This window comes from Micromonospora sp. DT44 (assembly GCF_049841635.1).
GTDB lineage: Bacteria > Actinomycetota > Actinomycetes > Mycobacteriales > Micromonosporaceae > Micromonospora.
In genome coordinates, this window is the sequence record NZ_JBNCKS010000019.1 from 1 (window position 1) to 56,104 (window position 56,104).

Here is a 56,104-nt window from a genome sequence, read left to right on the forward strand (position 1 = left end):
CAACTGGCACACCGGCCAACCGGTCATGCGATCCCTGACCGCCTACGACCACTGACCCCTTGGAATCGATCATCTAGGGTCTGCGGCCCACGTCGCCCGTCTCGCCCACCGCGTCGATCATGGAGTTGTGGTGCCCCGCATGTCGGGCACAGGTGAAGCTTTCGCCCACCACAACTCCATGATCGGCGGGGGGGCGTGGGGCGGGGGCCGGGGCGGGGGGCGGGGTTAGGGGTTTGACTCGATGGCGCGGATGTGTCGGTAGGCGAACCAGAGCGGCGGGAACGCCCCGACCGCGAAGGACAGGTCGACGAGCGTCCAGAACCACGGGATGTCCCGGATCGGGCCGCAGATCAGCGCCAACGGGATGATCCCCGCGCAGGCGATCATGCCGACCTGCACCACCCAGACGTTGCGCACCGGGTCGCGCAGTGGCCCCCAGAACGCCACCGCCAGCACCAGGTGGGCGAAGGCCAGCCAGTCGGTGCCGTAGAGCAGGAACGGGTAGTCCCGGTCGGCGGTCACGAGTCCCGTGTGGACCCGATCGATCCAGCCGACCAGCGCCGGGAACTGGCCGGCGAGCGGGTCCAGCGCGCGCAGCAGCCAGCGCACCTCGATCTCCAGTGGAAACGCGGTGGCCCCGCTCAGGAAGAGGCCGATCAGCACGATCCACAGCCACCGGCGGGTACGCCGCAACCGCTCCTCGTTGTCCATGATCGCAGCGTAACGATGATCTTAGTGTCGCCCGGTCCCGGAAGCGGTGACCGCTGTCTCAGTGCCGCGCGGCCTCGCCCGCGAGGGCCAGCTCGCCCAGTCGGAGCGGACGCGTGGCGGTGCCACCGGTGGCGACGACGCACACCGCACCGGCGGGCCGTACAACGCGGGCCGCCCGCCACGCCGCCCGTCGTACCGGATGGCGCGGCCGTGGGACGACAAGCGTGAGGGGGGCGGCGCGGCCGTGTTGCCGGTCCAGGGCGACCGCCGCCGCCGTGGTGGCGATCGCGGCGACCGAGCCGGCCAGGACGAGCGTCTGCCGTGGCCCGGCATGCTCGGCCAGCCAGCCCAGCAGCGGGGCGCCGACCGCGGCCGAGACCGAGCCGGTGACCGCGAGCGCGGCGAGTACCCGGCCGCGCATCGCGCCATCGGTGTCGAGTTGGGCACGGGTGCCGACGGTGGTGTCGATGACGACCGCGGCGGCGGCGATCGGGAGGATCACCGCGGCGAAGCTCCAGACGCCCGGGACGAGACCCGCGACGATCTGCAGACCGCTGGCCAGCAGGCCGGCGCCGACCAACGTCCCGTAGCTCAGCGACCGCCGGCGTGCGGCGGCGAGCGCGCCCACCACCGTCCCGACCGCGAACACCGTGGACAGCAGGCCGTAACCGGAGGCGCCGGCGGCCAGCGGTCCGTCGCTCATCGCCGCCATCGTCACCTGGTAGTTGCGACCGAGGCTGCCCAGCACGAACGACAGGGCGAGCGCGAGCAGCAGGACCGGCTGTCCGCGCAGGTAGGAGAAGCCGGCGCGGATACCGGGGCGGGTCGGGCCACCGGGAGCCTCCGCACCGACCACGGCCCCCGGCCGTACGGCGAACAGCGCCACCACCACGGCGGCGAAGCTCGCCGCGTTGATGCCGAAGAGCAGCGCCGGGCCGACGACGGCGACGCCGACTGCCCCGAGGCTCATGCCGAGGATGCGTCCGGCGGAGTTCGTGAGCGAACCGAGCGCCAGCGCGTTGCCCAGCGTCTCGCGGTCCACCAGGGTCGAGGACCAGCGGCCCATGACGGGCCCCTCGATCGCCGAGACAGCGCCGCTGGCCAGGGAGATCGCGAAGATCAGCGGGAGGCCGCCGACCCCGGTCAGGGCGACCGCCGCGAGGCACGCGGCGAACGCGGCGTGGGCCACCTGGGCGGTGATCAGCAGCGGACGGGCGGGAAGACGATCGGCCAGCACACCGCCCCAGACGCTCAACAGCAGCGTGGGGGCCGCCTGGAGCAGCACGGCGATGCCCATCGAGGTCGCCGAGCCGGTCTCCTTCAGCACGTACCAGTTGACTCCGAGCACCTGCATCCACGTACCGATGACGGAGACGAAACCGGCGAGCGCCCAGATCCGGTAGTTACGGTGGCGCAGCGCGGCGAAGGTGGCACCCGTGGCCACGACGAACCTCCAGCGATCGACGACATGACGACGAGCCGATCGCGGGGCGGTTCGGCAGCCGACAAGTCTTGCCGACCTAAACCTTTTTGCCCAGATTTGTGAAGGGTCTCACCTCGGGGAATGTCCGGTCGGCGCGGCGACACGCCGTCGCGCCGACCGGACCCCCCTCAGCTCAACGGGCTGCCAGTGGCTGCGCGGCCGGCCCGACCGGGGCGGGCAGCGCGCCGACACCACCGAGGTAGCCGTGGATCGCGGCGGCAACCGCGCGCCCCTCCGCGATGGCCCACACGATCAGCGAGGCGCCCCGGTGCATGTCCCCGGCCACGAACACGCCGTCCGCGTCGGTCTGCCAGTCGTCCCGGGCGTCGACGGCGCCCCGGGCGTTGCGGGCCACCCCGAACTGCTCCAACAGCGGCTGCCGCTCGGTGCCCTCGAACCCGATCGCCAGCAGGACCAGGTCGGCGGGCAGCTCCCGCTCGGAGCCCGGCACCACGGTCAGCACCCGCCGGCCGTCCACCTTCTCGACCGTCACCTCGGCGATCCGTACCGCCCGCACCTGACCCGTGCCGTCGTCCACGAACTCCTGCACCGCCACGGCGAAGACCCGCTCTCCGCCCTCCTCGTGCGCCGGGTAGTTGCGCAGGAGCCACGGCCAGGTCGGCCACGGGTCCCGGGCCTCGTCGCGCTCGGTCGGCGGCTGCGGGTAAAGGTCGAGCTGGTGCACACCGGCAGCGCCCTGCCGGTGCGCGACGCCGAGGCAGTCCGCCGCCGTGTCACCGCCACCGATGATCACCACGTGCTTGCCGGCCGCGTCGATCGGGGTGCCGTCCGGCAGCACCGCCCGCGCCAACCGACGCTCGGCGGCCTCGTCGGTGGTCGCGGTCGCGACCGCCCGGTTCGCCGCGACCAGGTGCGCCATCGCCTGGTGTACGCCCCGAAGCGCCCGACCCGGCGTCTCGGGAGTGTCCCGACCCTGCAACGCGCCGCAGGCCAGCAGCACCGCGTCGTGCTCGGCGCGCAACTGCTCGGCGGTGACGTCGACGCCGACGTTCACGCCGGTGCGGAAACGCACCCCCTCGGCGGTGAGCTGGGCCAACCGGGCGTCGATGTGCCGCTTCTCCAACTTGAAGTCGGGGATGCCGTACCGGAGCAGGCCACCGATCGCGTCGTCGCGCTCGTACACCGTCACCGCGTGACCGGCGCGGGCGAGCTGCTGGGCGGCGGCGAGACCGGCGGGCCCGGAGCCGACTACGGCAACCGACCGGCCCGACGGCGTCGGGATCCGGCGCGGGGTGAACCCGCGGGCCGCCGCCGCGTCGGCGATCTCCACCTCGACCTGCTTGATCGTCACCGGCTGGCCGCCGGCGATGCCGAGCACGCACGCCGCCTCGCAGGGCGCCGGGCAGAGCCGCCCGGTGAACTCCGGGAAGTTGTTGGTGGCGTGCAGCGACTCCACGGCGGCGTCCCAGTTGCCGGTCCGCACCAGGTCGTTCCAGTCCGGGATGCGGTTGCCCAGCGGGCAGCCGTCGTGGCAGAACGGGATGCCGCAGTCCATGCACCGGGTGGCCTGCTCGCGGACCAGCTCCTCACCGGCCGGCGGGTAGACCTCCCGCCAGTCGCTGATCCGCACCGGCACCGGACGGCGGGCCGGCAGACGCCGGTCGTAACGCAGGAAACCGTTCGGGTCAGGCACGGGCCACCTCCGGGGTGGCCGCCCGCGGCGCGGGCGGCACGGACGCGGCCGGCGCGCTGAGCGCGCTCATCACCGCGTCGTCGACGTCGTGGCCGGCGGCTTCGGCGGCCTTCATGATCTCCAGCACCCGGCGGTAGTCGCGGGGCACCACGGCGGTGAACTCGGCCACCGCCTCCGGCCAGCGCTTGAGCAGCTCCTCGGCGACCGCGGAACCGGTCTCGGCGACGTGCCGCTGGATCAGCTCGTGCAGCAGCGTCTGCTCCTGCTCGCGCAGCGGCGCCAGGTCGACCAGCTCCGCGTTGACCCGGGACCGGTCCAACCGGTACACGAACGCGGTCCCGCCCGACATGCCGGCGGCGAAGTTGCGGCCGGTCGCGCCGAGCACCACCACGGTGCCGCCGGTCATGTACTCGCAGCCGTGGTCGCCGACGCCCTCGACGACGGCGACCGCGCCGGAGTTGCGCACCGCGAACCGCTCCCCCACCCGGCCGCGCAGGAAGACCTCGCCCGCCGTCGCGCCGTACAGGATGGTGTTGCCGGCGATGATCTGGTCCTCCGCGCGCTGCCCCGGCTCGGCGTCGGGGTCGAGGAACGGCGCGGCGGCGTCCGGACGCACGACGATGCGTCCGCCGGAGAGGCCCTTGCCCACGTAGTCGTTGGCGTCGCCGTGCAGCCGCAGGGTGACGCCCCTGGGCAGGAAGGCGCCGAACGACTGGCCGGCGGTGCCGTGCAGCACGAACTCGATGGTGTCCTCGGGCAGGCCGTCGCCGCCGAAGCGGCGGGTCACCTCGCCGCCGAGCATCGCGCCGACGCTGCGGTGCTCGTTGCGCACCGCCACCTCGACCCGCACCGGCGCGCCCTCGGAGAACGCCGGGGCGGCAAGCGCGATCAGCTCGTTGTCCAGGGCGTGCTCCAGGCCGTGGTCCTGGGCGCGGATCCCGCGTCGGACGGTGCCGGCGGGCAGCTCCGGCAGGTGCAGGACGGGAGCCAGGTCGAGCCCGTGGGCCTTCCAGTGCGACAGCGCCGGGGCCACGTCGAGCAGCTCGCTCTGCCCGATCGCCTCCTCGATGGACCGCAGGCCCAGCTCGGCCAGGTACCCCCGGACCTCCTCGGCGAGGAACAGGAAGAAGTTCTCGACGAACTCCGGGGTGCCCGTGTACCGCTCGCGCAGCACCGGGTTCTGGGTGGCGATGCCGACCGGGCAGGTGTCCAGGTGGCAGACCCGCATCATCACGCAGCCCGAGACGATCAGCGGCGCGGTCGCGAAGCCGAACTCCTCGGCCCCGAGCAGCGCCGCGACCAGGACGTCCCGGCCGGTCTTGAGCTGGCCGTCGACCTGCACGGTGACCCGGTCACGCAGCTTGTTGAGCAGCAGCGTCTGCTGCGCCTCGGCCAGGCCCAGCTCCCACGGGGTGCCGGCGTGCTTGAGCGAGTTCATCGGGGACGCGCCCGTGCCGCCGTCGTGCCCGGAGATCAGGATGACGTCGGCCTTGAGCTTGGCCACGCCCGCGGCGACGGTGCCGACGCCCACCTCGCTGACCAGCTTGACGTGCACCCGAGCCGCCGGGTTGACGCACTTCAGGTCGTGCACGAGCTGCGCCAGGTCCTCGATCGAGTAGATGTCGTGGTGCGGCGGCGGCGAGATGAGGCCGACACCGGGGGTGGCGTGCCGGGTACGGGCGATCCACGGCCAGACCTTGTTGCCCGGTAGCTGGCCGCCCTCACCGGGCTTCGCGCCCTGGGCCATCTTGATCTGGAGATCGTCGGCGTTGACCAGGTATTCGCTGGTCACGCCGAACCGACCGCTGGCGATCTGCTTGACCGAGGAGCGGCGCAGCGGGTCGTGCAGCCGATCGACGTCCTCGCCGCCCTCACCGGTGTTGGACTTGCCGCCGAGGCGGTTCATCGCGATGGCGAGCGTCTCGTGGGCCTCGGCCGAGATCGAGCCGTACGACATGGCGCCGGTGGCGAACCGCTTTACGATCTCGGTGGCCGGCTCGACCTCCTCGATCGGCACCGGCGGACGGACCCCGGTGCGCAGGGTGAACAGGCCCCGCAGCGAGCCGGCCTGCGCGGCGAGCGCGTCCACCTTGGACGTGTACTGGCGGAAGACGTCGTACTGCCGGCTGCGCGTGGCGTGTTGCAGCAGGAAGACCGTCTCCGGGTTGAACAGGTGCAGCTCACCCTCGCGACGCCACTGGTACTCGCCACCGACCTCCAGCCGGTCCGAGTCGGCGGTGCCGGCTGGCGGCCAGGCCAGCGCGTGCCGGGCGGCCACCTCGGCGTGCACACCGGCCAGGCCGACGCCGCCGATCCGGCTCGGGGTGCCCCGGAAGTACCTGTCGATGAGCCGGCTGTCCAGGCCGACCGCCTCGAAGACCTGCGCGCCGCAGTACGACGAGACCGTCGAGATGCCCATCTTGGACATGATCTTGAGGACGCCCTTGCCGAGCGCCTTGGCGTAGTTGCGCACCGCTGCGGCCGGCTCCACCCCGGCGAGCGCACCAGTGGCGATCATGTCCTCCACGGACTCGAACGCCAGGTACGGGTTGACCGCCGCCGCGCCGTACCCGATGAGGACCGCCGCGTGGTGCACCTCCCGGCAGTCGCCGGACTCCACGATCAATGCCGCCTGCGTACGCGTCTGCTCGCGGACCAGGTGCTGGTGCACGGCGGCGGTGAGCAGCAGTGACGGGATCGGCGCGAGATCGGCGTTGGAGTCCCGGTCGGAGAGCACCAGGATGCGCACGCCGTCCTCGATGGCTTCGGAGACGTGCCGGCAGATCTCGATCAGCCGCGCCTTGATCCCGGCCGCGCCGTCGCGCAGGCGGTACAGGCCGGACACCCGAACGGCCTTGAAGCCGGGCAGGTCACCGTCCTCGTCGATGGAGAGGATCTTCGCCAGCTCGTCGTTGTCGATGATCGGGTGCGGCAGCACGATCTGCCGGCAGCTCGCCGCGGTCGGGTCGAGCAGGTTGCCCTCCGGCCCGATCGTCGACGCCAGGCTGGTCACCAGCTCCTCGCGGATGGCGTCCAGCGGCGGGTTGGTGACCTGTGCGAAGAGCTGGTGGAAGTAGTCGTAGAGCAGTCGCGGCCGCGTCGACAGCGGCGCGATCGGGGTGTCCGTGCCCATCGAGCCCAGCGGCTCCGCGCCGGTCCGCGCCATGGGCGCGAGCAGGACCTTCAGCTCCTCCTGGGAGTAGCCGAAGGTCTGCTGGCGGCGACGTACCGAGTCGTGGGTGTAGACGGTGTGCTCGCGGGCCGGCAGGTCGTCCAGCTCGATCAGCCCGGCGTGCAGCCACTCGGCGTACGGCTCGGCGGCGGCCAGCTCGGACTTGATCTCGTCGTCGTGCACGATCCGGCCGGCCACGGTGTCGACCAGGAACATCCGGCCCGGCTGGAGCCGGCCCTTGGCCACCACGTGGGAGGGGTCGAGGTCGAGCACGCCCGCCTCGGAGCCCAGCACCACGAGACCGTCGTCGGTCTGCCACCAGCGCCCCGGGCGCAGCCCGTTGCGGTCCAGCACCGCGCCGACGATCTCGCCGTCGGTGAAGGCGACCGACGCCGGCCCGTCCCACGGCTCCATGAGGCTCGCGTGGAAGCGGTAGAACGCCCGCCTGTCCGGCTCCATGCCGGGGTCGTTCTCCCACGCCTCCGGGATCATCATGAGCACCGCGTGCGGCAGGCTCCGACCGGCCAGGTGCAGCAGCTCCAGCACCTCGTCGAAGTTCGCCGAGTCCGAGGCGGCGGGAGTGCAGACCGGGAAGACACGCCGGATGTTGCCCGGCACGTTCGGCGAGCGCAGCAGCGCCTCGCGGGCCTGCATCCAGTTCCGGTTGCCGCGGATCGTGTTGATCTCGCCGTTGTGGGCGATGAACCGGTACGGGTGCGCCAGCGGCCACGAGGGGAACGTGTTCGTGGAGAAGCGGGAGTGCACCAGCGCGATCGCGCTGTCGACCCGCTCGTCGCGCAGGTCCGGGTAGAACGCCGGCAGCTGGTCGGGCGTGAGCATGCCCTTGTAGACCATGGTGCGGCTGGACAGCGACGGGAAGTACGCCGGAACGCCCCGCTCGGCGGTCTCCCGCTCGGCCTGCTTACGCAGGCAGAACGCCACCCGGTCCAGCTCGATGCCGCGCAGCGGGGAGCCGGCCGGCCCGGCGGGCGAATCGGTGAGGCGGTGCGCGGCCACGAAGACCTGCCGGACCCGGGGCATGGCCGCCAGGGCGGTGTCGCCGAGCCCGTCCGGCTCGATCGGCACGTCCCGCCAGCCGAGCAGGTCCGCGCCCTCGACCAGCGCGTACTTCTCGACCACCCGACGGGCGCGCGCCTCGGCGGCGTCATCGTCGGGCAGGAAGACCAGGCCGGTGGCGTACTCGCCGGCCGGCGGCAGCGGCACTTCGGCGACGGCGCGCAGGAACACGTCCGGAACCTGGATCATGATGCCGGCGCCGTCGCCGGTGTTGGGCTCCGCGCCCCGGGCACCGCGATGGTCCAGGCGACAGAGCGCGCCGAGCCCGTTGGCGACGACGGAATGGGACCGTCGGCCGTACAGGTCCGCCACGAAGGCCACCCCACAGGCATCGTGCTCCTGCGCCGGGTCGTAGAGGCCCTGGGCCTCGGGGCGGGGGCCGGGCGTCGGGGACGCTTGCGGGCTGTGCGGGTGCGGCTGTGTCGAATCCGCGTACGGCTGAGCCACCGGGCCTCCTGTCGTCACTCAGGTTGGATCATGGTGGGGACGACGTCGGCCCGTGGGTCTATTGAGTCTACGTTAGGGCTGGGGGCACAAGGCCACTCAAGATTGATCACACCGTCCAGAGTCTGGGACGTGTAGTCTCGCGCGGTGGATTCGGTGCGCAAGGACATCTTCGACCGGTTGGAACGTTTCTACGACGCGGTGCCCCGTGATGTCGCCGGTGTCGAGGAGCACGGTGGCCTGGTGCTGTTCGTGCGCGAAGGCGCCGGGTGGCCGTTCTACGCCCGTCCGCGGATCGAGGCCACCGAGGCGCCGTCGCTGGCCGACGTGACATCCGTGCGGGAACGCCAACGGAAGTTGGGCCTGCCGGAGGCGTTCGAGTGGGTGCACGAGACGACCCCGGAGCTCCTCGCGGTGGCCCGCTCGGCCGGGCTGTCCGTGCTGGAGGCCCCGCTGATGGTCCTCGACCCGGCCGCCCTGCCCGACCCGGCGACGCTCTCCGACGTACCCGTGCGGGTGGTGGCGGCGGACTCGCCCGACTTCGCCGCGGACGTCGCCGCCCGGCGGGCCGTAGCGGCCGTGGCGTTCGGCGTCCCCGGCACCGCGCCCGGCGAGGCCGGACCGGCCGAGCGGGACGCGGCCGTCACCGAGCTGGAGGTGGCCGCGCTCGACGAGGAGCGGGCCCGCATCGCCGACGGTCGACGGATCTCCGCGTTGGCCGGCACGCCGACCGAGGGCGCGCTGGCCAGCGGCATGGCGATGCGCGTGGACGACGTCGCCGAGATCGCCGGAGTGGCCACCCTGCCGGCTGCCCGCCGGCGCGGAATGGGCGCCGCGCTGACCGCCACCCTCGCCCGCGAACTGCTCGCCGCCGGGACCGGGCTCGTCTTCCTCTCCGCCGGCAGCGAGGAGATCGCCCGGGTCTACCTGCGGGTCGGCTTCCGCCGCGTCGGCACCGCCTGCATCGCCGAACCCGCCGCCCTGATTCCCTGAGCCGCCCTGCCGGCGCCAAGCCGGCCGCGCCAGCGCGAGTCGGTCAGGCCGGCGGACGCCACTGGGCCGCGGAGGCGGCGGCGCTGGAGAGTAGCCGCGAGTTGATCGTGCCGAGCGCGGCGTCACGGGCACGCAGCGCCAACCGGCCCCGGGTCTGCAGCACCGCGGACATCCGCCGGGTCTGCCGGACCACGGTCGCCGCCCGGGGACGGCGCACCCGGTCGTACGTCTGCACGGCATCGGGTAGCCGGGCCTCGCGCAGCAGGGAGGCGAGGGTGGCGGCGTCCTCGAACGCGAGGCAGGCGCCCTGCCCGAGGTGCGGCGGCATGGCGTGCGCCGCGTCGCCGAGCAGCACCACCCCGCCCGGCCCGACCCCGAAGCCGTACGCGCGCGGCAGCGGGCGGAGCTCACGCACCTCCTGCTGAACGAGGTCGCTCGGGTCGGTGGCGTCGAGCAGCGCGCCGATCGGCGCGGGCCAGCCGGCGTACCAGCGGCGCAGGAGAGCGAGCTGGGTCTCCGGCGGCTCCGGGCGGGGAGCGCCGGCCGCCGTGGCCACCCAGTAGATGCCGCCGCGCGTGGAGCCACCCGAGGAGCCCCGCTCGCCCAGCGAGGCGGCCACGAAGCGGTAGCCCGCGCCGAGCACCTCGCCGGCGATCGGCTGGTCGGCGGGCAGCCGGGGCGCCCGGTACCAGGGGATGACGGCACGCCAGGCGGCGCAGCCGGAGCTGACCACCCGGGACTCGGGGGCCAGTTGGCGGCGGATGACGCTGTCCGTGCCGTCCGCCGCGACCACCAGGTCGGCCTCGATGGTGTGCCGTCCGTCGTTCACACCCGGTCGTTCGCCCGGATCGACACGGACGTGGCGTACGGTCACCCCGGTTCGCAGCTCGACCCGGTCGCCGAGGCCGGCGATCAGGGCGTCGTGCAGGTCCTCGCGGTGCACCACCACCGGCATCCGGTCGGCCGGCGTCGGCCGGGGCTGCACGAGCCAGTGCCCGTCCGGACGGCGTACCCCGCCATCGGGCAGCGGGGTGGCGATGGCGGCCAGACCGGCGCCCAGGCCGAGGGCCTGCAGGGCGCGCACACCGTTGGGCCAGAGCACCACGGCGGTCGGCTCGGGTCGAACCCGCTCGGCACGGTCCAGCAGGGTCACCTGCCACCCGGACCGGGCCAGCGCGCCGGCGACCGCGAGGCCCCCGACCCCGGCGCCGACCACCACCGCGCTTCGCATCGGACCGCCCCCGCTCAGCTGTCCCGGTCGGCGGGGCGTACGCCGGTGGCGTCGGCCCGGGCCCCGTCGCGCACCTCGGGCGTACCGTCCGTCGACTCGGCGGCGCGGTCCCCGTCGGCTGCCTCGTCGGCGCGGTCCCCGTCGGCTGCCTCGTCGGCGCGGTCCCCGTCGGCTGCCTCGTCGGCGCGGTCCCCGTCGGCTGCCTCGTCGGCGGATGACTCGGCGCCGTCCGGGCGCACGTCGTCGGCCGGCTCCGGTGGCGCCACGCCGGTGTCCCGCCAGGTGTCGTACTGCTCCTCGCTGACCACCCGGTAACCCTCCGGGGCGGCGGTGCGCGCGCTGGTCTCGCGTGCCGAGACGTCGACCTGCGACAGGTCGGATGTCGCGGGCGGCGTGGCGGTGGCCGCCGCGCCGATCGGGATCAGGAACTCCCGGGGGCCACGGACCCGCACGAAGTAGGCCAGCGCGCCGAGGAAGACCAGGGCCGCGGTCCACACGTTGAGGCGTACGCCGAAGATCTGGTTCGCCTCGTCGGTGCGCATCAGCTCGATCCAGAACCGGCCGGCGGTGTAACCCATGACGTACAGCGCGAACGCCCGGCCCCGCCCGAGGCGCAGCCGCCGGTCCAGGACGAGGACCAACCCGGCCACCCCGAGGTTCCACACCAGCTCGTAGAGGAACGTCGGATGGTAGAGGCCCGGCTCGAGAATCGGCTGGCCGGCGTCGTCGCGCAGAGCGTGCCCCGGACTGTCCGGATCCATCCGGTGGATCTCCAGGCCCCACGGCAGGGTCGTCCGGCCGCCGAACAGCTCGTTGTTGAACCAGTTGCCCAACCGGCCGACCGCCTGGGCCAGCGGCAGCCCGGGGGCCAGCGCGTCGGCCACCACACTGAGCGGAATGCCGAGCTGCCGGGCCGCGATCCAGGCGCCGACCGCGCCACCCGCGACCGCGCCCCAGATGCCGAGGCCGCCCTCCCAGATGTAGAACGCCTTCAGCGGCTCGCCGCCGGCGCCGAAGTACTTCTCCGGCGAGGTGATCACGTGGTAGATCCGGGCGCCGATGATGCCGGCGGGCACCGCCCAGACGGCGATGTCGAGCACCGCCCCGGGCGCGACGCCCCGGCGGCGCAGTCGGCGCTCGGTCACCCAGCAGGCCAGCACGATGCCGGCGATGATGCACAGCGCGTACGCCCGCAGCGGGAACGGCCCGAGCTGCCAGACGGCGGTGCTGGGACTGGGCAGGGCCGCCTGGGGGGAGAGCGAGGCGATGGTCACGGGTGCACACGCTACCGCTGCGCACCCCCGCAGCGGCACCCCGGGCCGCCGCACCGCGGTCGAAATGACGTCTGGCTCGCGCCGCCGGGGCCGCCGGAGAGGACGGGCAGCACCCGATCGAGCGTGATGCCTGTGCGTCACCAAGATGACGCACAGGCATCAGAGTTGTCGCACCCGTACCGCAGGAGCGGCGAGGGAAGCGGGCCGGGTCGGCCCGCAGCGGCGCTCAGCGGACCGGGTCGGCCCGCAGCGGCGCTCAGCGGACCGGGTCGGCCCGCAGCGGCGCTCAGCGGACCGGGTTGCGGACGCCCTCGGCGAGTTCGGCGCTCAGGGTACGCAGCGCGGCCAGCCCTTCGGCCTCGGAGGAGGCGTCCAGGACGCACCGCACCAGCGCGCTGCCGACGATCACCCCGTCGGCGTACCCGGCGACGGTGCTGGCCTGCGCGCCCGTGCCCACGCCCAGGCCGACCCCGACGGGCAGGTCGGTGACCCCGCGCACCCGCGAGACGAGCGTGGGAGCGGCGTCGGAGGTACGCGCCCGCGCGCCGGTCACCCCCATCACCGCCGTGGCGTAGACGAAGCCCCGGCAGTGCTCGACGGTCATCGCGAGCCGCGCGTCGGTGGACGACGGCGACACCAGGAAGGTGCGGTCCAGCCCGTGGGCGTCCGAGGCGGCCAGCCACTCCGCCGCCTCGTCGGGGATCAGGTCCGGCGTGATCAGGCCGGTGCCACCGGCGGCGGCCAGGTCACGGGCGAACACGTCCACGCCGTACCGCTCGACGGGGTTCCAGTAGGTCATCGTGACGACCGGCGCGCCGGTCGCCGCGACGGCCTCGATGATGCGCATCGTGTCGGCCGTCCGGACCCCGCCGGCCAGCGCGATGTCGCTGGCCTTCTGGATGACCGGCCCGTCCATCACCGGATCGGAGTACGGGATCTCCACCTCGATGACGTCGACGCCGGCCTCGACCATCGCCGTCATGGCCGCGATGCTGCCCTCGACGGTCGGGAACCCGGCCGGCATACAGCCCACCAGCAGGGCCCGCCCGTCGGCCCGGGCCTTGTCGAAGGCCACTCCGATGCGACTCACCTCAGCGCTCCTTGTCGAGGATGCCGAAGTAGTCCCCGGCGGTGTGCACGTCCTTGTCGCCCCGGCCGGAGAGGTTCACCACGATGGTGGGCTCCCGGCCCAGCTCGGCGGCGAGCTTCGGGGCCAGCGTCACGGTGCCGGCGAGCGCGTGCGAGCTCTCGATCGCCGGGATGATGCCCTCGGTGCGGCAGAGCAGTTCGAAGGCGGCCATCGCCTCCTCGTCGGTGACGGGCAGGTAGCTGGCCCGGCCGGTGTCGTGCAGCCAGGCGTGCTCGGGCCCGACGCCCGGGTAGTCCAGGCCGGCGGAGATCGAGTGCGACTCCAACGTCTGCCCGTCGGAGTCCTGCAGGACGTACGTGCGGGTGCCGTGCAGCACGCCCGCCGACCCGCCGGTGATGCTGGCCGCGTGCCGGCCGGTGGCCACACCGTCCCCGCCGGCCTCGAAGCCGTACAGCCGGACGGTCTCGTCGCCGACGAAGGCGTGGAAGATGCCCAGCGCGTTGGAACCGCCGCCGACGCAGGCGGTGACCGCGTCCGGCAGCTCGCCGGTCAGGTCGAGGCACTGCTGCCGGGCCTCGTCACCGATCCCCCGGACGAAGTCACGCACCATCGCGGGGAACGGGTGCGGCCCGGCGGCGGTGCCGATCAGGTAGTGGGTCGCGTCGACGTTCGCCACCCAGTCGCGCATCGCCTCGTTCATCGCGTCCTTGAGGGTGCGCGAGCCGGTCGTGACCGGGACGACGGTGGCGCCGAGCATCCGCATCCGGGCCACGTTGAGCGCCTGCCGCTCGGTGTCGACCTCGCCCATGTAGACCACGCACTCGAGGTCGAACAGGGCGGCGGCCGTCGCGGTGGCGACGCCGTGCTGGCCCGCCCCGGTCTCGGCGATCACCCGGGTCTTGCCCATCCGCTTGGTGAGCAGCGCCTGGCCCAGCACGTTGCGGACCTTGTGCGCGCCGGTGTGGTTGAGGTCCTCGCGCTTGAGCAGCACCCGGGCGCCGATCTTCGCGGAGAACCGGCGGGCCTCGTAGAGCAGCGACGGTGTGCCGGCGTAGTCGCGCAGCAACGCGCCGAACTCGGCCCGGAAGGACTCGTCCGCGACCGCCGTACGCCACGCCCCGTCGAGCTCGTCCAGCGCGGCCACCAGGGCCTCGGGAACGAACCGACCGCCGAAGCGGCCGAAGTGGCCGGCGGAGTCGGGCTGCGAACCGGCCACCGGGGCCAGCGCGTCGGCGCTCATCGGACAATCCTCTCGGTGGGGCGTCACCCCGGCGCGGTCAGCGCACCGGCCGGGGCGTCGCCGGGTGGTTACCGGCGTTGACCAACTCGGCCACCGCCTCGCGTGGGCTCTTCTGGGTGACCAGTCCTTCGCCGACCAGGACCGCGTCGGCGCCGGCGGAGGCGTACCGGATCAGGTCGTGCGGCCCCCGGACGCCGGATTCGGCGATCTTGACCACGCTGCTCGGCAGGCCCGGCGCGATCCGCTCGAACACCGAGCGGTCCACCTGAAGGGTACGCAGGTCACGGGCGTTGACCCCGATCACCTGCGCGCCGGCCTCCAGAGCCCGGTCGGCCTCCTCCTCGTCGTGGACCTCGACGAGCGCGGTCATGCCCAGCGACTCGATCCGCTCCAGCAGACCCATCAGCACGTTCTGCTCGAGGGCGGCCACGATCAGCAGCACCAGGTCGGCGCCGTGCGCGCGCGCCTCGTGCACCTGGTAGCTGGAGACCACGAAGTCCTTGCGCAGCACCGGCACGGTGACCGCGGCCCGAACGGCGGCGAGGTCGTCCAGCGAACCGCCGAACCAGCGCCCCTCGGTCAGCACGCTGATGGCCCGCGCCCCACCCGCCGCGTAGTCGACGGCGAGGTCGGCCGGATCGGCGATCTCGGCCAGCCGGCCCTTGGACGGCGAGGAGCGCTTGACCTCCGCGATGACCGCCACACCGGGCTTGCGCAGCGCGGCGTACGCGTCCAGCGGCGGCGGCGCCGCCGCGGCCAGTTCACGGATCCGTTCCAACGGAATCTGCTCCTGGCGACGGGCGACGTCCTCGCGCACGCCAGCCAGGATCTCGTCGAGCACGCTTACGGACGCTGCCTGACCGGCCTCGTCCCCCTCCGCGTGCGCATGCTCAGCAGTCACCAACGGACTCCCCTCTCCGGGTGTCATGGGCCGATGCTAGGGGCACCCCGCCGAGGCCGGGAGCCGGGGGTATGGCGCTGCTCACGAAAAGGCCTGCGGCATAATGGCCGACTTGCCGTGAAGGGGATGTCACGCAGCGCCACCTCCGTATCGACCGCCGTCACACGACGAGAGCCTGACGGCTCCGGTCGAACCGGGCCGACCCATCGATCATGCCATCCACCGCCGATCGCCGCCCGACGACAGCGACAGAAGTCGATGTTGTGAGCAAGCTCAAGGCCGAACGGCCCCTCCCAGGTCGCGGGCGTGGCGGGACAGTTGACGGGGCGGTCACCCGGACGAAACGTCGGCCGGTGAGCATCGTCCTCGGGCAGACTCGATGTCGCGCCTGCCCGACCGTCGCCGACTCCTCGTGCGGAGTGAGCCATGAATACTGCCGAGTCGAATCCCAGCATCGGACTGACCACGATCTCCCGGACCATGGCGTCGTTTGCCGTCGGGGTGGTGCACACCCTGGAACGGGCCGTCGTCGGCGAGGGCCGGATGCGCACGGCACGCGGTAACGCCTGGGAGGCGGTCTGCGCCGACCGGGCCCGCGCCGACCGACGCGCCGAGCTGGATCGCGTGGTGGCCGAACTGACCGCCACCCGCGCCGCCGCCCGCCCGCAGCCGGAGCGTCAGCCGGTCGTCCGGGAGCGGGACCGTCAGCCGGTCGGCTGATCAGCCAGCCGTGGGGTCCTCGCCCCGGTCCAACGCGTCCCACGCCTCGGTGGTCCGCCGACCGGCCATCGGGCCCGGGGTGGCAGCCGTCGTCGGCTTACTCTCCGTGACGGTCCGCGTCGGCCGCTCGTACCGGGCGCCCATCGCCGGCCACCCGCCGCCCCGCAGCGCCGTCCACCCACCACCCACGGCGACGAGCAGACCGCCGACCAGGCAGAGCGCCGGCCACTGCCGACTCACCACACCGTCGACGTCGGCGACCAGTCCGTAACCAGCACCGGCCGACACCGCCAGGCCCAGCGCGCCGAGCAGCACACCCAGCAGCCGCCGTACCCGACCCCGGGTGGCCAGCACCGCGCCACCACCGGCCAACGCCACCACGGCCAGCGCCGGCAGCCACGGCAGCAGGGCGGCCCCGCTGCGGGCCTCGCGCACCGGCGGCAGCGGCGCCGGCCGCGCGGTCAGTTCGACCGACCAGCCCCGGGTCGCCATCCACAGCGCCAGGCCCGCGCCGGCGAGACAGAGCAGCATCGCGTACGTCAGCTCGCGCCGGCCCGCCCCGGCCCGCCGCCCCGGCTCCGACCGGTCGTGGTCCGTCATCGGGCAGCCCGGAGCGTTTCGGCGGCGGCGATCGCGGCCAGCACGGCGGCGGCCTTGTCGCGGGTCTCCTGCTCCTCGGCGGCCGGATCCGAGTCGGCGACCACTCCGGCACCGGCCTGCACGTAGGCGCGGCCGTCACGGATCAGCGCGGTCCGGATGGCGATCGCCATGTCCAGGTCGCCGCCGAAGCCGAAGTAGCCGACCGTGCCTCCGTAGACGCCACGGCGTACCGGCTCCAACTCCTCGATGATCTCCATGGCGCGCACCTTGGGCGCGCCGGAGAGCGTCCCGGCCGGGAAGGTCGCGGCGAGCGCGTCGAACGCCGAGCGGTCGTCACGCAGCGTGCCGGTCACGGTGGAGACGATGTGCATCACGTGGCTGTACCGCTCGATGGTCGCGAACTCGGGTACCTGGACGCTGCCCGGCTCGCAGACCCGGCCCAGGTCGTTGCGGCCCAGGTCGACCAGCATGACGTGCTCGGCGCGCTCCTTGGGATCGGCGAGCAGTTCGGCGGCGAGGCCCGCGTCGGCCGCCGGGGTGCCGCCGCGCGGGCGCGTGCCCGCGATCGGGTGCAGCAGCGCCCGCCGCCGCCCGTCCACGCCGGCGGTGACCTTCAGGTGCGCCTCCGGCGACGAGCCGACGATGTCGAACCCGTCGAAGCGCAGCAGGTACATGTACGGGCTGGGGTTGCTGGTGCGCAGCACCCGGTAGACGTCCAGCGGGTCGGCGTGCGTGGCCCGCTCGAACCGCTGGGACAGCACGATCTGGAAGCACTCGCCCGCCCGGATCGCCTCCTTGGCCGCCTCCACGGCCTTGACGTAACCCCCCTCGGGCGTACGACAGACGACCTCGCCGGCCGGTGGGCGCGCGACCGTCGAGATCATCGGCGGGATGGGTCGGGACAGCGCGGTGGTCATCGCGTCGAGGCGGCCCACCGCGTGGTGGTACGCAGCGGTGACGTGCGCGTCGCGGTCCGCCGCGTCCAGCGGTGGCAGCACCGCGTTGGCGACCAGGATCGCGGAGCCGTCGTAGTGGTCGAGCACCACCAGGTCGGTCGCGAGCATCATGCCCAGCTCCGGCACGCCGAGGTCGGACTCGGTCAGCTCGGGCAGGCGCTCGAAACGGCGGACGAGGTCGTACCCGAGGTAACCGACCATGCCCCCGGTCAGCGGGGGCAGGCCGTCGCCCGCGCCGGGCGGCGGCCCGGCGAGCGCCGCCACGGTGTCCCGCAGCACGCGTACCGGGTCGGCGTCGGTGGGCAGCCCGGCCGGGGGCTGCCCGAGCCAGGTCGCCACGCCGTCCCGCTCGACGAGGGTCGCGCTGCTCCGTACGCCGATGAACGAGTACCGCGACCAGGCCGTGCCCGCCGAGCCGACCCCCTGCTCGGCCGATTCGAGCAGGAAGGTGCCGGGCCCGCCGGCGAGCTTGCGGTAGACCCCCACCGGAGTCTCGGCGTCGGCCAGCAGCCGTCGGGTGACCGGTACGACACGCCAGCCGGCGGCCAGCTCGGTGAAGGTGGCCAGGTCGGGGCTCACCGCGCCGTCGGTCATGCGCCGACCCGCCTCTCGTTCACGGCGGGGCTCCGCCGAACCGTGCTCACCGGGCGTCCGGCGCGGTGACCGGCAGCTCGGTGAAGAAGCACGTCCGGTGCCCGGTGTGGCAGGCGGCGCCGACCTGGTCGACGCTGACCAGGAGGGCGTCGCCGTCACAGTCCAGGGCCACCGAGCGCACGTACTGGTGGTGCCCGGAGGTGGCGCCCTTGACCCAGTATTCGCGCCGGCTGCGCGACCAGTAGGTGGCCCGGCCGGTAGTGAGGGTGCGGTGCAACGCCTCGTCGTCCATCCAGGCGACCATCAGCACCTCGCCGGAGTCGTGCGCGCGTACCACGGCGGCGACCAGGCCGTCGGCGTTGCGGCGCAGCTGGGCCGCGATGGCCGGATCGAGCCGGGACGGACGGACCGGCGCCGAGGTCACCGGGCCGCTCGGTTCGCTGGGGACGCCGGTCACCGGCGCGTCAGGTACGGGCACAGTTGCCCATTGTCCCGCACGTGGCGTGGGCACCGGCGACGGCTCCCGCCGAGGGTTGGGCCGGTCGACCACGGGCCGCGCGAGCTGGGCCACGTAACGGTCGAGGCGGCCGTCGACCAGGGCCTCGGCCAGGTCGGTGCCGGAGGATTCGGCGATCTCCCCGGCGTACGGGCGGATCAGCGCCACGGTGCCGGCGACCAGCCGCACGGCGGCGGCCCAGAGCTGTCCGGTGGCGCCCGGGCGCAGGCCGAGGCAGAGGAGCATGTCCTCGCGGTAGCCGACCGGGGCGATCGGCAGCTCCAGGGCCGCCGCGAACGCCGCGCGACGGGACGACACCCGCACCGACGGGTTCGCCGGGCGCAGCACCGACGGGCAGAGCCGGGCCAGGTCCGCCACGGCTAGCCGGAGCCCGACGCGGTCGGTGGCGGCGCGGGCGGCAGCGGCCTTGCCGAGCAGGGCGATCAGTTCCTCCAGCCGGGGCGGCTCGGCGGGCTGGCAGAGCACCGGCAGGTCGATCCGTGGCCGCCAGTGCGGGTCCGCCCAGAGCAACCGGGCCGGCGCGGTGACCGGCAGTCCGAATGCCCAGTCGGCCGGTTCGCCGAGCCGGTGCACCCAGGAGCGGACGTCCCGCGCCGCCACCGAGACGTGGGTGACCCGGCCGGCGGTTTCGGCCAGGTACGCGCGACGGGCGGCGTACGGCGAGCCACCGACCAGCACGTCGAGGTCGACGTCGCTGTGCGCGGTGGCCGCCCGCCGGGCGTGACTGCCGCGCAGCAGGATGCCGACGACCGGTCGTTCGGCGGCGTCCCGCAACCGCGCGGCCCAGTCCTCGAGAAATCCGCTGTGCGGTAACGGAGCGTGACCCACGGCGTCATCGTGCCGTACGTCCGATCGGCGCGCAATGCCCGTTGCCGGACCTGCTGTCCGGTCCGAAGCCTACTGCCCGTTGTCACGCTGGGCGCGAGGGCGGGCACCAGAGGACAGGCGGGCCGCGCACTCCCCTCTAGCGTGGAATTCAACGGACGATGAGTTTCTTGGAGGTGCGCGATGGACGACGCGATAGGCGTCCACGACCTGGTGGTCGATCGAGGCGGGCGGCGGGTGCTGGACGGCATCACCTGCGCCGTTCCGCGGGGCGCCGTCACCGGTCTGCTGGGGCCCAGCGGCAGCGGCAAGACCACGTTCATGCGCGCCGTGGTCGGCGTGCAGGTGGTCACCTCGGGGACGGTGACCGTGCTGGGCCAGCCGGCGGGCGCCCCGGCGCTGCGGCACCGGGTGGGCTACCTCACCCAGGCGCCGAGCGTCTACGCCGACCTGACCGTGCGGGAGAACGCCCGCTACTTCGCGGCCCTGTACGGGCGTGGTCGGGCCGAGGCGGACGAGGCGGTGAGCGCCGTCGGGCTCGCCCAGGCGGCCGGTCAGCTGGTCGCCACGCTCTCCGGCGGCCAGCGCAGTCGGGCCTCCCTGGCCTGCGCCCTGGTCGGCGACCCGGAGCTGGTCATCCTCGACGAGCCGACCGTCGGTCAGGACCCGGTGCTGCGGGCCGACCTGTGGGCCCGGTTCCACGCCATGGCCGCCGCCGGCACCACCCTGCTGGTGTCCAGTCACGTGATGGACGAGGCGGCCCGCTGCGACCGGCTGCTGCTGATCCGCGAGGGCCGGTTGATCGCCGACGACAGCCCGGACGCGATCCGCGCCGCGGCCGGCGTGGACGACCTCGACGAGGCGTTCCTGCGGCTGATCCGGGCCGGCGAGACGAAGGCGTCAGCCGGACGGGAGAACTCATGAACGTGCGGATCCTGGCGGCCACCATCGGCCGCGTCCTGCGCCAGCTCCGGCACGACCGGCGGACGATCGCGCTGCTCGTGGTGGTACCGACCGTCCTGCTCACGCTGGTCTACTACATGTACGCCGACAAGCCGACACCGCTGGGACAGCCGTCGGTGTTCGACCGGGTCGCGCTGGTGATGCTGGGAACCTTCCCCTTCGTGATCATGTTTCTCGTGACCAGCATCGCGATGCTGCGGGAACGCACGTCCGGCACCCTCGAGCGGCTGCTCACCACCCCGCTGGGCAAGCTCGACCTGCTCTTCGGGTACGGCATCGCGTTCGGGCTGGCCGCCGCCGTGCAGGCCGCGTTGGCGGCCGGTCTGGCGTACTGGGTCTTCGATCTGCGAACTCTCGGCAGCAGCGGTCTGGTGATCGGGATCGCGGTGCTCGACGCGGTGCTCGGAGTCGCCCTCGGCCTGCTGTGCAGCGCCTTCGCCCGCACCGAGTTCCAGGCAGTACAGTTCCTCCCGGTCGTGGTGATCCCGCAGCTCCTGCTGTGTGGGCTGTTCGTGGCCCGTTCCGAGATGGCCGGCTGGCTCCAGGGTCTCAGTGACGCCCTGCCCCTGACGTACGCCATCGAGGCGTTGCAGGAGGTCGGCGCCCACGCCGAGCCGACCGCGACCATGTGGCGGGACGTGGGCGTGGTGTTCGGCGCGGTGGTGTTGGCGCTGGTGCTCGCGGCGGCGACCCTGCGTCGGCGCACCGGCTGACCGACCGGCGGCGACCCGCGCGGGGCGGGTCGCCACCCGCCGCCGGGAGACCGGCGGCGTCAGCGGACGAACGAGGGGCGGCGATGACGCGGCGTACCGGCCGGCGACCCGGCAACCCGGACACCCGGGAGGCGATCCTCGACGCGGCGCGGGCGACGTTCGCCGAACGGGGTTTCGACGCCGCCCCGATCCGCGCCATCGCCGCCACCGCCGGGGTGGACCCGGCTCTGGTGCACCACTACTTCGGCACGAAGGATCAGCTCTTCCGGGCCGCGATGAACTTCCCCGTGGACCCCGCCGAGCTGCTGCCGGCGGTGCTGGCGGGTGACCAGGACGGCGTCGGCGAGCGGTTGGTACGGACCTTCATCGGCATCTGGGACTCACCGGCCGGTAGCGCCGGGGTGGCGCTGGTGCGCTCGGTGCTCAGCAGCGAGTGGACCGCGCGGCTGCTGCGGGAGTTCGTGACCACGCAGGTGCTGCGCCGGGTGCTCGACCAGCTCGACGTCGACCCGGCCGAGGTCCCGCTGCGAGGCTCGCTGGTCGCCACCCAGCTCATCGGCCTCGCCATGATCCGGCACGTGGTACGGCTGGAGCCGGTCGCGTCGGCCGATCCGGAGCTCCTGGTCGCCACCATCGGCCCCAGCGTCCAGCGTTACCTCACCGGGTCCCTGCCGATCTAGGGCCGGCCCACGGTCAGCGGCAGACGTGCGGCGCGGTCAGCGGGGCGGGTGCACGTCGGCGGGGCGGCGCAACGGCGGGAACAGCCGGCCCAGCTCGTCGGGGCCGGCGAGCGGGCACGGGAACGCCAGGCGGACGCGCCGTCGTGCGCCGGGGCGTCCGAGCGCGACCACCAGCCCGTAGCGGTCGACACGCACCACGCGCGGCGGGCCGTCCGGGGCCTCTTCGGTCAGCCCGAGCTGCCGGCGCAGGTAGTCGGTGACGGCGGCGGGCTCGCGCTGGGCGAAGTCGGCGAGCAGCAGGGCCTCGAAGGGGTGCACCGGATCCGGCTCCGCCTCGGCGTACTCCGCCGGGTCGATCCGGTGCACGACGCCGGCCCGCTCCCAGCGGACCTCGGCCACCTCGAAGCGGAACAGCCGGAACCGGGCGCCGACGTCGAGCAGGTCGCCGGTCGGCTCGACAGCCGCGAAGTCCACCGCGGCCCGTCGTGCCTCGTCGTCGTGCAGTTCGGCGGCCCAGCCGGAGACCCAGGCCCGCCCGAGCCCGGGAGCGCCGGCCGCGGGCGGCAGGTCGAGGACGTCCAGGACCACCGCGACGTCGTCGCCCCCGGCGGCGGGCTGGAGCGCGGCGCCCAGGTGGCTGGCCACCGGCACCAGCAGCAACACCCGGCCGTCGGGGTCGGTCACGTGGCGGGCGTGGTGCGGACCCGGGCGGCGGGCCAGGTGGACGAGGCCGGGCAGGCGACCGGCGACGAGGGTACGGACGATCTCGGCGGGGCTGGGCCGCATGGCGCAACCTCCTTCAAAGGTTAGCCTTACCTAACCGGAGCTTAGAGCACCAGCACCACCGCGTCCACCAGCCGATGCCATGGACATCGACCCGTTACCTGGTCTGCTCCAGCCAGGAGGCGTACAGCAGCCCGTAGACCGAGTCGGCGGCGCGCACCAACTCGTCGTGCGGGCCACGCTGCACGATGCGCCCCCGGTCCACCACGATGACCTCGTCGGCGGCCTGGGCGGTGGAGAGCCGGTGCGCGATGGCGAGGGTCGTACGCCCCCGCGTCACGGCGTCCAGGGTGCGCTGCAAGCGCACCTCGGTCGCCGGATCCACCGCGCTGGTCGCCTCGTCCAGCACCAGCAGATCGGGGTCGGCCACGTACGCCCGGGCCAGCGCGACGAGCTGCCGCTCCCCCACGCTCAGCGCCTCGCCACGCTCCCCGACCGGGGTGTCGAGGCCGGCGGGCAGACCGTCCAACCAGTCCGCCAGGCCCAACTCCGTGAAGGCGGCCCCCAGCTCCTCGTCGGTCAGCTCCGGCCGGGCGAACCGCACGTTGTCCCCCACCGTCGCATCGAAGAGGAACCCGTCCTGCGGCACCATCACCACCCGCGCGCGCAGCGAGTCGAAGCGCACCTGCGCCAGCGGCACCCCGGACAGCAGCACCGCCCCCGCGGACGGATCCATCAGTCGGGTGAGCAGCTTCGCGAAGGTCGTCTTGCCGCTGCCCGTCTCGCCGACCACCGCCACCCGGCTCTTCGCCGGGATCTCCAGGTCGATGTCGTGCAGCACCGGCGGACCGCCGGGATAGGCGAACCGGACGCCCGAGAACCGGATGTCCAACGGACCGTTCGGCAGGTCCCGGCCCTGCTCGCCGGGGTCCGCCACGTCCGGGGCGACGTCCAGCACGTCCAGCACACGCCGCCAGCCCGCGATCGCGTTCTGCGCCTCGTTGAGCACCTCGGTGGCGATCTGCACCGGCTGGATGAACAGCGTCACCAGGAAGAGGAACGCGGTCAGCTGGCCGATCGACAGCGTGCCGTCCACGCCCAGCGTCACACCGAGCACCACCACGCCGGCCAGCGCCAACCCGGCCGCCAACTCACCGACCGAGCTGCCCACGATGCTGATCCGGATGGCCCGCTGCTGCGCCTCGCGCTGCGCGTCGATGGCCTCGTCCAGCCGCCGCTCGGTACGCCCCGCGATGCCGTACGCCCGGATCACCGGCGCGCCCACGACGCTCTCGCCGATCGTGCCCAGCAGCGCGCCGGTGCGCTGGCGCACCGTCGCGTACGCCGCGCCGAGTCGGCGCTGCAACTGCCGGATGACGAGCACCGCCGGCAGGAACGCCACCAGCACCACCAGGGTCAACTGCCAGGAGTACGCCAGCATGACGGCCGTTGTCACCACGAGCTGACCCAGGTTGACCAGCAGGATCACCCCGCCCCACTGGAGGAACTGGGTGATCTGGTCGACGTCGCTGGTCACCCGCGAGACCAGCGAGCCGCGGCGCTCCGACTGCTGGTGCAACATCGACAGGTCGTGCACGTGCCGGAACGCCCGCGTCCGCACGTTCGCCAACGCGGTCTCGCTGACCGTGAACAGCCGGCGCATCATCAGATAGCCGCAGGCCGTGGTGACCACGAGGATCGCCGCCGTGACCGCCACCACCGTCCACACAACGTCCAGGTTCAGGCCGCCGACGATGCCGCGGTCGATGCCCTGCTGCACCGCCACCGGAACGGCCACCCGGCCCACCATGTAGACCAGCGCCAGCGCCAGGGTGGCGGCCAGCCCGGTCCGCAGCTCGGGCGAGAGGGCCAGCCCCCGCCGCAACGTCCGCCAGGTCGTCTCCGGCCGCTCGTCCCGCTGCTCGGTCGTCACCGTCGTACTCAATGGTCCACCTCGATCTCCAGGCCCGACGGCAGCGGCGCCACCTCGTCGTCGTACGCGCGCTCCTGCGCGCGGTCGACCTCCGCCTGTTCGTAGGCGGTGACCAGGTCCACGTACCCGGGCACGGTGGCCAGCAACTCGGTGTGCGTGCCCCGCGCGATCACCCGCCCCTGCTCGACGTAGATGACCTCGTCGGCGAGCGCGATGGTGGCCCGGCGGTACGCCACGACGAGGATCGACGCGGCGGGGACCCCCGGCTCGCCGGCCGAGGAGCGCAGGCCGGCGAGGATGGCCGCCTCCACGCGCGGGTCCACGGCGCTCGTCGCGTCGTCGAGCACCAGCAGGCGTGGCCGCCCGGCGAGGGCGCGGGCCAGCGTCAGCCGCTGCCGCTGCCCGCCGGAGAGCGAGGTGCCCCGCTCGCCGACCATCGTGTCCAGCCCGTCCGGTAGCGCCGCGACGAAACCGTCCGCCTCGGCCAGGCGCAGCGCCGCCCACACGACCTCGTCGTCGATGCCCGGCCGGTCCAGGGCGATGTTGGCCCGTACGGTGTCGTCGAAGACGAACGGCACCTGCGCCACGAGCGCGACCGTGCCGGCCAGCGACGCGGCGGTCAGGTCACGCGTGTCCACGTCGTCCAGGGCGACGGTGCCCGAGTCCGGGTCGACCAGGCGTACGGCCAACGAGGCGATGGTGGACTTGCCCGCGCCGGTCGGCCCGACCAGGGCTACCGTGCGGCCGGCCGGAACGGTGAAGCCGACCTCGCCGAGCACCTGCGCGCCGGGCTGGTGAGCCTCGGCGGGCGGATAGGAGAAGTGCACGTCGGTGAAGGTGAGGCTGGCCGGGCCCGGGGTGGCCGGGTCGAGGACGCGCTGTCCGTACGGCATCTCGCCGGTGGCGTCGAGGACCCGGCGTACCCGGTCCCAGCCCGCGACGCTGCGCGGCAGCTCGGCCAGCACCCAGCCGATGGCCCGCACCGGGAAGGCCAGCACGGTGAAGAGGAAGGCGACGCTGACCAGCTCGGTGACGCTGATCGCGCCCTGGCGCAGCCGGAACGCCCCGACCACCAGGACGGCCAGGGTGCCGAGGCTGGGCAGTGTCTCCAGCAGCGGGTCGAAGACACCCCGCAGCCGACCGACCGCGATGAGGGCGTCGCGCAGCTCACCGGCGCGGCCGGCGAAGCGTGCGGTCTCCTCCGCCTCGCGGCCCATGGTCTTGACCACCAGCGCGCCGTCGAAGCTCTCGTGCGCGATGCCGCTGACCTCGGCGCGCAACCGCTGCGCGCGGGCCTGGCGGGGTGCCATCCGGCGGGAGTAGACCACGTTGAGCGCGAACAGCGCGGGGAACACCGCGAGGCCGACCAGGGCCAGGGCCCAGTCGGTGGCGAACAGCGAGACGATCGCGCCGACCAGCATCACCAGCGTGCCCACCGCGAAGGGCAGCGGGGCGATCGGATACCAGGCCGCCTCCACGTCGGAGTTGGCGTTGGACAGCAGCGTGCCGGTGGCGTTGCGGTGGTGCCAGGACAGCGGCAGGTCCAGGTAGCGGCGGGTAACGCGGCGGCGGTAGGCGGCCTGGAGCCGGTACTGCATGTAACCGGCGCCGAGCCGACGGCCGAAGATGCCGACGACCCGCAGCACGCTGATCCCGAAGAGGGCCACCGCCGCCAGCACCAGCGCGCCGACGCCGACCTCACCCCGGGCGATCGCCGGCACCACCACGTCGCCGACCACCGCGCCCACCACGTACGCGCTCACGATGACCATCGAGCCGAACAGCACGCTGCCGACCACGGCGACCGTGAAGATCCGCGGCTGCTCGCGGATCGCCTGCCGCAGCACCCCCAGCCCTCTGCCGAGCACGTCCCGGCTTGTCCTGCTCGCCACGCTCTCCCCTGCCGTAAGCCACAATTATCTACCTCATCCTTACCGGTGCGGGCCTGCGCCGCCGACCCGGACGGGATATGTCGACCATCACGTACCCCACGCCCGCGCCAGCGGCACGACCCGGCCCCGCTCGCCGCGCGGCCGCCAGGGTGCGGGCCTACGATCGGCCCATGTCGCGGTACGCCCGAGCCGAGCGCGAGACGCTGGCCGATCTCCTCCTGGCCCTCGGGCCCGACGCGCCGACGATCAACGAGGGTTGGGCGACGCGCGACCTCGCCGCGCACCTGGTGCTGCGCGAGCGCCGTCTGGACGCGGCCGGCGGGATCCTGCTGCCGCCTCTGCGGGGGTACGCCGAACGGGTCCGCCGCCGGCTCGCCGCCGAGCCCTACCCGGAGCTGGTGGCGAAGGTACGCCGGCCACCGGTGTGGAGCCCGGTCAGCAACCCGCTGACCGACGAGCTGGTCAACACCATGGAGTTCTTCATCCACCACGAGGACGTCCGGCGCGCTGTCGGGGGATGGCAGCCGCGTGAGTTGCCGCGTGGCCTGCAGGCCACCCTGTGGAAGCGGGCCGCACCGATGGCCCGGCTGACGCTGCGGCGCTTCCCGGCGGACCTCTACGTGCAGGGGCCCGGGTACGGCGAGGTCTCCGTCGGCCGTGGCGGCGAACGACTGCGCCTGGTGGGCGCCCCGGCCGAGTTGGCCCTGTTCCTGTCCGGACGACAGCGGGTGGCCCGGGTCCAGCTGGACGGCCCGGCGTCGTCCGTACGGCAACTGCGTAACGCCAGCCTGGGCATGTGACTTTCTGCGCTTAATCGGTCACCGCAACCTCGGACGAATGCCCCAGTCCCAACGATGCATACCGATACCTCCTCCCGTACGCTTCAGCGCGCCGTTCCGCGCCGGGGCGGCACGATGTGGGGGCACACGATGCGAAGTTTCGCAATCTCGGCGCTACGGGAACCCTCCTTCACGGCGGGGCGCCACAAGTCCACAGATCTGGTGGCCAACGAAAGCGTCGATTGGGCGCGCGCTTTCGGATTGGTCAACTCCGGTCAAATTCATCGACTGCAACGGGCGGACGCCGCCGGCCTGGCGGGCCGAGCCTGCCCGGACGGCCCGGTACGAGGACTGCGACTCCTCACGGACCTGATCTCCTGGCTGTTCGTCATGGACGACGCCTGCGACGAGGACGGCCTCGGTGCCGATCCGAGCCGGCTGGCGCCGGTCATCGCCGCCCTGCTCAACGTGCTGGACCGCGCCGGCGACCCGCGCGCCGTACCACCGCCGGAGGCCGGCCCGCTGGGCACCGCGCTGCACGACCTGTGCCGCCGGACCCGGGCCGAGGGCCGGGCGCCGATGCTGCTGCGGTTCGTCAGTCAGGTCCGCCAGTATCTGCTGGCGCTCCTGTGGGAGGCCAGCAACCGGGAGCGCCGCCGGGTGCCGGGGGTCACGGAGTACGTCCAACTGCGTCGGCACATCGGCGGCGTACACCCCTGTCTCACCCTGACCGACCTCGCGTCGGAGCAGCCACCCGGGCCGGCGCGGCGGGCCGATCCGGCGCTGACCGCCCTGGACCTGCTGGCGGTGGACCTGGTGTGCTGGTGTAACGACCTCTTCTCGTACGGCAAGGAGAGCCGGTCCGGCCCGGACGCGCACAACCTGGTGACGGTCATCGCCCAGGAGAGCGGCCTCGACGAGGCGGGCGCGTTACGGGCCGCCGCGGAACGCTTCAACCGGGGGTTGGCGGCGTACCAGGCGGCGGAGGAGGGCTTGCTGGCGAGCGGTGTCGCGGCATTGCACTCGCCGTTGGCCGCGCGGCGCAACTGGGTCCGGGCCACCTACGACTGGTCGGTCGTGGCTGCCCGCTACGCCTGATTCAGGGCGCCGGTCGGCGCGGCAGGGTCGCCGGACGATCACCGGCACTAGCCGATGCCCGGTATCAGGCAATACTCTTCGGTAACCACTATGACGTGACGACCGTCACGTCGCCACCCCCGAAGGCGGCTACAGCGATGGCTCTCGATGTACCGTACCGTTCCATCCCGGACATGTTCCTCAAGCGCGTGGCGGCCACCCCCGACCGGCAAGCGTTCGCGTCCCCGACCCCTGACGACTCGGGGCCCGACTGGTTGACCTGGGAGCAGGTCGGCCAGCGCGCCAAGGCCGTCGCCGCCGGCCTGCACGCGCTCGGCGTCGGCCAGGAGAACCCGGTCGCGATCCTCGCCAACACGCGACTGGACTGGGTGGTCGCCGACCTGGGCATCATGTGCGCCGGCGGGGCGACCACCACCGTCTACCCGACCACCGAGCCGGCGGACGCGACGTACATCATCGCCGACTCCGGCTCGCGGGTCCTCTTCGCGGAGAACCCGGCGCAGGCGGCCAAAATCGCCGGAGCGGAGCTGCCGGCGCTGACCCACGTGGTGCTCTTCGACGGCACCCCCGACCCGAATGCCGCGATCCCCCAGCTCACCCTCACCGAGCTGGAAGAGCGGGGCAGCCGGGCGCTGGCCGCCGAACCCGATCTGATCGACATGCTCGTGGCGGGCATCGGCCCCGACCACCTGGCCACGCTGATCTACACCTCCGGCACCACCGGCCAGCCCAAGGGTGTCGAACTGCTGCACGGTGGGTGGTGCTGGGAGGCGGTGGCGCAGGCCGACGGCGGGCTGCTGCGCGACGACGACCTGCAGTACCTGTGGTTGCCGCTGGCGCACTCGTTCGGCAAGACGCTGCTCTGCGGCGCGATCCACGTCGGCCTGCCGACGTACGTGGACGGGCGGGTGGAGAAGCTGGTCGACCTGCTCGCGGTGATTCGCCCGACGCTGATGTGTGGCGCTCCCCGGGTCTTCGAGAAGGTCTACAACCGGGCGGTGACCACCGCGCAGGGCGCCGGCGGCGCGAAGGCGAGGATCTTCGCCTGGGGTGTCCAGGTCGGTAAGGACAAGGTCGCGCTGGAGCAGGCCGGCAAGCCGGTGCCGGCCGGGCTCAAGTTGCGCTACGGGCTGGCCGAGAAGTTGGTGTTCAGCAAGCTCCAGGCCCGCCTCGGCGGCCGGATGCGGGTGCTGGTCTCCGGCGCCGCGCCGCTCAGCCCGGAGATCGCCACCTTCTTCGCCGCGGCCAACCTGCCGATCTCCGAGGGCTACGGCCTCACCGAGACCAGCGCCGGCAACTTCGTCAACCCACCGGACGGGCTGCGCATCGGCACGGTCGGAAGGGCGATGGGCGACCTGGAGTGCCGGGTCGACACCGACGGCGAGATCCTCGTGCGGGGTCGTCCGGTGATGCGCGGCTACCACAACCTGCCCGAGGAGACCGCCGCCGCGTTCACCGAGGACGGCTTCTTCCGCACCGGCGACATCGGCACGCTCGACGAGCAGGGCTACCTGCGGATCACCGACCGCAAGAAGGACCTGGTCAAGACCTCGGGCGGCAAGTACATCGCGCCGTCGCACATCGAGGGCATGTTCAAGGCCATCTGCCCGTACACCTCGCAGGCGGTCGTGATCGGTCAGGCCCGCAACTTCTGCACGATGCTCGTCACGCTCGACGCGGATGCCATCCGCGGCTGGGTGGCCGGCGGCCCGCTGGAGGGCCGCGACTACACCGAGATCGTCGCCTCGCCGGAGGCGCAGGCGATGGTCGAGGAGTACGTCGCCCAGCTCAACGCCAAGCTGAACCGCTGGGAGACGATCAAGAAGGTGGCGATCCTGCCGCGTGACCTGACCATCGAGGACGGCGAGGTCACCCCGTCGTTGAAGATCAAGCGACGGGGCGTGGAGAGCAACTTCGCCGCCGAGATCGACAAGATGTACGCCGGCTCCCTCGCCGAGCTCTAGGAACGTGTCGTCGTGGCCCCGCACCCGCCCGGGTGTGGGGCCACCGGCGTTCCCGGGTTCGCTCAGGCGATGACCGATGGCTCCGGCCACCGTTGCCGGCCGCTGCGGTCCAGGTCGTAGCGGACCGTGGCGATCCGCTCCACGGCCTCCACCAGCTCGGCGGCCGGCAGGGTGAACGGCAACCGCAGGAAGCGTTCCAGGGTGCCGTCCAGACCGAACCGCGGCCCGGGAGCGAGCCGTACGCCGACCTCCTCGGCGGCCCGCGCGAGCGCGCTGGAGACCGGGCCGTCCAGCTCGGCCCAGAGGGTCACGCCGCCGCGCGGCACGGTCACCCGCCAGTCCGGTAGTCGGTGCGCGAGCGCGCCGAGCAACGCGTCGCGCTGGGCGGCGAGCTGCGCCCGACGGTCGGCGACGATGGCCGCCGCGTCGGCGAGCAGACGCACCGCGACCAATTGGTCGAGCACCGGGCTGGACATGTCGACGCCGACCCGGACCGCCGCCAGCCGCTGCACCTGCGGCGCGGAGGCGCGGACCCAGCCGATCCGCAGACCACCCCAGTACGGCTTGCTCATCCCTCCGATGCTGACCACCCGGGAGTGCCGGTCGAACGTGGCCGTGGGCGGGGGCAGCTCGACGCCGTCCAGCGGGAGGTCCACGAAGGACTCGTCGACGATGAGGTCGGTGCCCACGGCGTGGGCGGCGGCGACCACCCGCTCGCGCAACGCGGCGGGCATCAGGTGGCCGGTCGGGTTCTGGAACTCCGGGATCAGGTACGCCAACTTGGGGCGGGTCTGCCGCAGGCTGCCCAGCAACAGGTCGGGCTCCCAGCCGCCGGCGTCGGCGGACAGACCGTGTGTGGCGATCCGGGCCCGCCGGCCGGCCAGCGCGGCGAGCGCGTTGGGGTAGGTCGGTGACTCGACCAGCACGTTCCCGCCGGGGGCCAGGGCGAGGCGCAGCACCAGGTCCAGGGCGTGCTGGGTGCCGCTGGTGACCATGATCTGGTCGGCCGAGGTGGGTAGCCCTCGCGCGGTGTAGCCGGCGGCCACCGCCTCGCGCAGCTCACCGATGCCGGTCGGGTGGTAGCCGGCGCCGCCCAGGTAGCGGGGCAGGTCCTCGACGGCGGCCCGGGCGGCCCCGAGCAGTTGCGGCGGGGCGGCCAGGGCGGCGACGCCGAGGTCGATCATGTCCCGGTCGTCCAGCGGGGTCCACAGGCCGGTGCTGGCGACCCGGTGGTTGCCCGGCAGCATCGTCCAACTGCCGGCGCCCCGGCGGCTGGCGAGGTGGCCGGTCTCGCGCAGCTCGCGGTACGCGGCGGTGACCGTGGTACGGCTGATCCGCAGCGCCTCGGCAAGCTCACGTTCCGCCGGCAGCCGCACACCCAGGGGAAGCCGGGCGTCGGCGAGCAGCCCGCGTACCGCACCGGCGAGCGCCGCGTAGTCGGGGCTGCGGCGACGGCCCGGCAGGGCGTGCCACTGCCCCAGCAGTCGCGCTAATTGGACCCCTCGCACCTGACCAGTCATGACCACTCCTCGGATATTGGCCTCTTCCTCCGGGAGGATTGGCACCTAGGGTGGCATGCATGGCACTGATTGGCAATCTACGGGAGCGGCCGGTACGACGGCTCAGCCAGCTCTACGCCGGGCTCGTCCTCTACGGGGTCAGCATGGCCCTGATGGTCCGCTCCCAGCTGGGCCTGGACCCCTGGGACGTCTTTCACCAGGGGCTGTCCGAGCTGACCGGGCTCTCCTTCGGCACGGTCACCATCGGTGTCGGTGCCCTGGTGCTGCTGCTCTGGATTCCGCTGCGACAGCGGCCCGGCCTCGGCACCGTCAGCAACGTGGTGGTGGTCGGCCTCGTGGTGGACGCGACTCTGGCCCTGCTGCCCGCCGGTGGTCCCCTCGGCGTCCGCATCGCCCTGTTGATCACCGGGATCGTCGCCAACGGCGCCGCCACCGCGCTCTATCTCGGCGCCCGCCTGGGTCCGGGCCCACGCGACGGGCTGATGACCGGCTTCGTCGCCCGTCGGCCCCGCTTCTCGGTGCGACTGGTGCGTACCGCCATCGAGGTCACCGTGCTCGCGCTGGGATGGCTGCTCGGCGGCACGGTCGGCGTGGGTACCGTCGCGTACGCGCTGGCCATCGGTCCGCTGGCGCAGTTCTTCATCCCGCTCGTCGCGGTGCCCCCGGCCAAGGCCGACGCCGACGACGAGTCGACGGTCACTGCCGGTGACCCGTCGCGTGCCCCGGCCGCCTGAAACGTTCACCGACCGTTCACGGACCGGCACGCCGCGCTGGCGGAAGTGGGCTCGTTCGAGGGTGGGTGTTCCCTTCCGCGTCGCTCGCCGTCATCATCACTGCATGGGGGAGAACGGTTGGCGCTGGAGCGACGCATGGATTTTCGTGTCGTTGGTTATCGCGAGCGGCGCCGGACGGCACCGACGGTCCGCGACCAGCCGCCGCCCGGAGGGCGTACGTCTGACCGACGTGCTGTCCACCGCCGACCATCTCAACCACGCGATTCCCGAACGACACGAGGTGGAGGCCGCCGTCCAGCGGCTGGTCGGCGCGGGCCTGGTCACCGTCGCCGACGGGTGGTTCCGCATCACCGCCGAGGGTGAGCAGCTCTGGCGCAGCCGCCCCCGGGCCGGCGTCGCCACGATGGTGGACACCGTGCAGGGGGTCCTGAGCCGCCGGCACGCGCCCGGCAGCGCCGACTGGATACTGGAGGAGGCCGACCACGCGGCGGCCGTGCAGGAGTACGCGGTCCGCTCGATCCCCACCCCCCGCCGCTCACCCGAGGGCCACTCCGGCGGCCACTGACGCTCTGTCGCCCGCTCGACCCGCGGACGCGTCACGCCCTTCAGCGACGCCGAAGCGCTGCCGCGGGTAGTGGCAGGACGAGCAGATGCATGGGTGTGCCGTCGGGCATCGCCGATCCGCCGACCTGCTGCCAACCCGCGCGCTGGTAGATGGCGCGGGCCGGTGCGGCCGGGTTGGACGCGAGGGTCGCCCACCGTTCGGGCCGCCCGTCGAGGAGCCGGCGGATGAGTTCCGCGCCGATGCCCGCGCCGCGCCGGTCGGGATGGACGATCCACTCCATCACCGCGAACTTTTCGGCGGCGACCAGATCCGCGCAAGGCTCGACGTCGGCGCGCGTCCACCACCGGCCGGCGGGCATCGTCCACCCGTACGCCGCACCCACCAGCACGCCCGCGTCCTCGGCGACCACGAGGGTGAACCCCGGGCGTCGGGACTCGCCGGGCAAACCGTCGGCGAAGCCGGCCACCTGCTCCGGTCCTTCGGCGTAGGGCGGCTCGGCGTAGACGATCTCGTACAGACGCACCAGCGCCGCAAACACGGTCGTGGCCGATTCGGGGGTGTGCACGGTGTACGTGACGGGCATGGCGGAGGAGCCTAGGCCCGGATCCGGTCGGCGAGATCAGCGAACGCGGGCCGGGACCGTTCCACTGTGGGTACCGCACTCGTGACCTGGGCCGCAATTGAGCGCAGCGAGTTGTTGTGCAGGTGGGGCGGCAGTGCGTCGAGACTGTCGGCGGCGTGCCGCAGTCCGTCCGGGATGTGGCCGCCCCGAATCAGCCGGGCTGCCTGGTGCAGTTGCACCTGCGCACGTAGCCGCGCCTGCGAGCCCGGATACAGGCCGAGGGCCAGATCCTGCGCGACCTCGGCGTCGGCCAGCCGGCCGGCGTGGGTGTACACCCACGATTCGGTGTGGTGGACCCGATGTTCGGGCCACCCCCACAGCGACTCCACGTCCCTCACGATCGTGGGCGGCAATCGCTGGGCGAGGTCGGAGAGATGCCGGACCGTCGCCACCGCCTCGGTATGCCGTCCGGCCAACGACAGGGCTTGCGCCCGACCGGCGAGCAGCCCGCAGGCCGCAGACGTGGCTTGCCGGCCCAGCAGAGGCAAGACCTCGTCCGAGAGGGCGATGATCGTCGACGGTGGACGTCCGTCGTAGCAGCCGTTCACCACATCCCACGCCCGTACCAACACCTGGGTATCGGCGTCGCCGGATTCGTCGGCAACCCGATGGGCGGTCCGCCACCAGCGACGACCCATCACGACCTGGCCCGACGCGACGAGGCTCAACGCGACGATGACAGATAGTCGCGCGGCAGCCCGCAGGAGACCAGGGCGGCGCGCGCCGGCGTCAGCGGCGATCTGGTGCTGCAACACGGTCAGGTCAGCGCTTAGTTGGGCCATCAACGCGGGGCGGGTTTGTCGGTAGTAGCCGTGGCCGTAGTCGGCGGCGATTTGCTCCCACTCGTCATGGCCGGGAGTCGCCGCGTCGCCGAGGCCGTGGCGAAGGGCCTCCAGTCCAGCCAGAGGCGCGACGGCCGGGGCGGCGGCCAAGGCCGACATGGCACGCAGCATCGTACGTCTGTGCAGGTCGATGGCATCGGCGCGGTCCGTCCGATACGCCTCGATGAGCGCGCCGTCGGCGTTCAGCGCACGGTCGCAGGCCGTGGCCAGCGCGTCGGTGGGGCGGCGGTTACCGCGCTCCACCTGGGAGATGTGGCTGTACTGGAAATGGATGATGGCACCGAGCTGTCGCAGGGACAGTCCGGCGCTCTCTCGATGCTGCCTGAGCAACTTCCCGAAAGCGGCCATGGTCGGCTCCCAGCGTGTGCAGGAGCGTGTGCACACCGCGCACGCCTGCCGTATGGGCAGCTTATCGGCCAGGCTCGACGTGTCAGCCCCGCTGACAGAGCCGCTTCCGGCGGGAAAGGCGGAACTGTCTCTGCCGTTCGGGTGGTCCCCACACCTCTTGCCCTCGGAGCCCAGCATGACCGAAAGCCTTCAGGTGCCTGCGGGCACCCTGCTGCATCTGCTGGCATGGGAGATCAGCCCCAATCCCACCAACCGCGACGAACTGGTGTGGGCGGTGGTCGTAGACCAGCAGCCGGCCGGCGGCATGGTGCGGATGCGGGGGCACACGTGTGCCGGCCCCATTCCGGACTGTGCGGGCGGGTGGTGCTTCGAGGCACAGGTATCGGTCGCGGCGATCCGAGCGAACATGGGTGGAGCGCGGTGAGTGGATCCGCCGCCGAACAACTACTGAGCCGCTGGTGGCGGATTCTGGCCGAGCACGAGGCGCGACACGGGCGATGCCCGATCTGCGGCACACGTGCCCGATGCTGGGCGTGGGCGGGAGCATTCGCAGATCTGGTCGCGCACGACGCGTACCACCTGGGTCCGCCGTCACCCTGCGCCGGCGGTCGGCGGTGACCCTCGGTCGCCGCCGTGCGAGGTATATGGCTCAACAGCACATCGACACGGCCGGCAGCCACCGCGGATGGTCGGCGCCCTTTGTGTGAGCCGCTAGCGCACCGGGTGGCCGCTGCGGCGCAGGGCGTCCTTGACCTCGCCCACCGTCAGCTCGCCGAAGTGGAAGACGCTGGCCGCGAGGACCGCGTCGGCCCCGGCTCCGATCGCGGGCGGGAAGTGCGCCACCTCGCCGGCCCCTCCGCTGGCGACGACCGGCACGTCCACCACGGCTCGCACCGCGCCGATCAGTTCCAGGTCGAAGCCCGCCTTGGTGCCGTCGGCGTCCATCGAGTTGAGCAGGATCTCCCCCGCGCCCGACTCGGCCACCTGCCGGGCCCAGCCGACCGCGTCGATGCCGGTGCCGCGTCGACCGCCGTGGGTGGTGACCTCGAACCCGCTGGGCGTGTCGCCCGTGGGCGCGCGGCGTACGTCGAGGGAGAGCACGAGCACCTGCCGGCCGAACCGGTCGGCGATCTCGGCGATCAGCTCCGGCCGCGCGATGGCGGCGGTGTTCACGCCGACCTTGTCGGCCCCGGCGCGCAGCAGCGTGTCGACGTCGCCGACCTGCCGGACCCCACCCCCGACGGTCAGCGGGATGAAGACCGACTCGGCGGTGCGGCGTACCACGTCGAGCATGGTGCCCCGGTCACTGGACGACGCGGTGACGTCGAGGAAGGTCAGCTCGTCGGCGCCGGCCCGGTCGTAGGCGGCGGCCAGCTCCACCGGGTCGCCGGCGTCGCGCAGGTCGAGGAAGTTGACCCCCTTGACCACCCTCCCGGCGTCCACGTCGAGACAGGGGATCACCCGTACCGCCACCGTCATGCCGTCAGCCTATCCTCCGCGCACGGCGCGGCGGCCGACCCGAGGGGGCCGACCGCCGCGCCGCACGTGCACGTCACACCCGGACGAGCATCTTGCCCAGGTTCTCGCCGCGCAGCAGGCCGAGGAACGCCGCCGGGGCGTTCTCGATGCCGTCGACGATCGTCTCGTCGTAGGAGAGTTTGCCCTCACGCAGCCAGCCGGCGACGTCCTGAACGAACGTCGCGCGGACGTTGTTGTGGTCGTTGACCAGGAACCCGCGCAGGGTGAGCCGCTTGCCGATGACCAGCGCCAGGTTGCGCGGCGCGGCCGGCGGCTCGGTGGCGTTGTACTGGGCGATCATGCCGCAGATGGCGACCCGGCCGTGCAGGTTCAGGGCCGAGATCGCCGCCTCCAGGTGGTCACCACCGACGTTGTCGAAGTAGACGTCGATGCCGCCCGCGGCGGCCGCGCGCAACGAGTCGCGGACCGGCCCGTCGTGGTAGTCGAACGCGGCGTCGAAGCCGAGTGCCCGGAGCCGCTCGACCTTGGCGGCCGACCCGGCGCTGCCGATGACCCGGCCCGCGCCCTTGAGCTTGGCGATCTGACCCACCAGGCTGCCGACCGAGCCGGCCGCGGCGGAGACGAAGACCGTCTCGCCGGGCTTCATGGCGGCGACCTCCAGCAGACCGGCGTACGCGGTGAGTCCGGGCATGCCGAGCACGCTCAGGTACGCGCTGGCCGGGGCGATGCTCGCGTCGACGGTGCGGGCGCGGCCGGCGTCGAGCAACGCGTACTCCCGCCAGCCGAGCCCGTGCAGGACGGTGTCGCCCACGGCGATGTCGGGTGACTCGCTGGCCACCACCTCGCCGACGGCGGCCCCGTCGAGGGGGGCGTCGAGCGCGAACGGCGGCACGTACGACTTGACGTCGTTCATCCGTCCCCGCATGTACGGGTCGACGGAGACGTACTGGTTGCGGACCACGATCTGGCCCGGTCCGGGCGTCGGGACGTCGGTCTCGACGAGCCGGAAGGTGTCCTCGGTGGGCCAGCCGTCGGGGCGGCGGGCCAGGTGGATCTCGCGGTTGCTGGTCATCAGGGGGTCGTCCTCTCGTACGCGGGTGGGGTCCGGGGCCGCGACGGTCAGGCGGCCAGGGTCTCGCGGACGGTCAGCGCGACGTCGATGTTGCCGCGGGTGGCGTTCGAGTACGGGCAGACCTGGTGGGCCTGCTCGACGAGCTGCTCGGCGGTCTCCCGGGGGACGGCCGGCAGGTCCACGATGAGCTGGGCGGTGAGCCCGAAGCCACCGCTGCCGTTCGGGCCGATGCCGACCTCGGCGGAGACGACGGAGCCGGTCACGTCGGCCTTGGCGCGGCGACCGACGATGCGCAGGGCGCTGTGGAAGCAGGCGGCGTAGCCGGCGGCGAAGAGCTGCTCGGGGTTGGTGGCGCCACCCTCGCCACCCAACTCCTTCGGCGACGCCAGGTCCATGGCGAAGGTGCCGTCGGAGGTCTCGACGTGGCCGTCCCGGCCGTCACCGGTGGCGGTCGCGGATGCGGTGTAGAGAACCTTCATGTTGGTCACTGCTCCTTCTGTCGATGGACGGTCTCGGTGACCCGGGTGAGCGTGTCGCGCAACGCGACGAGCTCGTCGATGCCCAGGCCGGTGGCCTGGGCGATCCGCAGCGGAACGTCGCAGAGCCGCTCGCGCAACGCCCGACCCTGCTCGGTGAGGCTCACCTCGACCCGCCGTTCGTCGCGCGTCGCGCGTCGGCGCTCCACCAGGCCCGCGCTCTCCAGCCGTTTGAGCAGCGGGGAGAGTGTGCCGGAGTCGAGCCGCAGCTCGGCGCCCAGCTCGGACACGGCGGGCGGGTCATCGGGGCGTTCCCAGAGGACCAGCAGCACCAGGTACTGCGGGTAGGTCAGCCCGACCTCGTCGAGGATCGGCCGGTACACGTCGGTGAGGGCGCGCGACGCGGCGTAGAGCGCGAAGCACACCTGCCGGCGTAGCACCAGGTCATCGGTCACCGCTGAACCGTAGCCCGCAATTAAGTTGTGCACAACTTATCGGCGCGGAAGGCGGCCGTGACGACCGCCACCGAAACGGTCAGCGGTCCCCTACGTACGCCTCCAACTCCACCTCGACCAGGTGCTCCGGATCGAGCAGACCCGCCACCACCACGAGCGTCGCCACCGGCCGGACCGCGCCGAAGACGGCGTTGTGCGCCCGGCCCACCTCGTCGGCGTGCAGCCGGTCGGTCACATACATCCGGGTCCGGATCACGTCACCCGGCTCCGCGCCCACCTCGGCGAGCGCGGCCAACCCGATCCGTAACGCCTGCGCGGTCTGCGCGGCGGCGTCCCCGACGTGCACCACCCGACCGTCCACGGTGGCCGTACAGCCCGCCGTCAGGGCCAGGTCACCGGCCCGAACCACCCGCGAGTAGCCGTAGGTCTGCTCCCACGGCCCGCCCGAGCCCAGCCGGGTGACCGTCATGCCTCGGCCAGGGTGCGCAGCGCCTCAGCCACCGTGAACGCGCCCGCGTACAGCGCCTTGCCGGCGATCACGCCCTCCACACCCAGCGGCTCCAGCGTGGCCAGCGCCCGCAGGTCGTCCAAGGTGGACACACCGCCGGAGGCGATCACCGGACGGTCGGTACGGGCGCACACGTCCCGCAGCAGATCCAGGTTCGGCCCACGCATCGTGCCGTCCTTGGTGATGTCGGTGACCACGTACCGCGTGGCCCCCGCCTTGTCCAGGCGCTCCAGCACCTCGTACAGGTCACCGCCATCGCGGGTCCACCCCCGCGCGGACAGCGTCTGACCCCGGACGTCCAGCCCGATGGCGACCCGGTCGCCGTACTCCCCGACGACCCGGTCGCACCACTCCGGGTTCTCCAGGGCGGCGGTGCCGATGTTCACCCGGGCCGCCCCGGTGCCCAGCGCCGCGCGCAGCGACTCGTCGTCGCGGATCCCACCCGACAACTCCACCTGCACGTCCAACTGACGCACCACCTCGGCGAGCAGGTGCGCGTTGGTGCCCCGACCGAACGCCGCGTCCAGGTCGACCAGGTGGATCCACTGGGCGCCGTCGCGCTGCCACGCCAGCGCCGCGTCCAGCGGGTCGCCGTAGACGCTCTCGCTGCCGGCGGCGCCCTGCACGAGCCGGACGGCCCGGCCGTCGGCGACGTCCACGGCGGGTAAAAGGGTGAGGCTCAACGTCTTCTCCTCGATCAGGTACGACGGTCCAGGGCGATCACCACGATCGCCGGCAGTACGAGCAGCAACAACACGATCAACGCGACACGAAGCGCCAGATCGTCGACGAACGTCCAGATCAGGATCATCGCCGCGCCGGTGAGCAGCACGATCGCCGCGCGCTCGCCCCGCGAGTGTCGGGCCAGCCGGCCCGAACGACCCCGCCGTACCTGCGGCGTCAACCGACGCAGCACCGCGCGGCGGCGCTGCCGACGGGCCACCCGGCGCTGCCGGACCGCCCGCTCCCGCGCCAACTCCGCCTCACGTTCCGCCCGCCGGCGGGCCCGTTCGCGACTCACCGCGACGCCCGCGGCGCGGACGGCGGGCGGTGTCGACGCTCAGTCACCGGAGGGCAGGGTGGCGAGCCAGTTGCGCAGCAGCGCGGCACCGGTGTCGGCGGACTTCTCCGGGTGGAACTGCGCCGCCGACAGCGGCCCACGCTCCACGGCCGCCACGAAGTCGGTGTCGTGATGGGCCGTGGTCACCAGCGCGCCCGCGCCCGCCAACCCCGCCGGGTCACTCATCGCGTACGAGTGCACGAAGTAGAAGCGGCTCTGCGCCGGCAACCCGGCGAACAGCACCGAACCCCGGGGCGCGCGGACCGTGTTCCAGCCCATGTGCGGCAGGCGGTGCGCCGCCAGCCGGGTCACCCCGCCGGGCAGCAGCCCGAGGCCCTTCGTCACGACCCCGTGCTCCTCGCCGTACTCGAAGAGCACCTGCATGCCCACGCAGATGCCGAGCACCGGCCGGGCCGCGGCCACCCGCTCCGCGATCACCGGGCCCGCGCCGAGCGCCTCGATACCCGCCATGCACGCGGCGTAGGCGCCCACCCCCGGCACCACGAGACCGTCGGCGGTGGCCGCCGCGGCCAGGTCGTCGGTCACCCGGACGGTCGCGCCGGCCGCGGCCAGCGCCCGCTCCGCCGAGCGCAGGTTGCCCGAGCCGTAGTCGAGCACCACCACGTCGGCGGTCACGACCCCGACTCCGGAATCAGCCGCAGCACCCCGGCGGCCGTGGCGAGCAGCGCCAGCAGCGCGGTCACCACGATGGCGCCACGCGGAGCGCCCTGCCGGTGCAGCGACCACGCCCCACCCACCAGCACCCCGGCGAGGATCAACAGCAACGTCGGCAACGCGGCACCCATCAGAGCCACCTTCCATTCGCGACTGCGGGGCTCCGCTGCGCTGCACTCCTCGCGCTCATCAGAGCCACCTTCCATTCGCGACTGCGGGGCTCCGCTGCGCTGCACTCCTCGCGCTCATCAGAGCGCACCCTTCGTGCTCGGGATCGCGCCCGCCGCCCGCGGGTCGATCGCGGTGGCTTCGCGCAGCGCCCGGGAGACCGCCTTGAACTGGGCCTCCACCACGTGGTGCGCGTCCGGGTGCCCACCGGGACGCGCCGCCCGCAGCACGTCGACGTGCAGGGTCACCCGCGCCGCCTGGCCGAACGACTCCCAGATGTGCCGGGTCATGCTCGTCGCGAAGACCGGCCCGATGTACGGCGCGAGCAGCGGCTCGTCGTGCACCACGTACGGGCGGCCGGACAGGTCCACCGCGGCCCGGACCAGCACCTCGTCCATCGGGACGGTCGCCGACCCGTACCGCCGGATGCCGGCCTTGTCGCCCAGCGCCTGATCGAACGCGGCGCCCAGCGCGAGGGCCGTGTCCTCCATCGTGTGGTGCGCGTCGATCTCCAGGTCGCCCACCGTGCGGACGGTCAGGTCGTAGCCGCCGTGCCGGGCGATCTGGTGGAGCATGTGGTCGTAGAAGCCCACGCCGGTGCTGATCTCGGCGGCGCCGGTGCCGTCGAGGTCGATCTCGACGAGGACCTTGGTCTCCTTGGTGATCCGCTCCACCCGGGCGGTCCGGCTCATCGCGCAGTCTCCATTGCAGTCAAGAAAGCATCAGTCTCGGCGGGAGTGCCGGCGGTCACCCGCAGCCAGCCGGGCAGGCCGACGTCACGGACCAGCACCCCCTGCTCCAGCAGGGCGTGCCAGACGGTGGCCTGGTCGCCGCCGACCTCGAACAGCACGAAGTTGGCGTCACTGTCGGCTACCCGCAGCCCGCGAGCGCGCAGCGTCGCCACGATCCGGTCCCGCTGTGCCATCACGGCGGCCACCGTACCGAGCAGGGCGTCGCGGTGGGTCAGCGCCGCGCGGGCGGCGGCCTGGGTCAGCGCGGACAGGTGGTAGGGCAGGCGGACGAGCTGCACCGCCTCGGCAACGGCCGGGTCGGCGGCCAGGTAACCCAGCCGGCCCCCGGCGAAGCCGAAGGCCTTGCTCATCGTACGGGTCACCACGAGCCGCAGATGGCCGGGCAGCACCGCGAGGGCGCTGACCGTGCCGGGCCGGGCGAACTCGGCGTACGCCTCGTCGACGACCACCATGCCGGGGGCGACGTCGAGCACGGCCGCGACTACCGCCGGGTCGAGAGCGGTGCCGGTCGGGTTGTTGGGTGAGCAGAGGAAGACCACGTCGGGCCGGTGCTCGCGGATCTGGGCGACCGCCTCGTCGGCGGTCAACCCGAAGTCGACGCCGCGCCGCGCCGGCACCCACCGGGTGCCGGTGCCGAGGGCCAGCAGCGGGTGCATCGAGTACGACGGGACGAAGCCCAGCGCACTGCGCCCCGGCCCACCGAACGCCTGAAGGAGCTGCTGCTGGATCTCGTTGGAGCCGTTCGCCGCCCAGACGTGCTCGACGGTGAGCCCGTGCCCCAGGTATTCGGCCAGGTCGGCGCGCAGCGCCACCGCGTCCCGGTCCGGGTAGCGGTTCAGGTCACGCAGCTCGGCGGTGAGCGCCTTGCCGATCGCGTCCACCACCGACTCGGGCACCGGGTAGGAATTCTCGTTGGTGTTGAGCCGCACCGCCACGTCGAGCTGGGGCGCCCCGTACGGCGACAGGCCCCGCAGGTCGTCGCGGATCGGCAGATCGTCGAGGCCGCTCACGCCGACTCCTGCGGAAACCGGGCCTGGACGGCCTGGCCGTGCGCCGGCAGGTCCTCCACGTTCGCCAGGGTGACGACGTACGGCGCCACGTCACGCAGCGCGGCCTCGGTGTATTCGATCAGGTGCACCCCGCGCAGGAAGGACTGCACCGACAGCCCCGAGGAGTGCCGGGCGCAGCCGCCGGTGGGCAGCACGTGGTTGGAGCCGGCGCAGTAGTCGCCGAGCGACACCGGCGACCAGGCGCCCACGAAGATCGCCCCGGCGTTGCGGACGCGTAGCGCCCACTCCCGCGCGTCGACCGTCTGGATCTCCAGGTGCTCGGCCGCGTACGCGTCGACCACCCGCAGCCCGGCCTCGAGGTCGTCGACCAGGACCACGCCGCTCTGCTCGCCGGTCAACGCCGTGGTCACCCGCTCGGCGTGCTTCGTGGCCGGTACCTGCCGGGCCAGCTCGGCCTCGACCGCGTCGACGAGCGCCAGCGACGGGGTGACGAGCACGCTCGCCGCGAGCGGGTCGTGCTCGGCCTGGCTGATCAGGTCGGCGGCGACGTGCGCCGGGTCGGCGGTGTCGTCGGCCAGAATGGCGATCTCGGTCGGACCGGCCTCGGCGTCGATGCCGACCACGCCGCGCAGCAGCCGCTTGGCGGCCGTCACCCAGATGTTGCCCGGGCCGGTGACCAGGTCGACGGGCTCGCAGCGCAGCTCACCAGCCGGGTCGACGGCGGAGCCGTACGCCAGCATCGCGACCGCCTGGGCGCCGCCGACCGCGTACACCTCGTCGACGCCGAGCAGCGCGCACGCGGCGAGCACCCGGGCGTCGGGCAGGCCGCCGTTGTCCTTCTGCGGCGGGCTGACCACCACCAGCGAACGCACTCCGGCCGCCTGGGCCGGCACCACGTTCATCACCACCGTCGACGGGTACATGGCCAGGCCGCCGGGGACGTAGAGGCCGACCCGGTCGACGGGCAGCCACCGTTCGGTGACCGTGCCGCCGGGCACGACCTGGGTGACGTGGTCGGTACGCCGCTGGTCGGCGTGCACCCGGCGGGCCCGACTGATCGACTCCAGCAGCGCCTCGCGTACCGCCGGGTCGAGCACCCCCTCGGCCTCGGCGATCGCCTCGACGGGCACCCGCAGCACCTCCGGCGAGATGCCGTCGAACCGCTCGCTGGCCTCCCGGATCGCCGGGTACCCATGCTCGCGGACCGCCTCCACCAGCGGGCGGATCCGCTCGACGGCAACGGACACGTCGAGCTGGGCACGGGGCAGCAGACGGCGCGGGTCACCGAGACCGTCGCGCAGGTCGATCCGATTCAGCACCCTTGCGAGTCTAGGCGGCCCGTCCGTCGCCCACCCGAGCCGTCCGGTCGGCGGGACGGTGAGCCGGGCCACGCCGTCGCGGACGGGATTGGTTAGGCTCGACGGCGTGACCGCACGGCTGCCGGTGTTCCCGCTCGCAACGGTGCTCTTTCCCGGGTTGGTGCTGCCACTGCACATCTTCGAGGAGCGCTACCGGGCCCTGGTCCGGCACCTTGTCGACCTGCCCGAGGGCGCGCCGCGTGAATTCGGCGTGGTCGCCATCCAGGCCGGCTGGGAGGTGGCACCCACCGGGCCCGGCGCTCGCGCCGGCAACGGGGTCGGCGACGTCACCCTGCACGAGGTGGGCTGCACCGCCGAGTTGCGTCAGGTCACCGAGCTGGCCGACGGCGGCTTCGACATCGTCACGGTCGGCCGACGTCGATTCCGGATCGCCGACGTCGACGACGCCACCGAGCCGTACCTGACGGCCGCGGTGGAATGGCTGCCCGAGGCCAGCGGGCCGGACGAGGTGGCCGACCTGCTGGCCGCCCGCGTGATCGCGGTGTTCCGGCAGTACCTGAGCCTGATCCGGCCCGACCCGGAGGAGATCTCCGAGCAGCTTCCGGAGGATCCGACGGTGTTGTCGCACCTGGTGGCGGCCACCGCCGCCCTGACCGTCGACGACCGGCAGCGGCTGCTCGCCATCGACGACACCGCCGCCCGGCTACGCGCCGAGCTACGGCTGCTCAACCGCGAGGCGGCTCTGCTGCGCCAGGTGCGGGCGGTTCCGGTGCCGTTGTCGGAGCTGGCGTCCCCGCCGACACCCAACTGAACGACGCCGGGTCGGGCTCCGGACGCAGGGACGGCCACCGCGACCAGCCGGCCAGCAGGGTGTACGTGACGGCGGCGCCGAACGCCGGCAGCAACAGGTTGCCGTGCGGCACCGGCAGCACGTGCCCGAGCCAGTCAATCCCGCCGGCCCGCAGGTCGGCGGGTTTGGTGAAGGCCTGACCCGCCGGGGCGCTCTCCAACAGCCGGTCGAACGTCGCCAGCCCGACCCGACGCCCCACCTGCCAGGCCACCGGGGCCGCGGCGAGCGTGCCCAGCACCGCGCCGAGCAGCCCGACCGGGCCGCGTCGCCGACGCAGCAGGAACCACAGGGCCAGCGCGGCGAGCACGCCGAACGCCAGCCCGAGCAGGCTGAACCAGCCGTCGGCGGCGATCGGCTGCTCCGGCTGGGGCTCGGCGTAGATCGCCCCTTCGGCGGTCTTGAGCACCGGGGTGTCCGGCGCGAACGCCGCCCAGAGCAGCCCGAGCGGCCCGCCCAGCACGGCCAGGGCGAGCGCCACGCCGAGCACCGTCGCCACCGTCCGCAACGGCCGGCGCGGCTCGTCGGGGGTCAGCTCCACCCCGCTCGGGTACGCCGTCAGCGCGGCACTCCCGTCGGGAACCGACCCGAACGCCGGCCCGGCGGGCGGGGCGGACTCGCTCGGCGGCGGCACGGCCGACGGTCGGGGTGGCGCGGGGCGGTCGTCGGAGATGTCCGCGTGCCGCTCAGGGTCGGGGTTGTCCGGGCTCACCCGATGATCCTCTCAGGCCCCGCGACGGGCCGGGGCGCCGGTGGCGGCGAACCAGCTCACCGGGCGAACGGCTCCGCCATGGCCGCGGCGGCGCGCAGCCACGCCTCGCGGGTCTCCGGCTGGAGCTGGTGGTACTCGATCGACGAGCCGGTCTCCAACGCCGGGTCGTACGGCACCACGGCCACCGCACGGGTACGCGTGGCGAAGTGCCGTTCCAGGTCGTCCTGTAATGCCGAGCGGCCGGCAGTAGGGCAGGAGATGAGGGTGATCGCGTTGTCGGCCAGCTCGCCCATTCCCTCCTCGTGCAGCAGGTCGAGCATCCAGTCGGCGCTGAACGCCGCGTCCTCGCGGGGCACGGTGGTGACCACCAGTTGGTCGGCGGCGTGCATCACGGTGCGCCAATTGGGGCTCTCCACGTTGTTGCCGGTGTCCACGCAGATCACGTCGTGCGTACGCCGCAGCAGCTCAAGCACCCGCTTGACGGTGAACTGGTCGAGCCGCTGGGCGAAACGGGGGCTCTCCTCGCCGGCCAGCACGTCGTACGAGCCGTCGGAGGCGTGCCGCAGGTAGTCGTCCAGCCGCTCCAGCAGGGTCGCGCCCTCCAGGATCTCGATCTGGGCGAGGTCGCTGACCAGGTGTCGGATGGTGCGGGCGTGTCGGGCGCTGCCGGCGCGCAACCCGAGGGTGCCCCGCAGTTCGTTGTCGTCCCAGGCCAGTACGCCCCGCCCCCGCACGCTGCCGACGGTGGCGGCGGCGAGCACGGTGGCGGTGGTCTTGTGCACCCCGCCCTTGGGGTTGGCGAACGCGAACACCCGGGGTGTGCCCAGGTCGCGGCGGAGCACCCCGGTGGCGCGTTCGGACTCCTGGTCGACGCCCTGCGGGCGCCACTCGACCCGGGCCGGGAAGCCGCGCTCGGCGAGGGCCGAGCCGGGCGGGGGGACCACCGCGACCGGCGGCGGCGCGACCGGCGGGGCGGGTGGTGGAACGACCGGCGGTGGCGCGATCGCGGGGGCGGGTGTCACCGGCGGCGCGGGCGCCGGGTAGCCGGTCTCCGGCTGGTAACCGGTCTCCAGCAGCGCGTAGCGGGACTCGCCGACGGGATTGCCCGGCCGGTAGCCGCCGTTGTCCAGGATGGCGTAGCGCGACTCCGGCTCGGCACGGCGCGGCGGCTCGGGCTCGGCCGGGTAACCCGGCTCGGCGCGGTACGTCGGCTCGGCCCGGTAGCCGGGCTCGGCGCGGTACGTCGGCTCGGCCGGGTAACCCGGCTCGGCGCGGTACGTCGGCTCGACCGGGTAACCCGGCTCGGCGCGGTACGTCGGCTCGACCGGGTAACCCGGCTCGGACCGGTACGCGGGCTCGGCACGGTAGTCCGGCTCGGACCGGTACGCCGGTTCGGCGCGGTAGTCCGGCTCGGACCGGTATCCCGGCTCGGCACGGTAGGCGGGGTCGACCCGGTACGTCCCCTCGGCCCGGTAACCGGGCTCCTGGCCGTACGACAGATCGGCCGGATGCCCGATGGCCGACGCGCGCCCCGCGTAGCCGTTGGGGGCCGCGCGTCGCGGCAGTGGGTCCGGGGCCGCCTCGTCGGCACGGCGCTCGGGCTCGGGCTGCTCCGCCGCCCGACCGCCCAGCCGGGCACGGTCGAGCAACGCCCGCCACCTCGGCGCTGGTTCGGCCGGCCGGCCCCAGCCGGTCTCACTGCCCTCCACGGCCCGCCCTCCCAGCGCCATCGATCTCTGCCTGACAGGCTACGAACCAAACCCTATTCGGACCACTCCTGCGGGCGCACGCCGCCCGGCGTAGATCACGGCGGGGAAGTTGCCAGCAACCCGGGATCCGTCGCGTCCGGGGAGGTGGTGAGTGCCGGCGGGGCAGGCTCGGTGGACCGCGCCGGGGTCGGCTCGGGTGACGCAATCGTTACGAGCGGTGCGGGTTCCGACGATTCGCCCATCGGCACCGGCGGCATTGGCGTGCTCGACGTCGACCCGTCGCTCGGGCGCGGCGTCGGCGACGGACTCGGCCCGGTGTCGGCCGGCGGGCGGACCACATCGCGCTGCTCGGGCAGCGGCGGCGTGAAGACCGTACGGTCGAGCCGGTACACCTCGGGCGCCGGATCGACGGCCCGTACGTCCGGGCGGGCGGCCACCCGGCGCAGCGCCTCCGGCGCGGCGCGCACCACCGCGGCGTAGACGCAGGCGCAGCCGGCCCGGTACGCCCGTGCCTCGGCGCCGGCCACGTCCGCGTCGACGGCGTACCGCTCCCGCAGCTCGCGCTCGGCGACGCCGTCGCCGCGCACCGCGGCGGCCCGCGCCCGGTAGTCGGCGGCCTCGCCGTCCTTGCGGGCGGCCACGCGTTCCATCTGGGCGACCACGTCGTCCGGCACCCGCAGGGCCGGGATGCGGACGATCTCGGTCTGCCGACCGGGCAACGGGACCCGCCCGAAGACGGCCGAGACCGACACATCGCCGAGGACCGTGGCCAGGCGCTGTGGCGGCAGGTACGCGCCGAGCGTGACCAACGCGTACGTCCCGTCCCCGGTGGCCGGCGCGGTCGGACCCAACGCGGCCAGGTCGGCCGCCGCGGAGCTGAGGTAGCCCGGCACGGAGTCGCCGTCGGCCACCCCGACGCGGGTCACCTCGCCCACCGTCGAGTCGCTGCTGACCGGTGCGTCGTCGACGGCCCAGACGGCCGTGCCCAGCACTGCCGCCGCGGAGAGCACCGCGGCCCAGCTGAGCACGCCGGACCGCGCCGAGGTGTCACCGAGACGGGCCACCGCACGGGTCAACGGCGGCAGCAGCCGTTGGTCCAGCTGCCGCAGCAGGTCGCCGGCGCGCACGGGCGGGATCCCCTCGTCGGATCGATGTCGGGTGGTCGCCGCTCAGTCACGCAGGATCTCAAGCGCACGTTCCAGATCGTCAGGGTAGTCGCTGACGAACCGGACCTCGTCCCCCGAACGGGGATGCAAAAAGCTCAGTTCGCGGGCGTGCAGCCACTGACGGGCCAGGCCGAGACGGGCCGAGAGGGTGGGGTCGGCGCCGTACGTGAGGTCACCCACGCAGGGGTGCCGCAGGGTGGAGAAGTGCACCCGGATCTGGTGGGTCCGGCCGGTCTCCAACCGGACGTCGACCAGGCTGGCCGCCGGGAACGCCTCGAGGGTGTCGTAGTGGGTGATGCTCGGCTTGCCGCCGGACACCACGGCCCAGCGGTAGTCGTGGGTGGGGTGCCGGTCGATCGGCGCGTCGACGGTGCCCCGCAGCGGGTCCAGGTGGCCCTGCACCACGGCGTGGTAGCCCTTGTCGACCTCGCGGTACTTGAAGGCCCGCTTCAACGCGGTGTACGCCTGCTCGCTCTTGGCCACCACCATGATTCCGGTGGTGCCCACGTCGAGGCGGTGCACCACGCCCTGGCGCTCGGCGGCGCCGCTGGTGGAGATGCGGTGGCCGATCGCGGCGAGCGCGCCGATCACCGTCGGGCCGGTCCATCCCGGGCTGGGATGCGCGGCCACCCCGACGGGCTTGTCCACCACGACGATGTCGTCGTCGGCGTACACGACGCGCAGGCCCGGCACCGCCTGCGGCGCCACGGTCGGCGGCGCGACCGGCGCGGGCAGCGTGACGTCCAGCCAGGAGCCGGCCTTGACCTTGTGGGAGTTGGGTCGGGCGGCGCCGTCGACGAGGGCGTCGCCCGCGTCGACGAGGGCGGCCGCGGCGGTCCGGGAGAGACCGAAGAGCCGGGACACCGCCTGGTCCAGGCGCATGCCGTCGAGACCATCGGGTACGGGCAGGGAACGGTGGTCGCCGCCGGCGGCGAAGGCGGAGGTCATGCCCGCTCCCGCTGCTCGGCGTCGGCGGTGGCGTTCGCGTCGCCGCTGGCGCCGTCACCGCCGGCCCGCCGGCCGTCGCGCTGCCGACCGGTCAGCTCGAGCAGCACGGCCAGCACCACGCCACAGACGAGCGAGCTGTCCGCCAGGTTGAACACCGGAAAGTACTCGCCGTACGGCCCGAAGACGCTGATCATGTCGACCACGTGCCCGTGGAAGGGCGCGGGCGCCCGGAAGATCCGGTCCATGAGGTTGCCCAGCGCGCCGCCGAGCACCAGGCCGAGGGAGATCGCCCACGGCAGCGAGCGCAGCCGCAGCGCCATCCAAACGATCCAGCCGACCACGCCGATGGTGATCAGCGGGAACACCCAGGTGTAGTTCGCCCCGATGCTCCACGCGGCGCCGCTGTTGCGGGTCAGGCTCAGGTAGACCAGCCCGCCCAGGATCCGGACCGGCTCGCGGTCGGTGAGGCCGGCCAGGGCGAGGTGCTTGGTCACCAGGTCGGCCAGCAGGGCCACCAGGGCCACTCCGGCGAGGATCGCGACGGCCCGGGGACGGGCTTTGCCGCCTCCCGGGTCGGTGCGGCCGGGTTCGGCGGGCGGTGCTGCGGTCATGCGCTCCCCATCGAGGTGTCTCGGCGGTGATCGCTCACCGTCTCGTCGCAGACGGGGACCGGGCTTTCAGCGCCGCTCCTCCAACTGCTTGCACGTCACACACAGGGTGGCCGACGGGAAGGCGGCGAGGCGCTCGACCGGGATCGGGTTGCCGCACCGCTCGCACCAGCCGTAACCACCCTCGTCGAGGCGCTCCAGGGCGCGCTCGACCTGCGTGATCCGTTCCAGAATGCTGTTGGCGAGAGAGATCTCCTGCTCCCGCTCGAAGGTCTTGGTGCCGGTGTCGGCCTGGTCGTCCCCGGCCGAGTCCGTCAACCGCTCGCGCTGCAGCTCGGTGATCTCGCTCAGCGTCTGATCGTACTCGGCGCGAAGCTCGTCCCGCCGCGCCGCCAGCGCCGCCCGGATCTTCTCGGTCTCCGCCGCGCTGCGGGTGGCCTTGGCCACCGGCTTGCGGCCGGCGGTCCTGGTGTCGGCTGGCTTCGCCATGGGTCGCTCCCTCGGCCGGGGAGCCGCGCGGTCGCGGCACCTGGTCAGGGGCGCCGACGAAGGCGTCCCCTGAGTACGAAAAGGGGCGCACGGCGACAATGGCCGCGCACTCCCGAGGTTGGCAAGAATACGGAACGTGCAGGCGTCCGACAACGTGGCGCACCGTCGTACCGCTCAACCGCCCCTAGCTCTGCCTAACTGGGGCAAAGGGAACGCTAGCAGATCAACCGACCGCTTCATCTCCGTACTCGCCAAACCATCGGGCCAGCCGCCCCCGTCGGCTGACGGCCCGCAGCCGCCGTTCGGCGGCGTCGCGTACCCCACCGGTGGCGACGATCAGCAGGCTGTCGCCGGTCTTCAACCGGGTGTCCGGGCCGGGCACGAAACCCACCCCGTCGCGCAGCACCAGGGTCACCGAGGCGCCCAGCGGCAACCGCAGCTCATCGACGTGCACGCCGGCCAGCCGGGACCCCGGCGGCACCTCCAGTTGCAACAGGTCGGCGCGCATCCGCTCGAGCGGCGCCGTCTCCACGTGGATCTCGGCGGCCTCCGCCGGCGCGGTGGTCCCCAGCCGGCGGGCGAACGGACCGAGCGTGCTCGTCTGCACCAGCGTGAAGATCACCACCAGCACGAAGACCGCGTCGAAGAGGCGTTCCGCGCCCGGCACCCGTTGCGAGAGCGGGATGGTGGCCAGCACGATCGGCACCGCCCCGCGCAGCCCGGCCCAGGACAGGAACGCCTGCTCCCGCAGGCCCACCCGGAACGGCAACGCCGAGACCGCCACCGACAGCGGCCGGGCCAGCAGCACCAGCGCCAGACCGGCGACCACCGCCGGCAGCACCGCGGCGTCCAACCGGCCGGGCGCGACCAGCAGGCCGAGCAGCACGAACAGGCCGATCTGCGCGAGCCAGGCCAGCCCGTCGGCGAAGCCGAGGATCGCCTGTCGGTGCGGCAGGCGGGCATTGCCCAGCAGCACCCCCGCCACGTAGACGGCGAGGAAGCCCGAGGCGTGCAGCACGGCGCCGGCGGCGTACGCCAGGACGGTGATCCCCACCGCCGCGATCGGGTACAGGCCGGCCGAGGGCAGCGCGGCCCGGCGCAGCGCCCACGTGCCGGCGAGGCCCACGCCCACGCCCACCGCCGCGCCGACGCCCAGCTCGTAGGAGAGCAGCGCGACCTCGTACCACCACGGATGCGACAGGCCCCGGTGCGACAGCAGCACCACGAGCAGCACCACCGGGGCGTCGTTCATGCCCGACTCGGCCTCGAGGGTGGCCACCAGCCGGGGTGGCAACCGCAGCCGCCGCAGGGTGGCGAACACCGCCGCCGCGTCGGTGGAGGAGAGCACCGCGCCGTAGAGCAGCGCCAACCGCCAGTCCAGACCCAGCAGCAGGTGTACGGCGACGCCGACCACCACGATGCTCACGACCACGCCGACCGTGGAGAGCGCGGACGCCAACGCGAGCACCGGACGCAGCGTGCTCCACCGCGCGGTGAGGCCGCCCTCGGCGATGATCACGATCAGCGCGCAGAAGCCGAGGGTCCGGGTCAGGTCGACGTCGTCGAAGCGGATGCCGAGGCCGGCCTCGCCGATGGCCACGCCGAGCGCCAGGTAGACCAACAGGCTGGGCACCCCGAGGCGGGTCGAGAGCCGGACCGCGCCAACCGCCACCAGCAGCACGGCCGCGCCCAGCAACAGCGCGATGTCCAGCCCGGGCGTCACGGTCGCCGGGCCCGGGCGGTCCTCACCCGGCGGCTCCGTCGCGCAGTCGGCGCAGCACGTCGGGCAGCTCGGGGGGCTCGGGGGTGGGCCGGTCGACGAGGAAGAGCTTGTCCCGGCTGGTCGCGCCGGTCCGCAGCGACACCGCCGCCGGCCGGACGCCCAGCGCGGCGGCGAGGGCGCGGCGGGCCGCCTCGGTCGCCCGACCGTCCACCGCCGGGGCGTGGACGGCGATCACCAGGGAGGGGCCGTGCGGGCCGTCGAAGCGACCGCCGACGGCATCGCGGGAGGCAGCCGGCTTCACGCGTACCGACACGGTGAGCGTGTCCTGCGGGGGCACCGGCACCGCTCTTCAGAACGGCCGGGCGTCGATGAGCAGGGCGGTGGCCGGCGCGCACGTCGCGCACGGCGTGAAGCCGAGCTCGACGGCCTCGGCGACGGGAAGCGTCTCGGGGGTCCGGCCGATCAGGTGCGGGCACGCGGCCAGGTGGTAGCGGGGCCGCCCGTCCACCACCTCGACGGAGTCGGGCAGCCGGGAGATCCGGGCCGCCTCGGCGGGGGTGACCGGTTGCTCCGCGGGCTCGTCGGCCAGCGGGTCGGCGGCCAGCGGGTCGGCGGTCACGGCGTCGGCCCGGTACGCCTCGTCGGCGCGGGCCACGAACGGTGACGCCGGACTGACGGGCGAGGTGCGTGCACCGCCGTCGGCCGCCGCGTCGGGCTCGTACGGCGAGGCCACGTCGTACGCCGGCTCGGGGTCGGACGGCGGCTCGGGTGGTTGCCGCCACCCGGTGCCGCCGTCGCCGACCGTCGAAGGTACGTGCTGGACCGGCACATCCGGCTCGGCCAGCGGTGGCCCGTACGCGGCACCCGGCTCGGCCCGGCTGGCCGTGCGGAATGCCCCGCGGTCTCGCGGGCCGACCCGGCCGGGATCCGCCGCGGCGCGGTTGGCGGCTGCCTGGCGGGCGCCCACCACCAGCGCCACGGCGGCCAGCAGACTGGCCGCGATGGAGATGGTCAACAGCGTGCTGGAGCCACCGGCCAGGCCGAACACCAGCAGCACCACGGCGACGAGGATGAGCAGGAGACTCGCGACTATCACGGCTCACCCCTGCCGCGTCGTACCGTCCAGGCGGGGCCGGCGACCGTCACCATCTGCGGAGAGCGATCGCCGGCCGGTGCTCAGCGTCCGGCTTCGAGGGCGCCGGAGCGCCCGCCGCCGTACGAACCGGCGAGGCCCGCCGCGGCCAGCCCGTTGCCGCCGGCAACCCGGCCTGCCTCGGAGCGGGTCATCTCGGCTTCGAGGCCCTGGCCGCGACCGTCGAGGTCCCGCAGCTGGCTCTCCAGGTACGCCTTGAGCCGGGTGCGGTACTCGCGCTCGAACTGCTTGAGCTCCTCGATGTGCTTCTGCAGGGCCGTGCGCTTGGCGTCCAGGCCGCCCATGGCCTCCTGGTGCCGCTGGCGGGCGTCCCGCTCCAGGGCGTCGGCCTTCGCGCGAGCCTCGCGGGTCACCTCCTCGGCCTTGCTCCGCGCCTCGGACAGCAGCGAGTCGGCCTCGCGGCGCGCGTCGGACACGTGGTCGTCGGCGGTGCGCTGGGCCATCATCAGCACCCGCAGCGCCTGCTGCTCACCGTCACCGGTGACGCCGGCCGGGCCGCCGGTCGCGCGGACCTGCTCCAGCTCGGCCTGCATGGCGCGGGCGGCCTGCTCGGCGGCGGACTTGTCGCGCTGGACCCGGTCGAGCTGGGCCTTGACGTCGTTGAGCTCCGCCGCCAGTCGGGCGTCGCCGCCGGGGCCGGCGGGGGCACCGCCACGGCCGCCGCGCTCCACCTGGGCGCGCAGCTCGTTGTTCTCCTCGATGAGACGGGCGAGCTCGCGCTCGACCTCGTCCAGGAAGGCGTCGACCTCCTCCTCGTCATACCCCCGCTTGCCGATCGGCGGCTTTTTGAAGGCGACGTTGTGTACGTCGGCCGGGGTCAGCGGCATCGAAACTCCTCGGGTCAGTTGCGGCCGCGAAAGCGCGTCGGTCATCAGGCAGATGCCCTGATCGACGGCCCTAACACGAACTCCATCAGCACGAACAGGATAACCAGGAGCACAAGGGAGGCCAGGTCGATGCTCACGGTACCAATTCGCAGCGGAGGGATCACACGCCTCAACGCGTTGAGAGGGGGATCAGTGACGCTCCACACGGATTCCAATCCTGCCGCCGCTCCGCGCCCCGGCTGCCACCGGCGGCCGTACTGCAGGACGGCGCTCAACACGAACCGGGACAGAAGAAGAAGCAGGAAGACATAAAGGACCAGGTACAACACTTGCAGCAAGATCGACAACACGGTCAGCGACGTCCCTCGGGTCGGGCGGGGTCAACTCAGGCTGAAAAAACCGCCCTCAGCGATCTTGGCCTTGTCCTCAGCGGTGACCTGGACATTGGCCGGTGAGAGCAGGAACACCCGATTGGTCACGCGCTCGATCGTACCGCGCAGCCCGAACGCCAGACCGGCCGCGAAGTCAACCAGACGGCGGGCGTCGGCCTCGTCCATCTCGGTGAGGTTGATGATCACCGGTACGCCGTCGCGGAAGTGCTCACCGATGGTGCGCGCCTCCCGGTAGGTGGTCGGGTGCAGGGTGGTGATCTGGTAGCGCTGCTCCTCCTCGGGCATGACCACGCGCTCCCGCGTCACGGCCTGCGGCGCGAGGGCCAGGTTGTCGCGGGTGTGGTACGTCAGCGCGCCCGACGTCTCGCTCGCCGAGGACCGCGTGATCGACCGTACGCTGGAGCGCTCGGCCCGCTCGGCCCGCTCGGAGCGCTCAGCCCGCTCGGCTCGCTCAGCCCGGTCGGAGTCGCCCCGGTCGGAGTCGGCGAGCCGTCCGGCCGACCGCTCGGAGAGCCGGCCCCGCTCGCTCGCGCGCGCCCGGGGAGCCGGCGGCTCCTCGGTGTCGTCGTCGTCCTCGTCGGCGAACTCCTCGGCGTACCGGCTCTGCCGGTAGCGCGAGTCACGGTAACCACCCTTGTCGTAGTCACCGTCGTCGTAGGCCCGCTCGTCGTCTTCCTCGACGAGACCGAGCCAGACCCCCGCCTTGCGCAGTGCACCCATCCCGCGCCCTTCCGTCCGCCGTGCGGCACTCGCCCCCGTGCCATGTCGCCCGTCGCGAGTGGACAACCATGCCCATCGGACCGGGACGGCAATCCCGTGACATGCGATTCGCGTCGCGTGTCACGACCCCCACAGGATCAGCCGTCCCTGAAACAACACTGATGTAATTTGCCTGTCTCGCGGTCAGGCTACCGCAGCGTGGGACGCATTCCGAGCAACGCGCTACCGACGCGGACATGTGTCGCGCCGTAACGGATCGCGATTTCCAGGTCGCCGCTCATCCCCGCCGACAACGCTGTCGCTCCCGGATGGACCGATCGGAAGGCCTCGGCGATCTCGGCCAACCGGGCAAAGGCGCGATCCGGCGGCCAGCCCAGCGGCGCGACCGCCATGAGACCGGCCAGGCGCAGCGCCGACGACTCGGCGACCGCCGCGGCGACCGTGTCCAGGCCGGACTCCGGGTCGGCCGACCCGGGCAGAGCGCCGCCCCGCGCCCGGTCACCGTCGATGCTCACCTGCACCAGGGCGTCCAACGGCCGTTCCCGCTGCGCCGCCGCGCCGTCCAGTGCCCGGGCCAGCCGTACGCTGTCCACCGAGTGCACGACGTCGGCGTAACGGACCACCGAACGGGCCTTGTTGCGCTGCAACTGCCCGATGAAGTGCCAGCGCGGACGTACCCCGGCGGCGGCCACCTCGGTTGCCTTACCGGCCGCCTCCTGGTCGCGGTTCTCCCCCATGTCGGTCACCCCGAGCCCAGCCAACGCCACCACGTCCACGGCCGGGTAGGTCTTGGTCACGGCGATCATGGTGACGTCGGCGGGGTCCCGGGCCGCCTGGGCGCAGGCTTCGGCGATCCGGGCCCGTACCGTCGCCAGACCGGCCGCGAGTTCGGCGCTCCGGTCCGGTCGTACCGTGGCTGAGCTGTCGGTCATCGGCGGCGCTCAGGAGCCGTTCTTGAGGAAGTCGGGCACATCCACG

General features: G+C 73.2%; 56 protein-coding genes and 1 pseudogene (1 of these 57 cut by a window edge). 12 read left to right on the top strand and 45 right to left on the bottom strand.

The window, feature by feature from the left end; genetic code table 11:
• Positions 1-225: 225 nt before the first annotated feature.
• From ACLQ25_RS13235 to gltB, 4 genes are all read right to left on the bottom strand, one after another.
• A complete protein-coding gene (locus ACLQ25_RS13235) occupies positions 226-711 on the bottom strand; it encodes a hypothetical protein (RefSeq protein ID WP_425731178.1) in 486 nt (161 codons plus the stop codon).
• Between the two features lie 58 nt (positions 712-769).
• Complete coding sequence (locus ACLQ25_RS13240; protein WP_425731179.1) at positions 770-2,155, bottom strand: MFS transporter; 1,386 nt, start codon at positions 2,153-2,155, stop codon at positions 770-772.
• 172 nt (positions 2,156-2,327) lie between these two features.
• On the bottom strand, positions 2,328-3,848 hold the full coding sequence (locus ACLQ25_RS13245; protein ID WP_425731180.1) for a glutamate synthase subunit beta: 1,521 nt from the start codon (positions 3,846-3,848) through the stop codon (positions 2,328-2,330).
• Positions 3,841-8,544 (bottom strand): glutamate synthase large subunit, encoded by a 4,704-nt coding sequence (gene gltB, locus ACLQ25_RS13250; RefSeq protein ID WP_425731181.1) that lies wholly within the window; start codon positions 8,542-8,544, stop codon positions 3,841-3,843. The genes ACLQ25_RS13245 and gltB overlap by 8 nt, the downstream gene beginning before the upstream one ends.
• A 144-nt stretch (positions 8,545-8,688) precedes the next feature.
• Between gltB and ACLQ25_RS13255 the strand changes: the two genes are divergently transcribed.
• Positions 8,689-9,534 carry a GNAT family N-acetyltransferase gene (locus tag ACLQ25_RS13255; protein ID WP_425731182.1) on the top strand — a complete coding sequence of 282 codons (846 nt, stop codon included), beginning with the start codon at positions 8,689-8,691 and terminating at the stop codon, positions 9,532-9,534.
• Positions 9,535-9,577: 43 nt separating this feature from the next.
• On the opposite strand, the gene ACLQ25_RS13260 is transcribed toward ACLQ25_RS13255, so the two are convergent.
• From ACLQ25_RS13260 to trpC, 5 genes are all read right to left on the bottom strand, one after another.
• Positions 9,578-10,765: an FAD-dependent monooxygenase gene (locus tag ACLQ25_RS13260; RefSeq protein WP_425731183.1), complete on the bottom strand. Its 1,188-nt coding sequence runs from the start codon at positions 10,763-10,765 to the stop codon at positions 9,578-9,580.
• 14 nt (positions 10,766-10,779) lie between these two features.
• Positions 10,780-12,039, bottom strand: coding sequence for a prolipoprotein diacylglyceryl transferase (gene lgt / locus ACLQ25_RS13265; RefSeq protein ID WP_425731184.1), 1,260 nt, complete (start codon positions 12,037-12,039; stop codon positions 10,780-10,782).
• A 286-nt stretch (positions 12,040-12,325) separates the two neighbouring features.
• Positions 12,326-13,129, bottom strand: a complete 804-nt coding sequence (gene trpA, locus ACLQ25_RS13270; RefSeq protein WP_425731185.1) for a tryptophan synthase subunit alpha — start codon at positions 13,127-13,129, stop codon at positions 12,326-12,328.
• 1 nt (position 13,130) lies between these two features.
• Complete coding sequence (gene trpB / locus ACLQ25_RS13275) at positions 13,131-14,369, bottom strand: tryptophan synthase subunit beta (protein ID WP_425731186.1); 1,239 nt, start codon at positions 14,367-14,369, stop codon at positions 13,131-13,133.
• A 37-nt stretch (positions 14,370-14,406) separates the two neighbouring features.
• Entirely contained in the window at positions 14,407-15,210 is an 804-nt protein-coding gene (trpC, locus tag ACLQ25_RS13280; RefSeq protein ID WP_425731250.1) for an indole-3-glycerol phosphate synthase TrpC, read from the bottom strand.
• A gap of 486 nt (positions 15,211-15,696) precedes the next feature.
• On the opposite strand from trpC, the gene ACLQ25_RS13285 reads away from it, so the two are divergent.
• Positions 15,697-15,990: a hypothetical protein gene (locus ACLQ25_RS13285; protein WP_425731187.1), complete on the top strand. Its 294-nt coding sequence runs from the start codon at positions 15,697-15,699 to the stop codon at positions 15,988-15,990.
• Here ACLQ25_RS13285 and ACLQ25_RS13290 read toward each other — a convergent pair whose 3' ends face one another.
• From ACLQ25_RS13290 to ACLQ25_RS13305, 4 genes and pseudogenes are all read right to left on the bottom strand, one after another.
• Entirely contained in the window at positions 15,991-16,590 is a 600-nt protein-coding gene (locus ACLQ25_RS13290) for a Trp biosynthesis-associated membrane protein (protein WP_425731188.1), read from the bottom strand. It lies immediately after the preceding gene.
• A complete protein-coding gene (locus ACLQ25_RS13295) occupies positions 16,587-18,140 on the bottom strand; it encodes an anthranilate synthase component I (RefSeq protein ID WP_425731189.1) in 1,554 nt (517 codons plus the stop codon). Before ACLQ25_RS13295 ends, ACLQ25_RS13290 begins: the two co-directional genes overlap by 4 nt.
• Positions 18,141-18,186: 46 nt before the next feature.
• Entirely contained in the window at positions 18,187-18,618 is a 432-nt protein-coding gene (gene hisI, locus ACLQ25_RS13300; protein WP_425731251.1) for a phosphoribosyl-AMP cyclohydrolase, read from the bottom strand.
• A gap of 180 nt (positions 18,619-18,798) precedes the next feature.
• Positions 18,799-19,485, bottom strand: a pseudogene (locus tag ACLQ25_RS13305) (phosphoribosyl-AMP cyclohydrolase); the annotation flags it as partial.
• A 180-nt stretch (positions 19,486-19,665) separates the two neighbouring features.
• Here ACLQ25_RS13305 and ACLQ25_RS13310 point away from each other — a divergent pair.
• From ACLQ25_RS13310 to ACLQ25_RS13320, 3 genes are all read left to right on the top strand, one after another.
• Positions 19,666-20,406 (top strand): ABC transporter ATP-binding protein, encoded by a 741-nt coding sequence (locus ACLQ25_RS13310; protein WP_357127070.1) that lies wholly within the window; start codon positions 19,666-19,668, stop codon positions 20,404-20,406.
• Positions 20,403-21,158: an ABC transporter permease gene (locus tag ACLQ25_RS13315; protein ID WP_425731190.1), complete on the top strand. Its 756-nt coding sequence runs from the start codon at positions 20,403-20,405 to the stop codon at positions 21,156-21,158. The genes ACLQ25_RS13310 and ACLQ25_RS13315 overlap by 4 nt, the downstream gene beginning before the upstream one ends.
• A gap of 83 nt (positions 21,159-21,241) precedes the next feature.
• Positions 21,242-21,838 carry a TetR family transcriptional regulator gene (locus ACLQ25_RS13320; RefSeq protein ID WP_357170748.1) on the top strand — a complete coding sequence of 199 codons (597 nt, stop codon included), beginning with the start codon at positions 21,242-21,244 and terminating at the stop codon, positions 21,836-21,838.
• A gap of 36 nt (positions 21,839-21,874) precedes the next feature.
• Here ACLQ25_RS13320 and ACLQ25_RS13325 read toward each other — a convergent pair whose 3' ends face one another.
• The 3 genes from ACLQ25_RS13325 to ACLQ25_RS13335 form a co-directional block, all read right to left on the bottom strand.
• Positions 21,875-22,624, bottom strand: coding sequence for a DUF2470 domain-containing protein (locus tag ACLQ25_RS13325; protein ID WP_425731191.1), 750 nt, complete (start codon positions 22,622-22,624; stop codon positions 21,875-21,877).
• Between the two features lie 94 nt (positions 22,625-22,718).
• The gene (locus ACLQ25_RS13330) at positions 22,719-24,494 is read right to left on the bottom strand and encodes an ABC transporter ATP-binding protein (protein ID WP_425731192.1); all 1,776 of its coding nucleotides are present in this window, start codon (positions 24,492-24,494) and stop codon (positions 22,719-22,721) included.
• Positions 24,495-24,502: 8 nt separating this feature from the next.
• A complete protein-coding gene (locus ACLQ25_RS13335) occupies positions 24,503-26,386 on the bottom strand; it encodes an ABC transporter ATP-binding protein (RefSeq protein ID WP_425731193.1) in 1,884 nt (627 codons plus the stop codon).
• Between the two features lie 170 nt (positions 26,387-26,556).
• Between ACLQ25_RS13335 and ACLQ25_RS13340 the strand changes: the two genes are divergently transcribed.
• From ACLQ25_RS13340 to ACLQ25_RS13350, 3 genes are all read left to right on the top strand, one after another.
• Positions 26,557-27,186, top strand: a complete 630-nt coding sequence (locus tag ACLQ25_RS13340; protein WP_425731194.1) for a TIGR03085 family metal-binding protein — start codon at positions 26,557-26,559, stop codon at positions 27,184-27,186.
• Between the two features lie 201 nt (positions 27,187-27,387).
• Positions 27,388-28,263, top strand: coding sequence for a terpene synthase family protein (locus tag ACLQ25_RS13345; protein WP_425731195.1), 876 nt, complete (start codon positions 27,388-27,390; stop codon positions 28,261-28,263).
• Positions 28,264-28,400: 137 nt separating this feature from the next.
• A complete protein-coding gene (locus tag ACLQ25_RS13350; RefSeq protein WP_425731196.1) occupies positions 28,401-30,227 on the top strand; it encodes an AMP-dependent synthetase/ligase in 1,827 nt (608 codons plus the stop codon).
• Positions 30,228-30,289: 62 nt separating this feature from the next.
• Here the strand turns inward: ACLQ25_RS13350 and ACLQ25_RS13355 are convergent, their stop codons facing one another.
• Positions 30,290-31,747 (bottom strand): PLP-dependent aminotransferase family protein, encoded by a 1,458-nt coding sequence (locus ACLQ25_RS13355; protein WP_357127047.1) that lies wholly within the window; start codon positions 31,745-31,747, stop codon positions 30,290-30,292.
• A 59-nt stretch (positions 31,748-31,806) separates the two neighbouring features.
• On the opposite strand from ACLQ25_RS13355, the gene ACLQ25_RS13360 reads away from it, so the two are divergent.
• Together ACLQ25_RS13360 and ACLQ25_RS13365 are read left to right on the top strand one after the other, a co-directional pair.
• Entirely contained in the window at positions 31,807-32,481 is a 675-nt protein-coding gene (locus tag ACLQ25_RS13360) for a YczE/YyaS/YitT family protein (protein WP_425731197.1), read from the top strand.
• A gap of 103 nt (positions 32,482-32,584) precedes the next feature.
• Positions 32,585-33,046, top strand: a complete 462-nt coding sequence (locus ACLQ25_RS13365; protein WP_355049493.1) for a hypothetical protein — start codon at positions 32,585-32,587, stop codon at positions 33,044-33,046.
• Positions 33,047-33,086: 40 nt separating this feature from the next.
• Here ACLQ25_RS13365 and ACLQ25_RS13370 read toward each other — a convergent pair whose 3' ends face one another.
• Positions 33,087-33,629, bottom strand: coding sequence for a GNAT family N-acetyltransferase (locus ACLQ25_RS13370; RefSeq protein WP_425731198.1), 543 nt, complete (start codon positions 33,627-33,629; stop codon positions 33,087-33,089).
• Between the two features lie 11 nt (positions 33,630-33,640).
• Complete coding sequence (locus ACLQ25_RS13375) at positions 33,641-35,035, bottom strand: helix-turn-helix domain-containing protein (protein ID WP_425731199.1); 1,395 nt, start codon at positions 35,033-35,035, stop codon at positions 33,641-33,643.
• Between ACLQ25_RS13375 and ACLQ25_RS13380 the strand changes: the two genes are divergently transcribed.
• On the top strand, positions 35,034-35,282 hold the full coding sequence (locus tag ACLQ25_RS13380) for a hypothetical protein (RefSeq protein ID WP_425731200.1): 249 nt from the start codon (positions 35,034-35,036) through the stop codon (positions 35,280-35,282). The genes ACLQ25_RS13375 and ACLQ25_RS13380 overlap by 2 nt on opposite strands.
• Positions 35,283-35,569: 287 nt before the next feature.
• Here the strand turns inward: ACLQ25_RS13380 and hisF are convergent, their stop codons facing one another.
• The 12 genes from hisF to hisD all read right to left on the bottom strand — a co-directional run bounded on the left by hisF (position 35,570) and on the right by hisD (position 43,832).
• Positions 35,570-36,337, bottom strand: a complete 768-nt coding sequence (gene hisF / locus ACLQ25_RS13385) for an imidazole glycerol phosphate synthase subunit HisF (RefSeq protein WP_425731201.1) — start codon at positions 36,335-36,337, stop codon at positions 35,570-35,572.
• 73 nt (positions 36,338-36,410) lie between these two features.
• The gene (locus ACLQ25_RS13390; protein ID WP_425731202.1) at positions 36,411-37,409 is read right to left on the bottom strand and encodes an NADP-dependent oxidoreductase; all 999 of its coding nucleotides are present in this window, start codon (positions 37,407-37,409) and stop codon (positions 36,411-36,413) included.
• A 47-nt stretch (positions 37,410-37,456) separates the two neighbouring features.
• A complete protein-coding gene (locus ACLQ25_RS13395; RefSeq protein ID WP_425731203.1) occupies positions 37,457-37,888 on the bottom strand; it encodes an organic hydroperoxide resistance protein in 432 nt (143 codons plus the stop codon).
• A gap of 5 nt (positions 37,889-37,893) precedes the next feature.
• Positions 37,894-38,340 (bottom strand): MarR family winged helix-turn-helix transcriptional regulator, encoded by a 447-nt coding sequence (locus ACLQ25_RS13400; protein ID WP_425731204.1) that lies wholly within the window; start codon positions 38,338-38,340, stop codon positions 37,894-37,896.
• Positions 38,341-38,419: 79 nt separating this feature from the next.
• Positions 38,420-38,809 carry a RidA family protein gene (locus tag ACLQ25_RS13405; protein WP_396799210.1) on the bottom strand — a complete coding sequence of 130 codons (390 nt, stop codon included), beginning with the start codon at positions 38,807-38,809 and terminating at the stop codon, positions 38,420-38,422.
• Entirely contained in the window at positions 38,806-39,531 is a 726-nt protein-coding gene (priA, locus tag ACLQ25_RS13410) for a bifunctional 1-(5-phosphoribosyl)-5-((5-phosphoribosylamino)methylideneamino)imidazole-4-carboxamide isomerase/phosphoribosylanthranilate isomerase PriA (protein WP_425731205.1), read from the bottom strand. Before priA ends, ACLQ25_RS13405 begins: the two co-directional genes overlap by 4 nt.
• A 14-nt stretch (positions 39,532-39,545) precedes the next feature.
• Entirely contained in the window at positions 39,546-39,869 is a 324-nt protein-coding gene (locus ACLQ25_RS13415) for a hypothetical protein (RefSeq protein WP_355049486.1), read from the bottom strand.
• Positions 39,870-39,908: 39 nt separating this feature from the next.
• A complete protein-coding gene (gene hisH / locus ACLQ25_RS13420; RefSeq protein WP_425731206.1) occupies positions 39,909-40,544 on the bottom strand; it encodes an imidazole glycerol phosphate synthase subunit HisH in 636 nt (211 codons plus the stop codon).
• The gene (locus ACLQ25_RS13425; RefSeq protein WP_425731207.1) at positions 40,541-40,714 is read right to left on the bottom strand and encodes a hypothetical protein; all 174 of its coding nucleotides are present in this window, start codon (positions 40,712-40,714) and stop codon (positions 40,541-40,543) included. The genes hisH and ACLQ25_RS13425 overlap by 4 nt, the downstream gene beginning before the upstream one ends.
• A 117-nt stretch (positions 40,715-40,831) precedes the next feature.
• A complete protein-coding gene (gene hisB, locus ACLQ25_RS13430) occupies positions 40,832-41,443 on the bottom strand; it encodes an imidazoleglycerol-phosphate dehydratase HisB (RefSeq protein WP_425731208.1) in 612 nt (203 codons plus the stop codon).
• Positions 41,440-42,513: a histidinol-phosphate transaminase gene (locus ACLQ25_RS13435; protein ID WP_425731209.1), complete on the bottom strand. Its 1,074-nt coding sequence runs from the start codon at positions 42,511-42,513 to the stop codon at positions 41,440-41,442. The genes hisB and ACLQ25_RS13435 overlap by 4 nt, the downstream gene beginning before the upstream one ends.
• Complete coding sequence (hisD, locus tag ACLQ25_RS13440) at positions 42,510-43,832, bottom strand: histidinol dehydrogenase (RefSeq protein ID WP_425731210.1); 1,323 nt, start codon at positions 43,830-43,832, stop codon at positions 42,510-42,512. The genes ACLQ25_RS13435 and hisD overlap by 4 nt, the downstream gene beginning before the upstream one ends.
• A gap of 106 nt (positions 43,833-43,938) precedes the next feature.
• Between hisD and ACLQ25_RS13445 the strand changes: the two genes are divergently transcribed.
• Complete coding sequence (locus ACLQ25_RS13445) at positions 43,939-44,643, top strand: LON peptidase substrate-binding domain-containing protein (protein WP_425731211.1); 705 nt, start codon at positions 43,939-43,941, stop codon at positions 44,641-44,643.
• On the opposite strand, the gene ACLQ25_RS13450 is transcribed toward ACLQ25_RS13445, so the two are convergent.
• The 14 genes from ACLQ25_RS13450 to ftsZ form a co-directional block, all read right to left on the bottom strand.
• Positions 44,558-45,391, bottom strand: coding sequence for a DUF2567 domain-containing protein (locus tag ACLQ25_RS13450; protein ID WP_425731212.1), 834 nt, complete (start codon positions 45,389-45,391; stop codon positions 44,558-44,560). The two genes, ACLQ25_RS13445 and ACLQ25_RS13450, sit on opposite strands and share 86 nt — an antisense overlap.
• A gap of 56 nt (positions 45,392-45,447) precedes the next feature.
• The gene (locus tag ACLQ25_RS13455) at positions 45,448-47,121 is read right to left on the bottom strand and encodes an AAA family ATPase (protein WP_425731213.1); all 1,674 of its coding nucleotides are present in this window, start codon (positions 47,119-47,121) and stop codon (positions 45,448-45,450) included.
• A gap of 74 nt (positions 47,122-47,195) precedes the next feature.
• Positions 47,196-48,227 carry a hypothetical protein gene (locus ACLQ25_RS13460; protein WP_425731214.1) on the bottom strand — a complete coding sequence of 344 codons (1,032 nt, stop codon included), beginning with the start codon at positions 48,225-48,227 and terminating at the stop codon, positions 47,196-47,198.
• A 42-nt stretch (positions 48,228-48,269) separates the two neighbouring features.
• Entirely contained in the window at positions 48,270-49,214 is a 945-nt protein-coding gene (locus tag ACLQ25_RS13465; RefSeq protein ID WP_425731215.1) for an RluA family pseudouridine synthase, read from the bottom strand.
• A complete protein-coding gene (gene lspA / locus ACLQ25_RS13470) occupies positions 49,211-49,825 on the bottom strand; it encodes a signal peptidase II (RefSeq protein ID WP_396799200.1) in 615 nt (204 codons plus the stop codon). Before lspA ends, ACLQ25_RS13465 begins: the two co-directional genes overlap by 4 nt.
• Before the next feature lie 66 nt (positions 49,826-49,891).
• On the bottom strand, positions 49,892-50,311 hold the full coding sequence (locus tag ACLQ25_RS13475; protein WP_355049476.1) for a TraR/DksA family transcriptional regulator: 420 nt from the start codon (positions 50,309-50,311) through the stop codon (positions 49,892-49,894).
• A 223-nt stretch (positions 50,312-50,534) separates the two neighbouring features.
• On the bottom strand, positions 50,535-52,034 hold the full coding sequence (locus ACLQ25_RS13480) for a potassium/proton antiporter (protein ID WP_425731216.1): 1,500 nt from the start codon (positions 52,032-52,034) through the stop codon (positions 50,535-50,537).
• 22 nt (positions 52,035-52,056) lie between these two features.
• Positions 52,057-52,371 (bottom strand): DUF167 domain-containing protein, encoded by a 315-nt coding sequence (locus tag ACLQ25_RS13485; RefSeq protein ID WP_425731217.1) that lies wholly within the window; start codon positions 52,369-52,371, stop codon positions 52,057-52,059.
• A gap of 12 nt (positions 52,372-52,383) precedes the next feature.
• A complete protein-coding gene (locus ACLQ25_RS13490; RefSeq protein WP_425731218.1) occupies positions 52,384-53,130 on the bottom strand; it encodes a hypothetical protein in 747 nt (248 codons plus the stop codon).
• Positions 53,131-53,210: 80 nt separating this feature from the next.
• Complete coding sequence (locus ACLQ25_RS13495) at positions 53,211-54,014, bottom strand: DivIVA domain-containing protein (RefSeq protein WP_355049472.1); 804 nt, start codon at positions 54,012-54,014, stop codon at positions 53,211-53,213.
• Between the two features lie 44 nt (positions 54,015-54,058).
• Complete coding sequence (locus ACLQ25_RS13500; protein WP_355049471.1) at positions 54,059-54,364, bottom strand: YggT family protein; 306 nt, start codon at positions 54,362-54,364, stop codon at positions 54,059-54,061.
• 30 nt (positions 54,365-54,394) lie between these two features.
• The gene (locus ACLQ25_RS13505; protein WP_425731219.1) at positions 54,395-55,126 is read right to left on the bottom strand and encodes a cell division protein SepF; all 732 of its coding nucleotides are present in this window, start codon (positions 55,124-55,126) and stop codon (positions 54,395-54,397) included.
• A 188-nt stretch (positions 55,127-55,314) separates the two neighbouring features.
• Complete coding sequence (locus ACLQ25_RS13510; protein WP_425731220.1) at positions 55,315-56,058, bottom strand: YggS family pyridoxal phosphate-dependent enzyme; 744 nt, start codon at positions 56,056-56,058, stop codon at positions 55,315-55,317.
• 9 nt (positions 56,059-56,067) lie between these two features.
• Positions 56,068-56,104, bottom strand: partial view of a cell division protein FtsZ gene (gene ftsZ, locus ACLQ25_RS13515; RefSeq protein WP_425731221.1) — the 3' end only. 1,079 nt of this gene lie beyond the right edge of the window; the window shows 37 of its 1,116 coding nt (coding positions 1,080-1,116); its start codon lies off the right edge, out of view; the stop codon is at positions 56,068-56,070.

Bases quoted from the DNA above. Each gene is read 5' to 3' on its own strand.
- ACLQ25_RS13235 (WP_425731178.1), bottom strand. From the start codon at position 711: ATGGACAACGAGGAGCGGTTGCGGCGTACCCGCCGGTGGCTGTGGATC.
- ACLQ25_RS13260 (WP_425731183.1), bottom strand. From the start codon at position 10,765: ATGCGAAGCGCGGTGGTGGTCGGCGCCGGGGTCGGGGGCCTCGCGGTC.
- trpB (WP_425731186.1), bottom strand. From the start codon at position 14,369: ATGAGCGCCGACGCGCTGGCCCCGGTGGCCGGTTCGCAGCCCGACTCC.
- ACLQ25_RS13285 (WP_425731187.1), top strand. From the start codon at position 15,697: ATGAATACTGCCGAGTCGAATCCCAGCATCGGACTGACCACGATCTCC.
- ACLQ25_RS13290 (WP_425731188.1), bottom strand. From the start codon at position 16,590: ATGACGGACCACGACCGGTCGGAGCCGGGGCGGCGGGCCGGGGCGGGC.
- ACLQ25_RS13295 (WP_425731189.1), bottom strand. From the start codon at position 18,140: ATGACCGACGGCGCGGTGAGCCCCGACCTGGCCACCTTCACCGAGCTG.
- ACLQ25_RS13310 (WP_357127070.1), top strand. From the start codon at position 19,666: ATGGACGACGCGATAGGCGTCCACGACCTGGTGGTCGATCGAGGCGGG.
- ACLQ25_RS13315 (WP_425731190.1), top strand. From the start codon at position 20,403: ATGAACGTGCGGATCCTGGCGGCCACCATCGGCCGCGTCCTGCGCCAG.
- ACLQ25_RS13320 (WP_357170748.1), top strand. From the start codon at position 21,242: ATGACGCGGCGTACCGGCCGGCGACCCGGCAACCCGGACACCCGGGAG.
- ACLQ25_RS13325 (WP_425731191.1), bottom strand. From the start codon at position 22,624: ATGCGGCCCAGCCCCGCCGAGATCGTCCGTACCCTCGTCGCCGGTCGC.
- ACLQ25_RS13340 (WP_425731194.1), top strand. From the start codon at position 26,557: ATGTCGCGGTACGCCCGAGCCGAGCGCGAGACGCTGGCCGATCTCCTC.
- ACLQ25_RS13350 (WP_425731196.1), top strand. From the start codon at position 28,401: ATGGCTCTCGATGTACCGTACCGTTCCATCCCGGACATGTTCCTCAAG.
- ACLQ25_RS13355 (WP_357127047.1), bottom strand. From the start codon at position 31,747: ATGACTGGTCAGGTGCGAGGGGTCCAATTAGCGCGACTGCTGGGGCAG.
- ACLQ25_RS13360 (WP_425731197.1), top strand. From the start codon at position 31,807: ATGGCACTGATTGGCAATCTACGGGAGCGGCCGGTACGACGGCTCAGC.
- ACLQ25_RS13365 (WP_355049493.1), top strand. From the start codon at position 32,585: ATGGGGGAGAACGGTTGGCGCTGGAGCGACGCATGGATTTTCGTGTCG.
- ACLQ25_RS13370 (WP_425731198.1), bottom strand. From the start codon at position 33,629: ATGCCCGTCACGTACACCGTGCACACCCCCGAATCGGCCACGACCGTG.
- ACLQ25_RS13380 (WP_425731200.1), top strand. From the start codon at position 35,034: ATGACCGAAAGCCTTCAGGTGCCTGCGGGCACCCTGCTGCATCTGCTG.
- ACLQ25_RS13375 (WP_425731199.1), bottom strand. From the start codon at position 35,035: ATGCTGGGCTCCGAGGGCAAGAGGTGTGGGGACCACCCGAACGGCAGA.
- hisF (WP_425731201.1), bottom strand. From the start codon at position 36,337: ATGACGGTGGCGGTACGGGTGATCCCCTGTCTCGACGTGGACGCCGGG.
- ACLQ25_RS13390 (WP_425731202.1), bottom strand. From the start codon at position 37,409: ATGACCAGCAACCGCGAGATCCACCTGGCCCGCCGCCCCGACGGCTGG.
- ACLQ25_RS13395 (WP_425731203.1), bottom strand. From the start codon at position 37,888: ATGAAGGTTCTCTACACCGCATCCGCGACCGCCACCGGTGACGGCCGG.
- ACLQ25_RS13405 (WP_396799210.1), bottom strand. From the start codon at position 38,809: ATGACGGTCACCCGGCTGGGCTCGGGCGGGCCGTGGGAGCAGACCTAC.
- ACLQ25_RS13425 (WP_425731207.1), bottom strand. From the start codon at position 40,714: ATGGGTGCCGCGTTGCCGACGTTGCTGTTGATCCTCGCCGGGGTGCTG.
- hisB (WP_425731208.1), bottom strand. From the start codon at position 41,443: ATGAGCCGGACCGCCCGGGTGGAGCGGATCACCAAGGAGACCAAGGTC.
- ACLQ25_RS13455 (WP_425731213.1), bottom strand. From the start codon at position 47,121: ATGGCGCTGGGAGGGCGGGCCGTGGAGGGCAGTGAGACCGGCTGGGGC.
- ACLQ25_RS13465 (WP_425731215.1), bottom strand. From the start codon at position 49,214: ATGACCTCCGCCTTCGCCGCCGGCGGCGACCACCGTTCCCTGCCCGTA.
- lspA (WP_396799200.1), bottom strand. From the start codon at position 49,825: ATGACCGCAGCACCGCCCGCCGAACCCGGCCGCACCGACCCGGGAGGC.
- ACLQ25_RS13475 (WP_355049476.1), bottom strand. From the start codon at position 50,311: ATGGCGAAGCCAGCCGACACCAGGACCGCCGGCCGCAAGCCGGTGGCC.
- ACLQ25_RS13495 (WP_355049472.1), bottom strand. From the start codon at position 54,014: ATGCCGCTGACCCCGGCCGACGTACACAACGTCGCCTTCAAAAAGCCG.
- ACLQ25_RS13505 (WP_425731219.1), bottom strand. From the start codon at position 55,126: ATGGGTGCACTGCGCAAGGCGGGGGTCTGGCTCGGTCTCGTCGAGGAA.
- ACLQ25_RS13510 (WP_425731220.1), bottom strand. From the start codon at position 56,058: ATGACCGACAGCTCAGCCACGGTACGACCGGACCGGAGCGCCGAACTC.